The sequence below is a fragment of the Sphingobium sp. R-21 genome, assembly GCF_049913335.1.
Classification (GTDB): domain Bacteria; phylum Pseudomonadota; class Alphaproteobacteria; order Sphingomonadales; family Sphingomonadaceae; genus Sphingobium.
Genome location: NZ_CP184375.1, coordinates 115,344 through 171,341, shown reverse-complemented (window position 1 = coordinate 171,341; position 55,998 = coordinate 115,344). Strand labels below are relative to the sequence as shown.

General features: G+C 64.2%; 52 protein-coding genes (2 of these 52 running past the window's edge). 11 read left to right on the top strand and 41 right to left on the bottom strand.

The annotated features are described in order from the left end of the window. Both ACN9MX_RS15625 and ACN9MX_RS15620 read left to right on the top strand, forming a co-directional pair. Positions 1-88, top strand: the final stretch of a protein-coding gene (locus ACN9MX_RS15625) for an MFS transporter (protein WP_363736613.1). Its footprint begins 1,202 nt before the window's first position; only the last 88 of its 1,290 coding nucleotides appear in the window; the start codon falls outside the window, past its left edge; it ends in the stop codon at positions 86-88. A gap of 21 nt (positions 89-109) precedes the next feature. Continuing rightward, positions 110-841, top strand: a complete 732-nt coding sequence (locus ACN9MX_RS15620) for an SDR family oxidoreductase (protein WP_363829388.1) — start codon at positions 110-112, stop codon at positions 839-841. A gap of 36 nt (positions 842-877) precedes the next feature. Here ACN9MX_RS15620 and ACN9MX_RS15615 read toward each other — a convergent pair whose 3' ends face one another. The 8 genes from ACN9MX_RS15615 to ACN9MX_RS15580 form a co-directional block, all read right to left on the bottom strand. Next, the gene (locus ACN9MX_RS15615; protein WP_363829386.1) at positions 878-2,914 is read right to left on the bottom strand and encodes a M3 family metallopeptidase; all 2,037 of its coding nucleotides are present in this window, start codon (positions 2,912-2,914) and stop codon (positions 878-880) included. 84 nt (positions 2,915-2,998) lie between these two features. After that, positions 2,999-3,388, bottom strand: coding sequence for a nuclear transport factor 2 family protein (locus ACN9MX_RS15610; RefSeq protein ID WP_363829384.1), 390 nt, complete (start codon positions 3,386-3,388; stop codon positions 2,999-3,001). A gap of 101 nt (positions 3,389-3,489) precedes the next feature. Further along, positions 3,490-4,509: a glycosyl hydrolase family 8 gene (locus tag ACN9MX_RS15605; protein WP_363829382.1), complete on the bottom strand. Its 1,020-nt coding sequence runs from the start codon at positions 4,507-4,509 to the stop codon at positions 3,490-3,492. Beyond that, on the bottom strand, positions 4,499-4,975 hold the full coding sequence (gene bcsD, locus ACN9MX_RS15600) for a cellulose biosynthesis protein BcsD (protein ID WP_363752550.1): 477 nt from the start codon (positions 4,973-4,975) through the stop codon (positions 4,499-4,501). The genes ACN9MX_RS15605 and bcsD overlap by 11 nt, the downstream gene beginning before the upstream one ends. Beyond that, entirely contained in the window at positions 4,975-8,364 is a 3,390-nt protein-coding gene (locus ACN9MX_RS15595) for a cellulose biosynthesis protein BcsC (RefSeq protein ID WP_363829380.1), read from the bottom strand. Before ACN9MX_RS15595 ends, bcsD begins: the two co-directional genes overlap by 1 nt. Positions 8,365-8,366: 2 nt before the next feature. Beyond that, positions 8,367-12,692, bottom strand: coding sequence for a UDP-forming cellulose synthase catalytic subunit (bcsA, locus tag ACN9MX_RS15590; protein WP_363829378.1), 4,326 nt, complete (start codon positions 12,690-12,692; stop codon positions 8,367-8,369). Beyond that, positions 12,692-13,429 carry a cellulose synthase operon protein YhjQ/BcsQ gene (locus ACN9MX_RS15585; RefSeq protein ID WP_363829376.1) on the bottom strand — a complete coding sequence of 246 codons (738 nt, stop codon included), beginning with the start codon at positions 13,427-13,429 and terminating at the stop codon, positions 12,692-12,694. The genes bcsA and ACN9MX_RS15585 overlap by 1 nt, the downstream gene beginning before the upstream one ends. Beyond that, entirely contained in the window at positions 13,429-13,758 is a 330-nt protein-coding gene (locus ACN9MX_RS15580) for a hypothetical protein (RefSeq protein ID WP_363829374.1), read from the bottom strand. Before ACN9MX_RS15580 ends, ACN9MX_RS15585 begins: the two co-directional genes overlap by 1 nt. A 307-nt stretch (positions 13,759-14,065) precedes the next feature. On the opposite strand from ACN9MX_RS15580, the gene yaaA reads away from it, so the two are divergent. Further along, entirely contained in the window at positions 14,066-14,818 is a 753-nt protein-coding gene (gene yaaA / locus ACN9MX_RS15575) for a peroxide stress protein YaaA (RefSeq protein ID WP_363829371.1), read from the top strand. 159 nt (positions 14,819-14,977) lie between these two features. Here yaaA and ACN9MX_RS15570 read toward each other — a convergent pair whose 3' ends face one another. The 6 genes from ACN9MX_RS15570 to ACN9MX_RS15545 form a co-directional block, all read right to left on the bottom strand. After that, positions 14,978-15,799, bottom strand: coding sequence for a MucR family transcriptional regulator (locus tag ACN9MX_RS15570; RefSeq protein ID WP_363829369.1), 822 nt, complete (start codon positions 15,797-15,799; stop codon positions 14,978-14,980). A gap of 176 nt (positions 15,800-15,975) precedes the next feature. Further along, the gene (locus ACN9MX_RS15565) at positions 15,976-16,338 is read right to left on the bottom strand and encodes a hypothetical protein (RefSeq protein WP_363829366.1); all 363 of its coding nucleotides are present in this window, start codon (positions 16,336-16,338) and stop codon (positions 15,976-15,978) included. A 31-nt stretch (positions 16,339-16,369) separates the two neighbouring features. Further along, positions 16,370-16,543, bottom strand: coding sequence for a hypothetical protein (locus tag ACN9MX_RS15560; protein WP_363736592.1), 174 nt, complete (start codon positions 16,541-16,543; stop codon positions 16,370-16,372). Between the two features lie 76 nt (positions 16,544-16,619). Beyond that, positions 16,620-17,159, bottom strand: a complete 540-nt coding sequence (locus tag ACN9MX_RS15555) for a pseudouridine synthase (RefSeq protein ID WP_363752530.1) — start codon at positions 17,157-17,159, stop codon at positions 16,620-16,622. Positions 17,160-17,165: 6 nt separating this feature from the next. Next, complete coding sequence (locus tag ACN9MX_RS15550; RefSeq protein WP_363829364.1) at positions 17,166-18,311, bottom strand: cupin domain-containing protein; 1,146 nt, start codon at positions 18,309-18,311, stop codon at positions 17,166-17,168. A gap of 66 nt (positions 18,312-18,377) precedes the next feature. After that, entirely contained in the window at positions 18,378-18,830 is a 453-nt protein-coding gene (locus ACN9MX_RS15545) for a hypothetical protein (protein WP_133651540.1), read from the bottom strand. A gap of 71 nt (positions 18,831-18,901) precedes the next feature. Between ACN9MX_RS15545 and ACN9MX_RS15540 the strand changes: the two genes are divergently transcribed. Then, a complete protein-coding gene (locus ACN9MX_RS15540; RefSeq protein WP_363736589.1) occupies positions 18,902-19,582 on the top strand; it encodes a spermidine synthase in 681 nt (226 codons plus the stop codon). Between the two features lie 281 nt (positions 19,583-19,863). On the opposite strand, the gene ACN9MX_RS15535 is transcribed toward ACN9MX_RS15540, so the two are convergent. Genes ACN9MX_RS15535 through ACN9MX_RS15525 form a run of 3 tightly spaced genes read right to left on the bottom strand, consistent with a single transcriptional unit; the run spans position 19,864 to position 21,485 of the window. Further along, positions 19,864-20,343 (bottom strand): SRPBCC family protein, encoded by a 480-nt coding sequence (locus tag ACN9MX_RS15535; protein ID WP_363736588.1) that lies wholly within the window; start codon positions 20,341-20,343, stop codon positions 19,864-19,866. Beyond that, the gene (locus ACN9MX_RS15530) at positions 20,336-20,683 is read right to left on the bottom strand and encodes an ArsR/SmtB family transcription factor (RefSeq protein WP_133651537.1); all 348 of its coding nucleotides are present in this window, start codon (positions 20,681-20,683) and stop codon (positions 20,336-20,338) included. The genes ACN9MX_RS15535 and ACN9MX_RS15530 overlap by 8 nt, the downstream gene beginning before the upstream one ends. A 58-nt stretch (positions 20,684-20,741) precedes the next feature. After that, a complete protein-coding gene (locus ACN9MX_RS15525) occupies positions 20,742-21,485 on the bottom strand; it encodes a UTRA domain-containing protein (RefSeq protein WP_363829361.1) in 744 nt (247 codons plus the stop codon). Positions 21,486-21,646: 161 nt separating this feature from the next. Here ACN9MX_RS15525 and ACN9MX_RS15520 point away from each other — a divergent pair, with 161 nt between their 5' ends. The 7 genes from ACN9MX_RS15520 to ACN9MX_RS15490 all read left to right on the top strand — a co-directional run bounded on the left by ACN9MX_RS15520 (position 21,647) and on the right by ACN9MX_RS15490 (position 30,049). Continuing rightward, entirely contained in the window at positions 21,647-22,597 is a 951-nt protein-coding gene (locus ACN9MX_RS15520) for an ornithine cyclodeaminase family protein (RefSeq protein ID WP_363736584.1), read from the top strand. A 266-nt stretch (positions 22,598-22,863) separates the two neighbouring features. Continuing rightward, a complete protein-coding gene (locus ACN9MX_RS15515) occupies positions 22,864-23,574 on the top strand; it encodes a cupin domain-containing protein (protein WP_363829358.1) in 711 nt (236 codons plus the stop codon). Positions 23,575-23,847: 273 nt separating this feature from the next. After that, positions 23,848-24,714 (top strand): GNAT family N-acetyltransferase, encoded by an 867-nt coding sequence (locus ACN9MX_RS15510; RefSeq protein WP_363829355.1) that lies wholly within the window; start codon positions 23,848-23,850, stop codon positions 24,712-24,714. 31 nt (positions 24,715-24,745) lie between these two features. Continuing rightward, positions 24,746-25,921 carry an alanine racemase gene (locus ACN9MX_RS15505; protein ID WP_363829352.1) on the top strand — a complete coding sequence of 392 codons (1,176 nt, stop codon included), beginning with the start codon at positions 24,746-24,748 and terminating at the stop codon, positions 25,919-25,921. 38 nt (positions 25,922-25,959) lie between these two features. Beyond that, positions 25,960-27,240, top strand: a complete 1,281-nt coding sequence (locus ACN9MX_RS15500; protein WP_363829350.1) for an NAD(P)/FAD-dependent oxidoreductase — start codon at positions 25,960-25,962, stop codon at positions 27,238-27,240. Continuing rightward, complete coding sequence (locus tag ACN9MX_RS15495) at positions 27,237-28,697, top strand: aldehyde dehydrogenase family protein (RefSeq protein ID WP_414714643.1); 1,461 nt, start codon at positions 27,237-27,239, stop codon at positions 28,695-28,697. Before ACN9MX_RS15500 ends, ACN9MX_RS15495 begins: the two co-directional genes overlap by 4 nt. A gap of 26 nt (positions 28,698-28,723) precedes the next feature. Continuing rightward, positions 28,724-30,049: an NAD(P)/FAD-dependent oxidoreductase gene (locus ACN9MX_RS15490; protein ID WP_363829348.1), complete on the top strand. Its 1,326-nt coding sequence runs from the start codon at positions 28,724-28,726 to the stop codon at positions 30,047-30,049. A gap of 111 nt (positions 30,050-30,160) precedes the next feature. Here ACN9MX_RS15490 and ACN9MX_RS15485 read toward each other — a convergent pair whose 3' ends face one another. The 24 genes from ACN9MX_RS15485 to ACN9MX_RS15370 all read right to left on the bottom strand — a co-directional run. Then, positions 30,161-31,309, bottom strand: a complete 1,149-nt coding sequence (locus ACN9MX_RS15485; RefSeq protein WP_363829346.1) for a M20 aminoacylase family protein — start codon at positions 31,307-31,309, stop codon at positions 30,161-30,163. A 9-nt stretch (positions 31,310-31,318) separates the two neighbouring features. Continuing rightward, complete coding sequence (locus ACN9MX_RS15480) at positions 31,319-31,813, bottom strand: Lrp/AsnC family transcriptional regulator (RefSeq protein WP_133651527.1); 495 nt, start codon at positions 31,811-31,813, stop codon at positions 31,319-31,321. A gap of 18 nt (positions 31,814-31,831) precedes the next feature. Next, positions 31,832-33,217 carry an aspartate aminotransferase family protein gene (locus tag ACN9MX_RS15475; protein ID WP_363829343.1) on the bottom strand — a complete coding sequence of 462 codons (1,386 nt, stop codon included), beginning with the start codon at positions 33,215-33,217 and terminating at the stop codon, positions 31,832-31,834. A 141-nt stretch (positions 33,218-33,358) separates the two neighbouring features. Then, positions 33,359-34,429: a tartrate dehydrogenase gene (locus ACN9MX_RS15470; protein WP_363736571.1), complete on the bottom strand. Its 1,071-nt coding sequence runs from the start codon at positions 34,427-34,429 to the stop codon at positions 33,359-33,361. Between the two features lie 91 nt (positions 34,430-34,520). Further along, positions 34,521-35,984: an NAD-dependent succinate-semialdehyde dehydrogenase gene (locus ACN9MX_RS15465; RefSeq protein ID WP_363829341.1), complete on the bottom strand. Its 1,464-nt coding sequence runs from the start codon at positions 35,982-35,984 to the stop codon at positions 34,521-34,523. Further along, positions 35,981-36,838 carry a GNAT family N-acetyltransferase gene (locus tag ACN9MX_RS15460; protein WP_363829339.1) on the bottom strand — a complete coding sequence of 286 codons (858 nt, stop codon included), beginning with the start codon at positions 36,836-36,838 and terminating at the stop codon, positions 35,981-35,983. The genes ACN9MX_RS15465 and ACN9MX_RS15460 overlap by 4 nt, the downstream gene beginning before the upstream one ends. Before the next feature lie 203 nt (positions 36,839-37,041). After that, entirely contained in the window at positions 37,042-37,710 is a 669-nt protein-coding gene (locus ACN9MX_RS15455) for a haloacid dehalogenase type II (protein WP_133651522.1), read from the bottom strand. Positions 37,711-37,849: 139 nt separating this feature from the next. Continuing rightward, positions 37,850-38,776 (bottom strand): 2-hydroxyacid dehydrogenase, encoded by a 927-nt coding sequence (locus ACN9MX_RS15450; protein WP_363829336.1) that lies wholly within the window; start codon positions 38,774-38,776, stop codon positions 37,850-37,852. After that, positions 38,773-39,822, bottom strand: coding sequence for a PepSY-associated TM helix domain-containing protein (locus tag ACN9MX_RS15445; RefSeq protein ID WP_363829334.1), 1,050 nt, complete (start codon positions 39,820-39,822; stop codon positions 38,773-38,775). Before ACN9MX_RS15445 ends, ACN9MX_RS15450 begins: the two co-directional genes overlap by 4 nt. A 100-nt stretch (positions 39,823-39,922) precedes the next feature. Then, a complete protein-coding gene (locus ACN9MX_RS15440) occupies positions 39,923-42,079 on the bottom strand; it encodes a TonB-dependent siderophore receptor (protein ID WP_363829332.1) in 2,157 nt (718 codons plus the stop codon). A gap of 375 nt (positions 42,080-42,454) precedes the next feature. Further along, entirely contained in the window at positions 42,455-43,069 is a 615-nt protein-coding gene (locus ACN9MX_RS15435) for a hypothetical protein (RefSeq protein ID WP_363829331.1), read from the bottom strand. 1 nt (position 43,070) lies between these two features. Further along, complete coding sequence (locus ACN9MX_RS15430) at positions 43,071-43,799, bottom strand: HupE/UreJ family protein (protein ID WP_363829328.1); 729 nt, start codon at positions 43,797-43,799, stop codon at positions 43,071-43,073. Between the two features lie 9 nt (positions 43,800-43,808). Beyond that, a complete protein-coding gene (locus ACN9MX_RS15425; RefSeq protein ID WP_363829326.1) occupies positions 43,809-44,189 on the bottom strand; it encodes a hypothetical protein in 381 nt (126 codons plus the stop codon). A gap of 28 nt (positions 44,190-44,217) precedes the next feature. Next, complete coding sequence (locus ACN9MX_RS15420; protein WP_363829323.1) at positions 44,218-44,961, bottom strand: DUF4198 domain-containing protein; 744 nt, start codon at positions 44,959-44,961, stop codon at positions 44,218-44,220. A 295-nt stretch (positions 44,962-45,256) separates the two neighbouring features. Continuing rightward, positions 45,257-47,056: an ABC transporter ATP-binding protein gene (locus ACN9MX_RS15415; protein WP_363829320.1), complete on the bottom strand. Its 1,800-nt coding sequence runs from the start codon at positions 47,054-47,056 to the stop codon at positions 45,257-45,259. Further along, positions 47,053-47,880 (bottom strand): ABC transporter permease, encoded by an 828-nt coding sequence (locus tag ACN9MX_RS15410; protein WP_363736560.1) that lies wholly within the window; start codon positions 47,878-47,880, stop codon positions 47,053-47,055. The genes ACN9MX_RS15415 and ACN9MX_RS15410 overlap by 4 nt, the downstream gene beginning before the upstream one ends. Then, positions 47,877-48,857 carry an ABC transporter permease gene (locus tag ACN9MX_RS15405; RefSeq protein WP_363829317.1) on the bottom strand — a complete coding sequence of 327 codons (981 nt, stop codon included), beginning with the start codon at positions 48,855-48,857 and terminating at the stop codon, positions 47,877-47,879. Before ACN9MX_RS15405 ends, ACN9MX_RS15410 begins: the two co-directional genes overlap by 4 nt. Further along, the gene (locus ACN9MX_RS15400) at positions 48,854-50,392 is read right to left on the bottom strand and encodes an ABC transporter substrate-binding protein (protein WP_363829314.1); all 1,539 of its coding nucleotides are present in this window, start codon (positions 50,390-50,392) and stop codon (positions 48,854-48,856) included. Before ACN9MX_RS15400 ends, ACN9MX_RS15405 begins: the two co-directional genes overlap by 4 nt. Before the next feature lie 187 nt (positions 50,393-50,579). Beyond that, positions 50,580-51,767, bottom strand: coding sequence for a DUF1624 domain-containing protein (locus tag ACN9MX_RS15395; RefSeq protein WP_363829312.1), 1,188 nt, complete (start codon positions 51,765-51,767; stop codon positions 50,580-50,582). 271 nt (positions 51,768-52,038) lie between these two features. Then, positions 52,039-53,361, bottom strand: a complete 1,323-nt coding sequence (locus ACN9MX_RS15390; protein ID WP_363829310.1) for an aspartate aminotransferase family protein — start codon at positions 53,359-53,361, stop codon at positions 52,039-52,041. Then, entirely contained in the window at positions 53,358-54,407 is a 1,050-nt protein-coding gene (locus ACN9MX_RS15385; protein ID WP_363829307.1) for a phosphotransferase, read from the bottom strand. The genes ACN9MX_RS15390 and ACN9MX_RS15385 overlap by 4 nt, the downstream gene beginning before the upstream one ends. Positions 54,408-54,483: 76 nt before the next feature. Next, positions 54,484-54,963 (bottom strand): Lrp/AsnC family transcriptional regulator, encoded by a 480-nt coding sequence (locus ACN9MX_RS15380; protein ID WP_363829305.1) that lies wholly within the window; start codon positions 54,961-54,963, stop codon positions 54,484-54,486. A 122-nt stretch (positions 54,964-55,085) separates the two neighbouring features. After that, positions 55,086-55,748, bottom strand: a complete 663-nt coding sequence (locus ACN9MX_RS15375; RefSeq protein WP_363829302.1) for a haloacid dehalogenase type II — start codon at positions 55,746-55,748, stop codon at positions 55,086-55,088. A gap of 120 nt (positions 55,749-55,868) precedes the next feature. Then, on the bottom strand, positions 55,869-55,998 hold the end of the coding sequence (locus tag ACN9MX_RS15370) for an Lrp/AsnC family transcriptional regulator (protein WP_133651507.1). It continues 335 nt past the right edge of the window; 130 of the gene's 465 nt are visible here — the last part of the coding sequence; the start codon falls outside the window, past its right edge; it ends in the stop codon at positions 55,869-55,871.

The following is a 55,998-nucleotide window of genomic DNA, read 5'->3' as shown; positions in this document are numbered from 1 at the left end:
CGTCGCGGCGGGGATATTGTGCCTGATCGGCGCTGGGCTGGTGCTGTTCATCAATCGTGGGCGGGGCAAGGCCTTCGCCCTCGCCTGACCGGCTGGTGGAGAAGGTTGAATGTTGCAAGGGAAGATCGCCCTCGTCACCGGGGCCGGGCGCGGCTTGGGACGCGAAATCGCGCTGGGCCTCGCGGGGGCGGGCGCGCATGTCCTGCTCCATGGCCGACGGGCGGCGCAGCTTCAGGACACGGCCGCCGCCATCGCCGCCGCAGGCGGGACGGGCGAGCCGCTGATCTTCGACCTGGAGGATGGGGAGGCGCTTCGGGCGGCACTGGATCGCCGCCGCCCGATCGACATATTGGTCAACAATGCCGGCCATCGCGACCGCCGGCCGATCGGAGAGCTGGACAGGTTCGCGGTACGGCGGATGCTGGAAGTCAATCTGGTCGCGCCCTTCGATCTTGTCCGGGCGGTGGCTGGCGACATGAGGGAAGGCGGGCGGATCGTCAACGTCACATCCATCGCGGGCCAGATCGCCCGATCGGGTGATGCCGCCTACACCATGGCGAAGGGCGGGCTGGACGCGCTGACGCGGGCTCTGGCGGCGGAACTGGGCGTTCGCGGCATCACGGTGAATGCCGTCGCGCCTGGCTATTTCGCGACGGAGGCCAATGACGAGATGATCGCCGATCCGGGCGTTGCGGATCATCTGGCGCGGCGAACGTCGCTGGGGCGATGGGGACGGCCGGAGGAGATTGTCGGCCCGGTGCTGTTCCTGGTGTCGGACGCGGCATCCTATGTGACCGGGCAGGTGCTGGCGGTGGACGGTGGATATACCGCCCATTTCTGAACGGCAGCGCAGCGCGCAATCTCACAGGAACAAACCCTAGGCAGCCAGGCCCCGCATGCGCAGCAAGGCGTCGACCTCTGGCGCGCGGCCGGCAAAGGCCCGGAAATTGTCCGCCGCAGGGCGGCTGGCCCCAGCCGCGAGGATTTCGCGGCGGAAAGCGGTCGCGCCGCCGCCGGGGATGTCGGCATGGGCGAAAATCTCGAAGGCGTCGGCCGACAGGAGTTCGGCCCAGAGATAGGAATAATAGCCCGCCGCATAACCGCCCGCGAAGATATGGCTGAAGGCATGGGCGAAGCGGTTCCATTCCGGCGGATGGATCACGGCGACCGCCCGGCGCACCTGATCGAGCATGGCGTTGACCCGCGCGCCCTGCGCCGGATCATAGTCGCGGTGGAGCAGCAGGTCGAAGGTCGCGAATTCGATCTGGCGCAAAATGGCAAGGCCTGCCTGGAACTGCCGCGCCGCCAGCAGCCGGTCGAACATCGCCTGCGGCAGCGGTTCCCCGCTGTCGACATGGCCGGACAGCCCGATCAGCGTGTCCCTGTCCCAGGCGAAATTTTCCATGAACTGGCTGGGCAGTTCCACCGCATCCCATTCCACGCCGCTGATGCCGCCGATGGAGGGCAGGTCGACCTCTGTGAGCAGATGATGCAGCACATGGCCGAATTCGTGGAATAGCGTCACCACGTCGTTATGCGTCAGCAGCGAAGGCCGTTCGCCCGACGGTGGCGCGAAATTGGTGGTGAGATAGGCGACGGGAAGATGCAGCCGATCGGCGTCGCGGAAGCGCGAACGGCAAACGTCCATCCATGCGCCGCCCCGCTTGCCCGCGCGCGCGAACAGGTCGAGATAGACGCCCGCCACCACGCTGTCGTCCGCGTCCAGCACATCATAGAACAGCACGTCCGGATGCCAGGTCGACACGCCCTGGCGCGCGACCAGGCGGACGTTGAACAGCCGGCCGATCAGCGCCTGCGTTCCCGCAAGCACGCGGGGCAGGGGGAAATAGGCCTTCAGCGCCTCCTGATCGACGCCGTGCAGGGTGCGGCGCATCGCTTCGGCGACATAGGAAAGATCCCAGGGCCGCACATCGTCCAGCCCCAGATGGTCGGCGGCGAAGGCGCGCGCGTCGGCCAGTTCACGCTCCCCGACCGGCCGTGCCCGCCGGGCGAGATCGGTCAGGAAGGCCAGCGCCTCGTCAGCGTCGGCGGCCATCTTGGTTTCCAGCGAATGGGCGGCGGAATCGGCAAAGCCCAATATCTGCGCCGCCTCATGGCGCAGCGCCATGATCGCGTCGATCCGTTCACTGTTGTCGTGGCTGCTGTCCTCTGCCTGGTCGGAGGCGCGGGTGTTGTAGGCGCGATAGACCCGTTCCCGCAGCGCCCGGTCCCTGGCGTGATAGAGGATGGCGAGCACGCTGGGCTGGCGCAGGGTGATGAGCCAGCCTGGCAGCCCGCGTTCCTGCGCATAGGCGGCGAGGGTCGCCCTGTCGCTGTCCGGCACCCCTTCGAGCGCCGCTTCGTCGGTGACATGCTCGCTCCAGGCTTCGGTCGCATCGAGCACGGCATTGCCGAATTTGGTGCTGAGGTCGCTCAAGGCGACGCCGATGTCGAGGAAGCGTTGCCGCGCCTTCCCCTCCAGCGCGACGCCCGCCAGGCGGAAGCCGCGCAGGGCAAGATCGACGGCGCGGCGGGCGGCGGGCGGCAGGCCGGCGAAATCGGGGCGGGCGGCCAACCGGGCAACGGCATCGTGATGTGCCCGGTTCTGCCCCGCCTCCATCAGATAGGCGGTCATCAGCGTCTGGGCGGCGGCATGCGCTTCCCGCAATTCGGGCGTATCCGCCACGGAGGAGAGGTGCCCGATCGGGGACCAGACCCGCGACAACAGGAAATCGGCACGCTCGGCGGCGAGGATGACCGCTTCGAAATCATCCTTCCCGCTGGCGGTGATCCCTTCGACGGCGGCGCGGTGGGCTGCGATCGCCTCCTCTATGGCGGGGACGACATGGGCAGGCTGGACGGCGGCGAAATCGGGCAGGTCGCTGTCGGCAAGAAGGGGATTGGCGGTGGTCATGGCTACTCGTGGACTGCTGGCCCCCGTGGGAGGAGGAACAGCCTCTAATTGGGCGCGGGCGCGCCACTGTTCAAGCATTTCCCATCAGGCGAGCGTCACATAGATTTCCGCCTCGATGATCCAGTCGGCGCCGATCTGCCGCCATTTGGCGCTGTAGCTTCCCGATGCCAGGACATGGTCCGAACCGGCGGTCACGCCCTGCCACCGGCCATGTTCCATCGCGATGGGTTCGACCGGCGAGACGATGATATTTTCCGGCGTGCGGGTGTAGACGGCGCGCTTTGCGGCCGCGAATTCCCGCTTCCAGGCCTGGAGCTGCGCCTTGCGGCCGGAGATGACCGCGCTGTCCGATCCGGTGACGAGCAGGGCCTGGGGCGCGAGCAGGGGGGCGATGGCGTTCAGGTCCGCTTCTGCCAGGGCGCGGTTGAAGTCGGCGCGGCGCAGGCGAATGGCAAGTTCGGGGGAGGAGGTCATCGGGCTTCTTTAGGATTTTTGAGCAGGAATAGCCAATGGCTGCCGTCAGGCACGCCGTGCTTCCGGGAGGCTGAACGGCGGCAGACCGGCGGAAATACTGCCTAAATCCGCATCTGGTTCAACAGTCCCAGCGTTGCGGCATAATAGTCCTGATCAGCGGTGGCGGCCGGCAGGTTGCGATCCAGCAGGCGTCCTGCGATCGCGGTGGCGCCCGCGGACAGGGCATAGGGGGCCGTTTCGCCGGTCACGACATTCACCCAGGCCGGCAACGGCTTGCCGGCGCGGTTGAGCGCGGACCAGTAGCGCGCGATGGTGTCGCATGCGCTGCGTCGGCCGCTCATCAGGCAATAGAGCGGCACGCGAATGCCCTCGAAGCCGAAGACCGGATCGCGTCCCTCCGCCGGTTCGACCACGCCCTTCCCCTTGATGTCGAGCCAGTCGGCGGGCAGGCCCGACGGGCCGAAGCGCGCGGCCTTCAGGATCTTGAGGCCGTCGGACGCCAGCGGACCCCAGAAACGGGGTTCCAGCCGGACGAAGCTGTCGATCGCCGGCCACACATAATAGGACGGGTTGATGACCACCCGGTCCGGCCTGGCAAAACCGACCAGGCCCGGCAGCAGCAGGGAGAAGCCGTGACGCTGCACGATCAGCTTCTGCGCGATCGCGCCGCGGATGGCCGCTGACTGATGCAGATAATCCGCCTTCCCCCAGCGGCGGCCCGCCATCAGCAGCGCCCAGGCGATCAGCAGGTCGCCATCGGTCGCATTGTTGGGATCGGCCACCGGATCGGCGCGGCCGGGGGTGAAGCGCCAGCTGTGCAGCGCCACGTCCTTGCGCAACAGGGTCTGGGCGGTCCAGCGCGCCATGCCGTCGAAGGCGGCACTGTCGCCCGCCGCCTGCGCCAGCACCATGCCATAGCCCTGGCCCTCGCTATGGCTGACGCCGCCATTGCCATTGTCGACGATCCTGCCTTCGGGCGCCAGGAAGCGGGCCTTGTAGCCCTGCCAGAGCGCGGGATCGAGCATCAGGCCATCAGCGGATCTGGAAGATTTGGCACGGGCGCAACCGGTCGTCAGCGCGAAGGCGAGGACGGTCAGGACCGTCCGCCGTTCAAATCCCATGGCGCAGTTCGATATGCCCGTCCTGGTTGCGCGAAATCCTGGTGCTGAGCCGTTCGCCGCTGCCCATCTGCCGAAACCATGCGTCATAGGCTCCTTCCAGGATGAAGGGGGCGACTTTTGCCCAGATTCCCTCAGCATCGCCCTCCAGCCTTTCGGGCAGGCCATGGTGGAAGATGTCGATTCCTTCATCGTCCAGTTCGAAACGGACGCTGCCCCAATGCAGCCTGTCCCAGACCATGTTGCCGTGCTGCGTCAGCCTGTCCATGTTCCTGGCGTTGTCGATCGGATGGCTTTTCGCGAGGCGGGCGCCGAGGGCCCGGAAAAATCCCTGCATCTGCTCCGCCGTGGCGGCGGAGGCGATTTCGGCGAGCATCAGGCTGACGAAGCGCTGCGCAGCCTCCCCGCTGGAGGCGAGCATGGCGATGTCCTGATCACCCGCGACCGGGAAGTCCTTCACGAACAACATCAATTGCCTCCGATATTCTGCTTGAGCCCGATAAGTGTCTTGAATTCCTTATATTCACCGAAAGTGTTTATATTCAGTTCCCCGCCCAGCCGGGTATTCGGGCTGACCCGGTAGGAAATCGCGCCGGTCGCCGACAGGCCGAAGCCCGTCTTGCTGATGCTGTCATAGCGGGAGCGGACATCGCTGTTCTGGCTCTTGAGGAAATCCAGAACGCCCTGCGCGCCCGGCTCCGTCGGATAGACCGGCTCACCCTGTTGATCATAGCTTTGATAGCCCGGCGCGACGCTGGCCTGGATGCTCATCGGGCCGTCATTCGTCCAATAGCGGATCGGGAAATTGACGCTGAGGAAGCTTTGCGGGCTGAAATAACCGCCATGGCCGTAGGTGAAATAATTCTGGTTGTTGTCGTAATTCTGGTAATTGACGTTGAAGCCGACGGAAACGCCCGAGCGCGCATTCTGCCACGCGCGCAAATAGCCGCCGGCGTTGATCTCCACACTGTCATTGTCGCGCACTGCCGTGCCGTCATAATGATAGAAGGAACCGTCGGCATAGACGCCATTGCCGTTGCGGTCATAGGACAGGGACAATCCGCCGCCGCTCTTCATGACCGCGCCCCAGAAGGCGCCGGTGCGAGGATCCTCCGTGCCGGCATAGGCAATGATGCTGTCGGTCACGGGCTTGCGGTCGGCCCAGATGCGGGCGGTCGCGTTGGTCGACAGGCGCGGCGTCACCTCGATCCTGCCGGTGACATGTTCCTTGGGGAAACCGAGCGGCGTGACGCCTGCTTCCAGCATCAGCAGCTTGCTGACATAGCTGGCGGTGACGGCGACGCCGGACTGGTGCTGCGTTTCGGCATTTGTCAGCACGGATGGTTGCTCGTCCACGATCCCCTGCGCTTCGGGCGTGGCGTTGGTGCCGAAGCGGGCGAGGCCGGAGCCTGTCGGGCGGCCCGCATCCAGCACGACCGCCGTCGCCTTGACGCCGACCCGGCCCCCGGCGAAGGGCGTGGAGACGGAGGCGCTGCCTGTCATTTCGCGCAATTTGCTGAGGCCCGTCTCGCCGGAGCGGGAGCGGAAGCCGGTGTCGACATCGACGCGCGGGCCGCTTTCACCGGCCGATTCCTGCAATTGCTGATCGATCTCCGCCAGTACCGGATCGGCGGGGACGTTCGTCATGCCATTGCCCTGAACGCCGTAGACCGGATCGCCATAGACGGGGTTGCCGTAAGAGGGCGCTGGTGCCGCCATGCCGGGGAAGCCGGTCGGGGCGGCATAGCCTGGCGCGGTTGGGTAGGCGGGCGCGGCAGCGGGCAAGGGATAGGGTGATGCCGCCGGCTGCTGCGGGGCGAAGCCCATGGGCGGCGCATAGGGCGCCGATATGGCCGTGGGATTGCTGCCGAGTGCGAATGGATTGACCGGCTGCGGCGCGGCCATGGCGCGGAAGGGGTTGGCCGACTGGGGCGCCGCCGCAAAGGGATTGCCGTTCGCCATCATGGTGTCGGGCGCCATGCCTGTCTCACGCATGTAGAGCGCCTTGGCGGTCTTGAGGTAACGCGCCGCATCGCCGTCATTGCCGCGGGTACGGGCCATGCGCGCCGCCGCCATATAGACCCGGTAATCGGCCGGGTGCATCTGGATCGCCTGCTGGGTGACGGCGCGCGCCGTATCCATGTCGCCCGACGCGCTGGCCGTGTCGATCAGGCCCACCATGGCGTCGCGATCGGACGGCTTCTGCGCCAGCAGCATGCGGAAGGTCTGCGCCGCCTGCGCGTTGAGGCCGCCTGATTGGTACAGCCGCGCCAGGGCGGAGAGGATTTCCTCATTGCCCGGCGTCTCGTTCCATGCCGCCTGCAACATGTCGAAGGCCGGGGCGAACTGACCCGCCTGCCGCATTCGGTCCGCCTGCGCGGCGGCGAGCGTCGCCTTCAGATTGCCGAGGCTGCGTTGACCCTGAAGCGACGGGCCGGCCAGTGCCGACGCCTTTTGCACGGCGCTCATGGCCAGGCCGTCCTGCCCGGTCTGCGCCAGGACCCGCACCGCGGCGTCATAGGCGCCCGCATCATTGGCGGGGGCGTCCAGAGCCTGGGCCGCCAACTGGCTTGCGCCGCGCGCGTCGCCCAGTTCCAGCATGCCCTGGGCCAGCGCGCCCATGCGGTCGGCGAAAATGCCCCGCATCTCCGACGCTTGGCGCAGCATGGCGAGACCCTGTCCCTGCGCGCCCCTGGCCCCTGCGGCCTTCGCCTGGACTATGGTGGCGGATATGCCCAGGCCGGCGATGAAATTGCGCATCTCCGCCGTGCGCTGCCCTTCCGGAATGCGCGCGGCGACAGCCTGCGCATCGCCGGTGCGGCCCGCACGGTCCAGGATCAGCGCAGCGGCGTAGAGCGGCTCGGCCTTGTCCGAATAGGAAAGCTGGCGGACGAGCGCGTCCTGCTCCGCCACGCGGCCCTGCTGCTGGAGCAGGCCGGCGAGATCATAGGCGACCCATGGGTCGTCGGGCGCACTGCCCATGGCAGCGCGCAGCAATTGTTCGGCGCGCGCTGCGTCACCGCTATCCAGCGCGGCGCGTGCCTCGTTGCGGGTGGCGCTGGCCTGGGCGATGGCGGCGCCTGAGCCGGCGGCCCCGCCGGACTTGCCCAATTGCCGGTAGAGTTCGGCCGCCTCATTATAGCGGCCCTGCCGTTCATAGACGCTGGCCAATACCGATATGGCAGGCCCCTTGTCGCGGACGTTCGACTGGGTGAGCGTGGTGGCGAGTTGCTCCGCGCGCGCCAGATCGCCCTTGTCCAGCGCCGTTCGGGCCGAGTCGAGATCGGCATAGAAGCGGGCGGACTGCAATGCCTCGGCCCATTTGCCTGCGCTGCCCGTGCGGGAGGCGCGGGCCAGCAGGTCGCGGGCCTGTGCAAATTCGGACTTGCGCAATCGTACGATGCCCATGCCGCCCAGCGCGTCGGCGTCGTTGGGATTGGCGGAAAGCGCCGTGCGGAAGCGGGCGGCCGCGGTGTCGAGTTGTCCAGCCTCCAGCGCCCGGAAGCCGGCGGCGCGGGCATCGCCGCCCCGGTCGCTGCGGGTCGGGCGGGCCGGGCCGGATGGTGCGGCGGCCGCCTGCGCGGGTGCGGCGGGGCGAGCGGCCTGTGCGGGCTGCGGCTTGGCTGCGGCTTTGGGTTGGGGCGCATTGCCGGCAAGGCCGCGCCGTGCCTCCGCATTGGCGGGGTCAATGGCCAGCACCCGGTTATAGGCCTGTCGCGCCAGGTCGCCGCGTCCCTTGGACTGCCAATAGCGAGCCTGCTTCAGCAGCGGGGCGACACCCTGCACCTCCGCATGCGCCAGGGGCATGGTCGTGATGGCGAGCAGAGGCAGGCCGAGGATCGAGATCGTCTTCTTCATGATCATTTCACCGCTTCGAGGCGCTTGGCTTCCTGCCGTTTGAACAGCAGATAGACCGGGGCGGAGATGAGGAAGGCGACCAGCAGGCCGCCCAGGGCGATCAGGAAGGGCCGCTGGCTCATCCAAAAGGCGATCTTCATCCAGACCGGCAGCGATCCGACCCAATAGCCGTTGCCCACCGCAAAGCTGGCCATGCTTTCGCCGTCCACCACGGAAAGGTCGCCCTGGACCTGGGCGTTGATCTTGGTGTCGTTAAGGCCGTTGACCAGAGCGGGCAGCGCTTCGGGATCGCTGGCCAGCAGCGCGACGACGCTGCGATCGGCGTCGAAGGGCGACCGGAAGCCGACGATGCCGCTGAAGCTGTCGGTCCCGGAGAAGAAGCCGTCGACGGTGGCGCTGTCGCTGCGCTCATAAGGGGAGAAGAGGTCGAAGACCCGCTCCACCGGCGTGCGTTCGGTGACGCGCAGCCGACCATCCTGGTAGAAGACGGGCGCGCCGGCGAAGAGCGATTCCGACTGGGCGATCTGGACCGGACCGATCACCAAAAGGTCCTTGCCCGCCATGCGGGCGGCATCGATCGAACGGGTGACGCTGATCCGGATCGCCGGGGTTCCGGTGGCGTCACCAAAGCGACCCATGACGTTCAGGAAGGCCTCCACCACGCCGGGCGTGGGATCGCCGGGCAGCAAGACGACCGTCTCTGCCATGTCCGGCCGCACGGTAAAGGGATAGCCCCCGCCCGCGAAGCTCGCAAGGTTGGGCATGTGCAGCGCATGATAGGCGTGACTGAGGTCGATCGAGCTTTCCGGCAATATGCTCACGCGCACATTGTCGGGCAGCATGCCCTCGCAGCGCTGCTTGGACTGGACCAGCAGGTTGTAGTCGAACACAAGCGAGTTCTGGCCGAACAGGTCATAGCGAGGCAGGATGACGTCGGCGCGCGACGTGTATGCCGTGGGTCGCCCGCCGCCGAACCATTTGTCCCACCAATGTTCGCCGGTCAGCGGCAAGGTGGTCAGATATTGGCCGTTCATCGACAGGTCGAGGCGCGAGCGGGACTTGTCGAGCCAGGGAGCGGAGGGATAGCGGTAGCGCAGGTCGAGCTTGGCCCCCTGGCGCGGCCAGAAGAACAGGTCGGGCGCCACATGGAAACCGGCGCTGAGCGGGCCGGGTGGCAGGCCGATGCCCTGCAGGGCGTAGCGCGGCACGATCTCGCCCAGGCGCACGGGCCGGTCGGTCCGCAGCCAGCGCGGCGCGGAATAGCGGGGGAAGGAAGGCAGGCGCACGCCGTCCAGCGACGCACTCGCCCCGCCGAGCATGCCGCGCCCGATGGCGAGCGCTGCCGCAGCCTGCTTCAGCTGCTTTTCGTCGCTGCCGCTGACGACCAGCAACTGGCCCTCGCTGTCCACCGGGTTGGTGATGATGGTCGCGGCGGGGCCGGCGGGAAGGTTGATCCCGGGGATGCGGCGGCCCGGCGTCACGAACAGCACGGCATTGCCGGCGGGGATCTGGCCAAAGCTAGGCTTGAAGGAATAGCCGCGATAGCTGGCCATGCCGCCGAACCAGGACGCGGTGCTGGCTGCGGCCTCCAACTCGCCATTGGTCGGCTTGCCCGCGAAGACGAAGGGCAGTTTCAGCGCCACATTGTCGTTACGGTCGAAAAAGGGCGCGGGCAGGCGCGCAAGATCGGGCTTCAGCGGCAGCGACTGGGTGGTGATGTTCAGCACCGACCGCGTGTTGCTGACATTGGCCCAGAGCGAACTGTGGAAGGGGTCTTCGCAGTCGCGGGTATAATGTCCGATAAAGCGCAGATTGAGCGAATTGTCGCCCGGCAGGAACAGCGCCGGATTGATCGGCACCGTCACCGTCTGCGCCGTGCCGTCCGAAGGCCGGAGCGGCAGGGCATTGACCACCTCTCCGTTCAGCAGGACGACGATCTGGCTGAGGTCGCCGAGCAGCGAGGGGGAGAAGTTGAAGGCCAGGGTCAGCGAGGCACCGGTCACGACCTGGTTGCTGCGCAGGCCGAAGGGAATGCCATATTCGCCGCGTGTTCCGGCAAGGCGAATGGGGTTTTTGACCTGCAGGTCCTTGAGCAGCAATCGTTGCTGCCTGCCGCTGGATGAAGCGATGGGAGCGGCCGCGGCGGGCGCACTGGCCGGCGCGGCTGGAACCGCGTTGGCGGATGTGGTGGCGAGCGCGCCGGCGGCCGCGGCGGCGGCCATGGCGCGCATCGCCTTCTTGCGGCGACGCGGCAGGCGCCAAATGTCGATGATCGTGTCGATGCCCACGCTGAAGATATCCTTGATGGATTTGAAGCCGGCGACCGGCGCCAGCGGCTTGTCCGATTGCCACGCATCGGCGCGGCCCATGACGGCGCGCACCAGATGACGGGCGTGCACCATGTCGAGCGGCTGGAAGCGCAGCTTTGCCCGGCCATTGTCCATGCGAACGGTGTCGACCGGAATGGTCAGCGTCTCGTCACCCATCGGCAGCGAGATGTCCGTGACATGGCGCCCCTGCAGCGCGAAACCGTCCGGCAGATTCGCCGCCAGACCGCCCAGCGAAATGTCGACGGTCGTGCCGTCGACGACATAGCCGTCGTCGAAATAGAGCGTGACCGGCATTTGCGCGGTGATGCGGATATTCTCGCGCACCTGACGCTGTTCGCGCGCGACGGAAATGGCCGCGATCAGGATCAGCAGGCTGAAGCTGGCCCAAGCGGTGTTGAGCAGCACCGTGTCCCACTGCGCGTCGAACAGGAGCGGGAAATTCAGCTTGATGAAGCCGAAGACCACGCCGAACATCAGCAGCAGGGCGGTGATGACATGCGGCCGCACGGTTGTGCCGTCGAAATAGGTCTGGTCCAGCAGGCCGCCCTTGTCGGTCACGTTGAACTTGCCCTTGCGCGGGTTCAGCAGCGTGAACAGCGTCGGCTTCACCAGGTGGAAGGCGAGCAGCGTTTCGTAGATTTCCCCCCAGAAGGGCCGGCGGTCGCCGCCCTGGATACGTTCGCTGGACATGGTGGAGATGAACAGATGCGGCAGCGCATAGGCGAAGATCAGTGCGGCCGAGGCATGGATGATGTTCTGTCCGCCGATCAGATAGGCGAGCGGGGAGGTCAGGAACACGATGCGCGGCAGCGGAAACTGAAAATGCAGCATCGCGTTCAGGTAGCAAAACCGCTGATGCCAGTTGAGGCCCGGTCCGAACAGCGGATTGTCGATCCGCATGATCTGCGTCATGCCGCGCGCCCAGCGGATGCGCTGGCCGACATGCAGCACCAGCCGCTCGGTCGCGAGGCCGGCCGACAGGCGGACGCCGATATAGGCGGTGTTCCAGCCCATGCGCTGCAGCTTGAGCGCGGTATGGGCGTCCTCCGTCACCGTCTCGCCGGCAAAGCCGTTGGTCTGCTCCAGCGCGGATCGGCGGATGACCGCGCATGACCCGCAGAAGAAGGTGGCGTTCCACAGGTCGTTGCCCTTTTGCACCGCGCCGTAGAACAGATCGCCTTCGCCAGGCAGTTCCTTCACATTGCCCAGATTCCGCTGCACCGGATCGGGCGAATAGAAATGGTGCGGCGTCTGCATCAGCGCGAGCCGCGCATCCTTCTGGAACCAGCCGACCGTCATCTGCAGGAAGGCGCGGGTGGGAACGTGGTCGCAGTCAAAGATCGCGATTAGTTCGCCGTCCGTCTTCTTCATCGCGGCGTTGAGATTGCCTGCCTTGGCATGCAGATTGTCCGCCCGGGTCAGATAACCGCAGCCCGCCTGGCGCGCAAAGGCCCGGAATTCGGGGCGCCGGCCGTCGTCGAGGATATAGACGTGGAACCGGTCGCGCGGATAGTCCATGTCCATCGCGGCGAAGACCGTGTTCTGGACGATCGCCAGGCTCTCATTATATGTCGGGACATAGACGTCGATGACCGGCCATTGATCAGGTTCGCCCTCGATCTCCACAACCGGGCGGTCGAGCGGCCAGCTTGTCTGCAAAAGGCCCAGGACCAGGATGACCCAGGCATAGAGTTCCGCCAGATAGAGGCCCGTGCCCAGCAGGGCCGCGGGCAGGCTGTCGAAGTCCAGCGTGTGGGTCGTGCGCCAGAACAGATAGCGGGTCGACACCAGCAGCGACAATATGCCGATGGCGATGGTCGACCGCTTCCCGGGCGAACGGTTGAACAGGATCACGCCCGCCATGGTCGTCAGCGCGAAGATCCACTGCGACTCCAAATCGAGCGGGACCGTGACGACGGCGATGATGACGGCGGCCACGAAGAGCCCCACCGCAAGCCTGAACAGGGCCTGCGGCGCGAAATGGGAAGGGAGGGACATCAGGCGTCTCCTGTAACCTCGATGTTCGCCTCTCCCGTGGCAGGTGTCAGTCCGATGCGCTCTTCTACCGCGTCCGCGAACAGGCGCAGGTCCTGCAGCGCGGCGCTGGTCGGTGCATATTTGCTGATGAGTTCAAACCGCGCGAGCGCTTCATTGACGGCCTCGTCGCGGCGGATGGTGGCGAGCAACTGGTCCCCGAACAGGTCGCGGACGAAGCTGTGGCTGTGACGCGACAGCTTCTGCCTGTCGTCGAGCTGGTTCAGGACGAAGACAGTGCGGTCGAGCTTCATTGCCGGAGCCGTCGCGCTGAGCCGGTTGAGCGTGGCGAGCGAAGCGGCGGTGGGCAGCAGCGGGCAGATGTGCAGTGCGCAGCGTGGCGTCAGCAGTTCCAGCAGATGCCGGTCCTCCGACGCGACGTCCAGGATCCACACATGGCCGGAATCGAAGATCCGGTCCAGTTCACCCTCCACGCGCGTCGCAAATGTAGCGGAACGGCTCTGGCCATGGCCCTGCAGGACGCTGACGCCGAACGCGACGAGCGGTTCGCCGCCGCCTGCGCCCCATTCCGGCACGGCCTGCGCCGGCATGAAGCCGAAATGCATCTTCAGCGAATCCTGGAAGGTGCAGTCCAGCGCATTCACCTCATAGCCCTTGCCTGCAAGGTGCAGGGCAAGCTGGGCCGTCAGGAAGGTGGTGCCGGTGCCACCCTTGGGCGATTGAACCAGGATGACGGTCATCAATCCAACTCCGAGAAGCGGTTGAAGAATTCCCGGAGGTCGACATCGCTTTTCGGCGCGGGCCGGTGTTGGGACTTGCCATATTGGGCAAAGATCTGACCGGGTTCGGGCGAAGATTGCGGTGCCAGCCGTACAGGGGCCGGCTTTTCGTCCTGCCGGGCCTGCCAGACAGGCAGGGGCGCCGCTTCATCGCCGACAATCTTGCTGTCGCCCAGCACGGCGGCGAAGATAGGCCATAATTCGGTTTCGGAGAATCTGTCCTCAAAGTCGCGATAGGCGAAGTCCTTGCGGTTCAGCTTCTCCAGCAGTTTGCGAGCGTCGCGGCGCATTGGCCCCCCAAAATGCGTAAAACAAAAGTTGATCGTTACTTATATCTAATTTACTATATCTTTCTTAATAGAATGACAGCGCAATGCGACAAAAATTTCAAACTTGATGTGTATCAAGCTGAGACGCTGGGCTGTCCTGGTGTTTCGTTTCTGTACAGCAGCTCTCATCCGCTCGTGCGCGGCCAGCGCTATACTGGCCCTTACTCTTCGGACGACTGATCGTTCCGCGGGACGTATCGGCCTTGCGTCAGGGTGGAGAGCCCCCAGGCATTTTGACGCATGGTCGGGTGATCGCTAGGGAGGCGTCATGATCGTGCTGCTATCCCCCGCCAAGACGCTTGATTTCGAAAGCGCATTGCCACCTCTGCCCGCCACGAGGGCGCATTTCGTCGAGGAGGCCCATAGTCTTGCCAGATCGGCCGCGAGGCTGTCGCAAAAGCGACTGTCGGAATTGATGCATATTTCGCCGCGTCTGGCAAAGCTCAATGCGGAGCGATTTCGCGATTTCCCTGAGCAGCCCGAGCGGCAGGCCCTGTTCGCTTTCGCCGGCGACGTCTATGCGGGCTTTGAAGCGCAGACGCTGGACGAAGCGGGCATCGCCTTTGCGCAGGACCATGTCCTGATGCTGTCGGGCCTTTATGGCCTGCTGCGGCCGCTGGATGCCATCAGGCCCTATCGGCTGGAAATGGGAACGCGCTGGGCGCCGCGCCACAGGAAGCTGACCGACTGGTGGGGTGGCCGCATCGCCGACCTGCTGCGCATGCAGGTGGCGGAGGAAGGATCAGGCGTGGTGCTGAACCTGGCCAGCCAGGAATATTTCGCGGCGGTGGAAGGAAAGCTGGCGGGCATCCGGGTCATCGATGTCGATTTTCGTGAGCCCGGTCCCGAGGGGCCTCGTTTCGTCAGTTTCAATGCGAAGCGGGCTCGGGGCATGATGGCGCGCTGGATGTGCGAGCATCATATCGGCGACGTCGATGCGATGCAGGGTTTCGACAGCGACGGCTATCGCTTCGATCCAGAGGAAAGCACGCCCGATCGCTGGCGTTTCGTTCGGAAGTGATGGGGCGGACGTGACGGGGCCGAAGTAACGGGTCTTGCGTCGTCATCGCGACAGGCATTGAATACCGGGCCTGTGGTTGCGGGAACGCTGGTGTCAGCCATATGGTGAAGTCGTAGGCGGCGGGAAGCAAGAACTTCGCATCTTGCTTCCCGCCCATGATCAGGACTTGGCGGCTGTTGTCTCAGCGGCCTTTCCATCGTTTCCCAGATGCGAGTTCGCCGCTTCCAGCGCTGCCTTCAATGATTTGGGCTTGGCAGGGGCGGCCTTCTTAGCAACGCTCTTTTCCTGGCTGGACGCCTTGGGGGACGTAGCAGTCTTGCCGTTCTCCTTGTCGCTTTTCGGCGCGGCGATCGACAGGCGCTTGCGCGACTGCTTGCTGGCGGACGCAGGGGCGGCGCGACTGCCACGGTTCGAAATGACCGGGGCGGGCGCGTCGGCCTTGTCCTTTTTCGGGGTCGCAGCTTTCGGGGTCACGGCCTTTGCCGGGGCTTTGGGCGCCGCCGCCTTTGTGCCGGGAGAAGGGGCCGGGCTTGCGGCAGCGACCGGTGCCTGTGGAGAGGCGGTGCTTCCGGCAACGGCTGGCTTCCGGCCGAGGCCTGTCTTTTCCGCGACGGCGCGCCGGGTCTGCGAATAGCTTTGGGCGACCAGCGGATAGCTGCTCGGCAGCCTGTAGCGCTCACGATATTGTTCCGGGGTCAGGCCATGAGCGGCCAGATGGCGCTTCAAGGTCTTGTAGGGTCTGCCGTCGATGAGGCTGAGGATATGGTCAGGCGAGGCGAGGCTCTTGCGCACGGAAACCGCAGGCGTGAAGCTCTGGGCAGCGGGTTCGGCAATGGCCGCGGCCGCGTCTTCCGTCAGCGCCGTCCGGGTGGTCCTGATCAGATCGGCGAGGCTTTCGCTCGAAACGCTGTTTCTGGAGACATAGGCGCTAAGCAATTGGACGGTGAGGGCAGTGATATCGTTCTTGTCTTCTTCAGCCATGTGAGCGGACCCGTTTCGTGAGGATGTCAGCGCTATTTGCGGAAATCAACGCGGATTGTAAACGCCGCATTTCCAGTAATGGTCAGCAATATTCGTGCTTGCGCCCAGTCAATCAATTCTCGGAAAGTCGATCCCGTTCCGCGATCGTCGAATTTTCTGTGCGGAAATGGGTTTGATCACTGGTTTTCGACGGCACCCATCCTGGGCATGAAATGACAGTCGCGCCAGTTCCGGTCGCCCTTCGGCACGAACGACACATAGTCACCGTCTATGATGAGCGCGGCCGTCGGGCCGCGATAATATCTGCCCAGCGACAAGGTCCCGCGTTCCAGCGTGAGTCGTCCCTCCGTCCAGATGATCGTTGCCCGGGCATCATCGACATGGAGGGTAAAGCGCCGTCCGGCTGCACATTGCACCTCCATGCCCCGGGCCGCTCCCTGCGCGCTGGCGGGCGCGGTGGCGAGCAAGGCCACGCAGATCATGGCCACGGGCATGAGGGCGGCGGGCATGAGGGAGGCGAAGAAAGAGCCGGAGGTCATTGCCGGAGCCTTGTTGAGACGAACTCTCCTGCTAACTCGCCGCGGATTCGTCGGTTCCTGCGGCAAGGGCATTGGCGATCATCGCGGCCAGCGTTTCTTCCGCCCGCTGCTTGACGGCTGCATCCTTGGACAGCAGGTCGTGCCGTATCCATTGGGGTACCCGGCCGACAATAGTCGTGATGAGATTCGTCAACTTCTCGTCCATGGCTTCGCTATGCGGACACCGCCTGCCTGGGGCAACTGCAAAAGACGTCATCCAGATCAAGCCGCCCCTTCCGCGTTCACGCCTCGCGCCATTGGCCCTGCGCGATGCCGTCCAGCGCCCAGTCGCCAATATTCCAGCGGACCAGCCGCAAGGTGGGATAGCCGACAGCCGCCGTCATTCGCCTGACCTGCCGATTGCGTCCTTCGCGGATCGTCAGCCTTATCCAGCAGTCGGGAACGCTCTTTCGGAACCGGACGGGCGGATCGCGGGGCCAGAGGGAGGGCGCGTCGATGCGTTCGACCTCAGCGGGGAGGGTCAGGCCATCCTTCAGGCGCACGCCACGCCGCAGCGCCGCCAGCGCGGCCTCGTCCGGATCGCCCTCCACCTGTACCAGATAGGTCTTGGGCATCTTGAAGCGCGGATCGGCTATCCGCGCCTGAAGGCGGCCGTCGTCGGTCAGCAGCAACAATCCCTCGCTGTCGAGGTCGAGCCGCCCTGCAGGATAAAGGCCGGGACGGTCGATATAGGCGGCGAGCGTGGGACGGGGTGGTCCCGTCCTTTCATCGGTGAACTGGCAGAGCACGCCATAGGGCTTGTTGAACAGGATGAGTGCCATGACGGATCAGTCCGCGTCGAACGCCAGGCTGCCCAGGTCGATCAACGCCGCGACCAGCATGATCACGGGCGGGGAGGCAGCCAGCCTGGCGTCCACGACCATGGTCGGTTCTCTGCACAGCCCCTCGGCCAGCCGCGCCGTGTCCCCGTCGCAGTCGAAGTCATGGCCGTCCACGAACAGCAGCAGGTCCGGTTCGCCTTGCCGGATGAAGGAAAAACGGCTGGCGGGATTGCGGCTGAGCGGAACGCCTTGGGCCAGGAGGGCGCGCACCGTCTGTTCGTCGGTCGGTTCGTCCGGCCGCCAGTCCATGTCGGCCGACTTGGGCAGGCTGTTATATAGGCCGAACCAGCGGGCGAAGGCGCTGCGGTCGGAGAGAGCCTCCAGCACCATGGCATGCATCCGGTCGAGGGCTGACGCGGCGATCTCGCCGGCATTGGGCTGGCGGCGGAGGTCGGGATCGGCGTAGCGATCCTCGTCCGCCATGTCGTCGGCCTGATGCCGGCACCAGTTTTCGACCAGCTCGGCGCGGGATGGCGCGCGAAAGCCGATGGAATAGGTCATGCAGTTCCCGCCGATCGCCACGCCGTCATGGGCGAAGCAGGGCGGAACATAGAGAATGTCGCCCGGTTCGAGGATATAGTCGTCCGTCGCCTCGAAATCGGGGATCAGGCGCAGGTCGTCATGCGGCAGCAGCGGTGTCGAGGAATCGCATCGCGGGCCGACGCGCCAGCGCCTTCTTCCCAGGCCCTGCACCAGGAACACGTCATATTGGTCGAAATGCGGCCCGACGCCGCCTCCGTCGGTCGCGTAGCTGACCATCACATCGTCGATGCGCCAATCGGGTATGAAGCGAAAGGGTTGGATCATCGCCGCGACATCGGGCACATGATGATCGACCGCCTGCACCAGCAGCGTCCAGGCGCCGTCGAGTTCCGTAAAACGATCCTCCGGCAACGGGCCGCTTTCCATGGCGAGCCGATCCGTCCGCCGGGTGATGAGGCGCGAATCGATGCCCTCCTCGCAGGAAAGCCCGGCCAGATCGTCGGGATCGAGCGGATTGCGCCACACGCTCCACGGGTTGCGGATCAGCAGCGGACGTTTCTGCCAATAGTCGCGCAGGAACAGGTCGATGTCGAAATGGGCGAGGTGCATGCCCCGCCCATGCGCCGTCCGGCGGCTGCTGTCAAAAGGCGCCCTCGAGCGGCGCCCCGGCGCCGTTCAGATGGCCCAGTTGAGATAGAAGTCCTTGAGCGCATGCGCATCATGGAGGGCATTGTGCGGCATCCGGCTGTTGGATGCGGCGCTGAACCCCGCGCCGTTGATGAGTTCGAGGCGCAGCCCGTCCAGCCTGATCATCTCGGCGGGACCGGTTACGAGAAGGGCGCAGAAATGGGCCAGGTCATCGGGCCAGTCAGCGATGATCACGGGATCGCGGTCATGAGCCAGATAGGCCTCCAGATGCTGGGCCGCCTCCACCCGGTTCAACTGATGGTCGACGCCCGGGGGCACGAAGCGCAGATAGGGAATCACATTCTTTTCCACCCAGGGATGGATTTCGGCCGGCAGGGGAAGCGAGACGTAGAAATCCTGGTCTCCGATTTCGGGGACGAGCGCCAGGCTGATCAGGGCGCCGCCAAAGCCGTTGAATTCTGTATCGAGGAAATATCGCATCTCGCTCCTTTGACGCCGCGCCGCATTGCCGTAAAGCCCCCGCTGGCGACGAAACGCCGGGAGCAGATGATATGCAGGCACGCGAATTCATAGGATCGGCGCAGGTTCCCGGTGGCGAGGAACTGACCCTCTATCGGCGGGGCGGGGATTTCATGATCGTGCTCGACCGCAACGAGCTGATGAGCAGCCGGATGAGCGGATCGGAGGAGGCGCTGGCCAATCTCAGTTGCGAGCGGCTGCGCGGCCGGGCGCGTCCGCATCTGCTGATCGGCGGTTATGGCATGGGGTTCACGTTGCGGGCGGCGCTGGCGGCCCTGGACGACACGGGAAGCGTGACAGTGGCGGAACTGGTGCCGGAGATCATCCAATGGGCGCGCGGGCCGATGGTGGAACTGGCCGCAGGGTGCCTGGACGATCCGCGCGTGCGTCTGGTCCAGGCGGATGTGGCCGATGTGATCGGCGCGGCGCGCGGCGTGTACGACGCCATATTGCTCGACGTCGATAACGGGCCGGATGGGCTTGTGCGTCAGGCGAACGACCGCCTCTATTCGGCGCAGGGCATCGCGGCCGCCATCGCCGCGCTGAAGCCGGGCGGCATATTGGCGATCTGGTCCGCTGCTCCCGACGCAAGCTTCGCCCGCCGCCTTTCCCGCGCCGGCCTGGCCGTGGAGGAGGTCGCCGTGCGCGCCCGCAGCAACGGGAAGGGGCCAAGGCATGTCATCTGGTTCGCCACGAAGGGCCCGCGAAGCTGACGCCTGGCTGATCGCCGGCGGGTGTTCGACCAGTGATCGGTTCCTATCGCTTGGAAAATCGCTCTAGCTGGAGGTGGGCTGTCACAATGCAGGTGGCGGACTTCGCAGCGCAGCTTGTGTGCAAGGAAAAACTCTATCGCGGCCTGGCTCAGCGCTTTCTGGAAAGGGCTGAGCCACCCGCCGCATCAGATCGGCAGAACTGAAGGCGGGCGACCGTCCGGACCGGGAGCCGCCCGCTTTCCGGGAGCAGGCCTGCTCCCGAAGGCGTTCGCCAAGTGGCCTCAATCGCCGATGCCGGCCAGCAATTGGTCGAGCTGCGCCAATTGTTCCGGCAATGTCGCTGCCGAACCTTGCAGCGCTTCTTCCAGCGCCGCGGCGGATGGATAGATTTCGTGGAAGCGCAATAATGTCTTTCCGCCCTGATCCTCGAAAGTCACGGTCGTGATCGCACCCTCTTCGCCTTCATCATTGGTCCAGACGATGCGTTCGTTCGGCACTACTTCGAGATATTTGCCGTAGAAGGCCATGCTGTCCGAACCGCCGGTGCCGAATTCCAGGCGATATTTGCCACCCGTGCGGACGTCCATGTCGCATGAGAGGAGCGAAATGCCCGATGCGGATCTGGGCATCCACCAGCGCTGGAACAATTCGGGCTGGCTCCACGCCTGGTAGACCATGCTGGGCGGCGCGTCGAACAGCCGCGTCACGAGAAGTTCGCGAGTCCCCTTGCGTTCGACGGTCGTGCGGTTTTGCTCATTCATCCCTTCTCTCCTGCTTCATTTCGTCGATGATGGCGTCCAGGGCGTCGAAGCGGGCCTCGAAGAGCTTGCGACAGGACTCGATCCATTCGGCCTCCGCGCTGAGGTCGCATTTTCCAAGCGCGCATTTGCGGACCCGTCCGATCTTCCGCGTGACGACGAGTCCCGCCCGTTCCAGCACCTGGACATGCTTCTTCATGCCCGTCAGCGTCATCTGGAACTGGTCGGCAAGGCTGGTGATGGACGCGTCGCCCCGGCCAAGCCGCTCCACGATTCCCCGGCGGGTCGCATCGGCCAGCGCCGCAAAGGAGAGATCGAGGGGAGGTGTTAAACACTGAACCATATGGTTCAGTATCTACGCGATTCGCGCGGAAACCGCAACTGGTTGCGATCCTGCAGCTTCAGCGGTGCTGATTGTCCCTGGGATCGAGATTGCGGATGGAGCCCGTGAGTGCGGAATGGCTTCCTGCCCGCAACATGCGCGCGACGGTCACGACCCCTTCGGGCGACCAGGTCCGGCGCACGACTTCAAGCAGCGGCGTGCCGGCGTCGATGTCCAGCAACGCCATTTCGCGCTGGGATCCTGTGACGGCGCGCAGGACCTCCGTTCCCTGGCGATTGGGTTTGACGAGCATGAGGCGGGAAAACATCGTCTGGCTCGTCAGGTCCATCTCCATCGCGTCCGGAAGGAATCGCGGCGCGATCAGCCGGTCTTCCAGCTCTATCGGCCGATCGTCTTCATGATGAAGGACAATGGCATGGAACAGCATCTCCCGCGGAGACATGTTGAACGCCGCAGCTTCCTCAGGCGACGACTCCCGCAATTCGCGACGCAGCACCTGGGCCTTGTGGCGCCCGCCACGGCGCGTGATCTCCTTGATGATGTCATGGTGGCGATATTCCGTTACATATTCGCTCGGTCCGGCGACGAAGGTGCCGGACCCTGCCCTTCGAATGAGGAATCCGCGCGCCGCCAGGTCGCGCAACGCGTGATGAACCGTCATGCGGCTGACCCTGAACAGGTCGGTCAGGGCCTGCTCGGACGGAATGCGATCCCCGGCCTGCCACTCGCCGCTCATGATCCGGCTGGTGACATGGGCGATGATCTGACCGCGCATTCCCGATGAAAGCTCTGTCCTGTCCATCGCATGGTCCTAGAGCATCGCGGGGCAGAGTGGGAACCGCTTTTGCGCTTGCGAGGGTGCGTCAACAACTGCTTGGCGGGCCCAGGAAAATCTGTATATACATTTTGTGCGGCGCAACGGTTCTGTGCCGGCAGGATTCCACCATCGTCAGGACGATCAAGATGAAATTCATATCCGAGGAAATGTCAGCGTCGCTCATCTCGCACGAAATGGCGTATCAGGCTGCGCGTGAGGCATTCATCGCGGTCGGACGCGACGCCGTCATCTTTCCTGCGGTGTTGGCTCATGGCTCTGCGCCCACGAACCGGATGTCGATCAAGTCTGCGTCGACGTCGACCTTTGCAGGCCTGAAAGTGGGTTCGTTCTGGCCAGGTAATGCCGAACAGGGACTTCCCCGGCACAATTCGCTGATATTGATGTTCGATCAGGATGTCGGCCGGATCGAATGGGTGATCGAGGCCGGGAAGGTGAACGCCTATCGCACGGCTGCTGGGGATGCCGTTGCCGCGGACGCGCTCGCCCGGGAAGATTCGTCGATCCTGTCCGTTTTCGGGGCCGGCAATCAGGCCTTTTACGAGTGCGTTGCCCTCGCGCGCATCCGCCCGATCAAGCAGGTCCTGGTGGTGGCGCGGGACGAGGCGAAGGGGGATGCCTTCGTCGACCTGCTGGCGAAGGCAGGATTGGACGCAGAGCGCGCCGATGCGGAAACCGCTTGCCGGCGGGCCGATATCGTCGTGACCGCGACGCCTTCGCGCGCGCCCCTGTTCGACGCGGACTGGATCAGGCCCGGCACCCATGTCGCCAGCATGGGGTCGGATGCGGCTGGCAAGCAGGAGCTTCCGCCGGCCCTGTTCGAGCGGGCTTCGCTGTTCTGCGACCTGGTGCCGCAGGCTGTGGTAATGGGTGACCTTCAGCATTTTGAGGGCGATCATCGCCTGATCACCCCCATCGGCGACGTCCTGAGCGGACAGGCGCAGGGCCGCACCTCTGCCGAACAGATCACGCTTTTCGACAGTTCGGGAATTGCATTGCAGGATTTGACGATTGCCCAACATCTGATAGCGGCGCGCAACAGGTCCGCGATCCCCGCTGAACTTTCAGACGGCGGCTGAACCGCTTTCGTCGCGGCAGATGATGCCGATTCCGACAGGCGCAGGATCAGCCTATGCCAATGCCGGGGGCAATTATGGCGTCTTTGACAAAGTCATATCCATAGAATGCCCGGCAGGCACATCGCATTCATGAATTCCCTGCGGCCGACTGGATGGTTTTCAAGGCGCGGCATCGCCCTGCGGCGCGATGTCCGGGCCAGATAGGCGGCAGTCCTGAAGGGAAATGGCATGACCAATCCTCACGACCTTTCAGGAGCTTTCGGATTATGAGCATCGTTATCGACCGGCAGGTTGACGCCGTCATCGACATGCGCGCCTATGCGGCTGGCGCGACACCTTCCGGCGACTGGTTTCAGGGCCGTTCGGAACCCGCCTTTTCCGATGCGGCGGTGGAAGTTGCCGCTTTCGCGCTGCGCGGCGAAGGGCAGGTCGACAGGCTTTTGACCGACGAATGCGTCCTCGTCCTTCAGGGGCGCCTCGAAATCGAGAGCGGGGCCGGCAGGCTGGTGGTCGAGGCGGACAATGGCGCGGTGCTGCCGGTCGGCAGCAGCTTCCGTTGGCGCGCATCGGACGATCTTCTGGCCATCATCTACGCCGCGCCGACCCAGGCTGCCGGCAATGTTTCGGAACCGGTGCTGATCGACAAGAATGCGGTACTGTCGCCCTCGAACCCGCCGGCGTCGGAAAATTTGCTTGGCCCGGTTCCGACCTGCCGCTCCCACTCGGACTATATTTCCGCCAACAGGGAGTTTGCCTGCGGCATCTGGGATTCGACGCCCTATCATCGTCGTCTCATTCCCTATCGGCAGGTCGAACTGATGCTGCTGCTCGACGGGAAGGTGACCTTCACCGACGACAAGGGCAGCGTGACTTTCCAGAAGGGTGATGTGTTCATGTTCGTCCGGGGCGATGGCTGCGCCTGGCTGAGCGAGGAATATGTCAGGAAGCTCTATTCGATCCAGCGTCCGGTCGCCTGAGGCGGAACGAAAAGTGGCAGGGCGCGAACCGCTCCGTCAGGCAGCACGCGCCCTTTTCCGGATGGCATCCCTGTCACGGCATCATCTGTCGAGCCAAATGCATCGCACCGCAGGACAGCTTCGCCTTATCGAGACATTCAGGAGATTTTGCCAGCAGTAACGGGCTTAATGACGGTTGCCAGCATGCCGCAGACGTGCAGCATAATCGACCAGGGGTGCGGATGATCCTCGTCGCGGATCGTGCGCGGAAATGAAAATGGGTGAACGTTCCAGATGACGATATCTGCCTCTTCCTCAGCCCGGCCGACGGCGGGCGACGCGATTCCGCTGGAGGCTCGTCACCTTGCCCAGGCGCATGCCCTGTCGCAGGCTCTCGATTGGCCCTATCGCATCGAGGATTGGGCCTTCGCCCTCCAGTTGGGCCGGGGCTTTGCGGTCGAGGCTGATGGCGAACTTGTCGGCACCGCGCTGTGGTGGCCCTATGGCGCCGACCATGGTTCCGCCGGGATGATCATCGTCGCGGACAAGGCGCAGCGGCAGGGGATCGGCGCGAAATTGATGGATGCGCTGCTGGCTGATGCGAAAGGGCGCACGGTTATTTTGAATTCGACGCTGGAGGGCGAGGCGCTGTACCGCCGGCTGGGCTTCACGCCCTATGATGCGGTGTACCAGCATCAGGCGATATTGGCGCAGGCGCCCGAGATCGGACCGTCGGAGCTGCTTCGCGCCGCCGGTCCGGAGGATCGGGCTGCGCTGATAGCGCTCGACAGGGAAGCTTCCGGCATGGACCGCGCGGCATTGCTGGACGGGCTTGCCGCTATCGCCGACATGCGGCTGGTTGTGCGGAACGGTCGCGTGGCGGGCTATGGCTGCGTGCGCCGCTGGGGTCGCGGCCATGTGATCGGACCGGTCGTTGCCCGCGACGCGACGGATGCGCGCGCGCTGATCGCCGCGCTTGCCGCAAGGCATGTCGGCGACTTCGTCCGGATCGATGTCACGGAAAGCTGCGGCCTCTCCCCCTGGCTGGAAAGCATCGGCCTGCCGCGGGTACATCAGGTCCTGTCCATGTCGCTTGGCGAGCCGCCCCAGGGCGGACCGGAAGCGCGCCTCTACGCCCTTTCCAATCAATCGCTCGGCTGATCCGCGCCATGACCTCAGCAAGGTGGATATCATGACCCAGAATTCCTTCCCCATTGGCGATGCCCCGATCGCCGAAAGCCTGGAGACGATCGAGACTCCGGCCCTTGTCCTGGACGTGTCGAAGGTCGACAGGAATGTCGCGCGGCTGCGCGCGCGCCTTGCCTCGCTGGGCGTCGCTTTCCGTCCGCATGTGAAGAGTGCCAAGTCGATCGATGTGGCCCGGCGACTGTTCCCGGACGGGCGCGGACCGATTACCGTCTCGACCCTGGCGGAGGCGGAATATTTCGCCGAAGGCGGCTTTACCGACATCACCTATGCCGTCGGCCTTGGCCCCGACAAGATACAGCGCGCGCGCGACCTGGTGGCACGGGGCGTCGACCTGTCCGTCCTGATCGATTCCATCGAACAGGCGCAGGAGCTGGTCGATGCGGCTCGGGACGGCAAGGCCATGCCGGCTGTCCTCATCGAAATCGACTGTGACGGGCACAGGGGCGGCCTGCTGCCCGACGATTCCATGCTGCTCGTCATCGCCGATGCACTGCGGGCGGGGGGTGTCGATCTGCGCGGCGTGCTGACCCATGCGGGCGAATCCTATGGCGCGCGCGGCGGCGTCGGCCTGCCGGAAGCGGCCGAGGGCGAGAGGGCGGCGGCGGTGGCGGCGGCACAGCTTTTGCGCGAAGCCGGGCACCCGGTGCCCGTCGTCAGTGTCGGATCGACGCCGACGGCCCATTTCGCCCGGAATCTGGAGGGCGTGACGGAAGTGCGCGCCGGAGTGTTCATGTTCTTCGATCTCGTCATGCATGGCATCGGGGTATGCGGGATCGACGATATCGCGCTTTCCGTGGTGGCGACCGTGATCGGCCATCGCCGGGAGAAGGGGTGGATCCTGACCGACGCAGGCTGGATGGCTATGTCGCGGGACCGCGGCACGCAGAAGCATCCCGTCGACCAGGGCTATGGCCTGGTCTGCGATATTGACGGCAGGCCCTTCAACGACCTCATCATCGAGGATGCGAGCCAGGAACATGGCATCATCAAGGTACGGCCGGGCAGCGACGCGCCGCTTCCCGATCTCGCCATCGGCACGCGCGTCCGGGTGCTGCCCAACCATGCCTGCGCCACCGGCGCGCAGCACGATTGCTACAAGGTGGTGGCGAATGGCGGCCGCGACATCGCCATGACCTGGCCGCGCATGCGGGGCTGGTAAAGACTGTGATCGCTGTTCCTTGCAATGGATAGACGCGCATGAAGATGACTTCCTACTGGCTCGATACGGCAACCCCCTTCGCATCGGGTGCGCAGGGCGGGCCCCAGGGTACCGCCGACGTCGCGGTGGTGGGCGGGGGCTTCACCGGCCTCTCCGCCGCGCTTGCGCTGGCCAGGAAGGGGGCGAAGGTCGTCGTGCTGGAGGCGGATCGCGTCGCCGGCGCGGCCTCCGGCCGCAACGGGGGCATGTGCAACAACGGGTTCGCGCAGGATTATGCCGGCATGTGCGCGCGCCTTGGCACGGAACGCGCGAACATGCTCTATCGCGCCTTCGACGCCGGGGTGGACCTGGTCGAGACGATCGTTGCCCGGGAAGGGATAGACTGCCATTTCGGCCGCGTGGGCAAGCTGAAGCTGGCCGCCAAGCCGGAACATTATGACAAGATCGCCCGGTCGCAGGAATTGCTGGCCCGCGAGGTGGACCCACAGACCCGTATGGTGCCGCGTTCGGAGATGCGCGCGGAAATCGGGTCCGACCGTTATTTCGGGGGCATGCTCTACGAAAAGAGCGCGAACATGCACATGGGCATGTTCGGCCAGGGACTGGCGGAGGCGGCGACGCGGCATGGCGCGATCATCCATGAACATAATCCGCTGGTCCGCATCAGGCGGACCGCCGGCCAGGCGCATGAGCTGACGACGCCGCACGGAAGCGTGCGCGCCAGCCAGGTGCTGCTGGCCACGGGTACATCGGCGACCGGCCCGCTGGGCTGGTTCCGGCGGCGGATCGTGCCGGTGGGCGCCTATCTGATCGCCACCGAGCCCCTGTCGACCGAACAGCTCGACCGGCTGACCCCCCGTCGCCGCAACACCACCGACACGCGTCATTTCGTCAATTATTTCCGCACTTCGCCGGACAACCGGCTCATCTTCGGTGGCCGCGCGCGGTTTTCAGGACGCAGCGATCCCAGAGCCGACGCGAAGAGCGGGATCATCCTGCGTCGTTCGATGGTGGAGGTCTTTCCGGAACTGGCGGATGCGCGGATCGACTATTGCTGGGGCGGCATGGTCGACATGACCCGCGACCGGCTGCCCCGCGCGGGCGAGCGTGACGGGTTGTTCTATTCCATGGGCTATAGCGGCCACGGCACGCACATGGCGACCTATATGGGCGCGATCATGGCGGAGGTGCTTGACGGCCGCGCCGATCTGAACCCCTGGCGCGATTTCGACTGGCCCGCCATCCCCGGCCATTTCGGCAAGCCGTGGTTCCTGCCGTTCGTGGGCGCCTATTATCGCTTCAAGGACATGGTGGAATGACGACGAACCTGGCCGAAATCATGGGGTCCGTCGTGGACAATATGGGTTGCGCCTATATTGACGGTGCTTGGGTCGAGCTCCCTGGCGCGCAGACGCTGCCGGTGATCGATCCGTCGAGCGGCGAAAGCATCGCCGAAGTGGCGGCAGGGACGTCGGTTGACCTCGATCGCGCCGTTGCCGCCGCGCGCCGCGCTTTTCCGGCCTTTGCCGATTCCCCGATGGAGGCGCGCATCGCGCTGCTGGAGCGGATCCATGCATTGATCCTCGAACGCGCCGAGCCGCTGGCGCGGATATTGACGCTGGAAATGGGCGCGGCGATCGGTCATGCGCGGGCGGCGCATGTCTCGCTGGCGGCCGCGCACGTCCAGGCGGCGATCGACGTGCTGCGCGACTATGACTTTCTGACGATGCGCGGCAGCACCGCCATCGTGCGCGAGCCGATCGGCGTCTGCGCGCTCATCACGCCCTGGAACTGGCCGCTCTACCAGATTACGGCAAAGGTCGCGCCGGCACTGGCGGCGGGATGCACATTGGTGTTGAAGCCCAGCGAACTGTCGCCCCTGAGCGCGATGATGTTCGCCCAGATCGTGCATGACGCGGGTGCGCCCGCCGGCGTGTTCAACCTGGTCAACGGGACGGGATCGGAGGTCGGTGCCGCCATGGCCGCTCACCCGGATGTGGACATGATCTCGATCACCGGGTCCAACCGGGCGGGCGTTTTGGTGGCGCAGGCCGCCGCGCCCACGGTCAAGCGGGTGACGCAGGAACTGGGCGGGAAATCGCCCAATATCCTGCTGCCCGACGCGGATTTCGAACGGGTGGTTCCGCTCGGCGTGATGGCCGCCTTCCGCAATGTCGGCCAGTCATGCAGCGCGCCCACGCGCATGATCGTTCCCCGCGACCGCCTGGCCGAGGTGGAGGCGATCGCGCGCGCCACGGCGGAATCCATCGTCGTCGGCCCTCCGGGGGAGGAGGCGACCGTGATGGGTCCGATCGCGAACCGGGCGCAGTTCCATCGCGTGCAGACGATGATCGCCGCGGGCCTGGACGATGGCGCGCGGCTGGTCTGCGGCGGCGCCGGTCAGCCGGAGGGGCTGGAGCAGGGCTTTTTCGTCCGCCCCACGATCTTTTCCGACGTGACCTGCGCCATGCGCATAGCCCAGGAAGAGATATTTGGACCGGTACTCGTCATCATGCCCTATGATGATGTCGATGAGGCGGTGGACATGGCCAATGACAGCATGTTCGGCCTTGGCGGCCATGTTCAGGGCAAGGACATGGAACAGGCGCGCAGCATCGCCCGGCGCATCCGCACCGGCCAGGTGCACCTCAACCATCCCGCCTGGGACCCGCACGCGCCGTTCGGGGGCTACAAGCGATCCGGCAATGGACGCGAATATGGCGCCTTCGGCTTCGAGGAATATCTTGAGGTCAAGTCCATCCTCGGCTTCGCCTGACCTTTCGGCTTACTGGAGACTTCATCATGCCCGCGCCGATGCGTTTCATCCAATCCTCGCCAACCCTGCCTGCGGAGGCCGATGCCGTCATCATCGGCGGTGGCATCATCGGCACCTTCGCGGCCTATTATCTGGCGCAGCGCGGCCTGAAGGTCGCGCTGGTCGAGAAGGGCGTCGTGGGCGGGGAGCAATCGAGCCGCAATTGGGGCTGGTGCCGGCAGCAGAACCGCGATGAGCGCGAACTGCCGCTTGCGACCAAGGCGCTCGACCTTTGGGAACAATTCGGCATTGAGAGCGGCGAGGAGACCGGGTTCCGCCGCTGCGGGCTGTTCTATGTCAGCAACGACGAGTCCGAGATAGAGACCTGGGCGCGCTGGGGCGAATATGCCCGCTCGATCGGCGTAAAGACGCGAATGCTCAACAGCCAGGAAGCGACTGAAAGGGGCCAGTTCACGAAGCAGGTCTGGAAGGGCGGCGTGCACTCGCAGATGGACGGCATCGCCGATCCGGGCCTGGCCGTTCCCGCGGTGGCGCGCGCGGTAATGGCCCTGGGCGGCACGGTGCACCAGGCCTGCGCGGCCCGCGGGATCGAGACGACCGGCGGCGCGGTGAGCGGCGTCGTGACCGAACGTGGCACCATCGCCACGAACCTTGTGATTCATGCGGGCGGAGCATGGGCATCGTCGTTCATGCGGCAGCTTGATGTGCGTTTTCCGCAGGCCACCGTGCGCCAGTCGATCCTTGCGGTGGGCACCGGCCACATGAGTCTGCCGGACGCGTTCTATGGCGATTCCATGTCGATCACGCGGCGCGGCGACGGGGCCCATAGCCTGGCCTATAGCGGGCGGGCCAAGGTCGATCCGACCATGCAGTTCCTGCGGTTCCAGAAGCAGTTCATCCCGATGTTCAGGCAGCGCTGGAAGAAGGTGTCGCCCGGCGGGCTGCAGGGCTTTCGCGCAGGGCACGAAACGCTTTCGCGCTGGGTGCTCGACCGGCCGACGCCGATGGAGGCGCGCCGCATTCTCGATCCCGTTCCCGATCCCAAGACTATCCGGCTCACTGTCGAGCGCGTTTCTCGGCTGATCCCGGAAGTGGCGCGGGCGCCCATGGTGGGGGCGTGGGCAGGCTTTGTCGACAGCACGCCCGATGGCGTTCCGGTGATTGGCGAGATACCGGCCGTTCCTGGCCTTATCCTTGCGGCGGGCTTCAGCGGCCACGGCTTTGGTATCGGACCCGGCGCGGCGCATCTGGTCGCCGATATCGCCACGGGCCATGACCCAATTGTCGATCCGCACCCCTACCGGCTGGCGCGTTTCACGCCGGGCGAGAAGATCGACGTCTCGGAATTCTGAGGCGCTGCAGGTGGAACGGGCAGGAGGGGGCGATCAATGTCTCCTCCGGACGCGAGAAAAAACGCAACGGATCGACGCCGGGTCACAGCCAACGGCCCGCCAGGCAAAGGGTCAGGGCGCCAGATGACGCTCGGCCAGCGCCACATGGAGCCGAACGCCCAGTTCCAGTACATCGTCGTTGAAGTCATAATGCGGGTTGTGCAGCGGGGCAGATCCCTCCGCCCTAGCCTGCCCCAGCCAGATATAGGCCCCCTTGCAGGCCTGTAGCATGAAGGCGAAATCTTCCGAAGTGAAGGCCGGGTCCGGCGCAAGGATCGCAGTGCCCACCGACGCGGCGGCGGCGAATGCCTCCTGTGCGGACTCGGCATCGTTGATCGTCGCGGGATAATATCTTGTGTAATCGACCGAGACGGTGAGCTCCCCCGCCTGCGCGACGCCTGCGGCGATCTGCCGTATCGAGTTTTCGATCCGGTCCTGGACCTGAAGATCGAATGTCCGCACCGTACCGGTGACGGTGACGGCGTCGGGGATCACATTATGGGTGTGGCCTCCGTGGATCTGCGTGATCGACAGAACTGCCGAGGCGGTCGGCGGGATTCGACGCGATATGATGCTGTTCAATTGCTGCACCAGCGCGGCGGCGCCCAGTATGGCGTCCGGCGTGCTGTGCGGTATCGCCGCATGGCCGCCGCGACCCTCCAGCCGGATCTCGAACTTGTCGGCCGCGCCCATAATGGGTCCGGGACGCGTCGCGATCGTACCCGCGGGAAGGTCGGGCCAGTTATGCAGGGCGAACACCCGGTCGCAGGGGAAGCGGTCGAACAGCCCCTCCCGCACCATTTCGCCGGCGCCGCCATGGCCTTCTTCCGCGGGCTGGAAGATGAAATGGATGGTGCCGTCGAAATGGCGGGTTCTGCTCAGATGCTGCGCTGCGCCCAACAGCATGGCGACGTGCCCGTCATGACCGCATCCGTGAAAAGTGCCGGGCGTCCTGCTGGCGTAGGGCAGGTTGGTCTGCTCCTCGATCGGCAGCGCGTCCATGTCGGCGCGAAGGCCGATGCTGCGCGAAGACGTGCCGTTGCGCAGCACGCCCACCACGCCGGTCCGGCCGATCCCCTCATGCACCTCCAGCCCCAGCGCGCGGAGTTGTTCGGCAATTCGTCCGGCGGTTCGATGTTCGCGGAAGCCCAGTTCGGGATGGGCGTGAATGTCGCGGCGGAACGCCACCAGCGGTTCGATCAGGTCGGCAATGTCCGTCATGGCCATATTCTATCGCTGCTCGCCGAAGAGATGCTGGATGGGATAATGATGTTTGATGAAAGGGGATTTGATCACGACATAGCTGAAATATTTCTCGATGCCGTAGTCGCTTTCCAGCATTCCTTCGATGATCGACTGGTAATGGGCGACGCCACGCGTCACGAATTTCAGCAGATAGTCATAACCGCCGCTCACCAGATGGCATTCGACGATCTCGTCCAGCTTCCGGATGCGCGCTTCGAAGCGGGAAAAGTCGCCGGAACGATGCTCCGTCAGCGTGACTTCGGTAAAGACGGTCAGATATTCGCCCAGCTTGTGCAGGTTTATCTCGGCGCCATAGCCGGTGATATAGCCCGCCTTTTCCAGGCGCTTCACGCGCGTCAGGCAGGGACTGGGGGAGAGGCCGACCGCGTCAGCCAGCTCGACGTTAGTGATGCGGCCGAATTGCTGAAGCTGGGCAAGGATCTTGAGGTCGATCCTGTCCAGCTTGGGTCCAACCAACATTCTCGTCCCCCTTATGTGCTATCGTAACACGGCCCGAATATCCGCCTCTTCGAGCAGATCGTCCAGCGTCTTGCGGATACGTCCGAAAATCTCGTCCATCTCGCCGTCCGACGCGCAGAGCGCGGGGGCCAGGCCGATGATATTGTCCCCGAAGGCGCGGAAAATGACGCCATTTTCATAACCCTTCGCGAACAGCCGGTCGGGCAGGCCAAGCGTCGGGTCGAAGCGGGTCTTGCTCTGCCTGTCCGCCACCAGTTCGATCGCGCCGAGCAGGCCGCGCCCGCGCGTGTCGCCCACCATCGGATGGTCGGCCAGCCCCGCCAGCCCCGCATCGAAACGCGCAGCGACCCTGCGTCCGTTGGCAAGGATCCCGCCCTCGGTATAGAGGCGCAGCACCTCCAGCCCGACCGCGGCGCTTACCGGATGGCCGGAATAGGTCGCGCCATGGCCGATCACGACTTCAGCCGCAGCGCCATTGGCTATGCCCTGATAGACGGCGTCCGACATGAGCACGGCGCCCATGGGCACATAGCCGGAGGTCAGCCCCTTCGCCACGGTCATCAGGTCGGGCGTCACATCCTCCGCCTCGCACGCGAACATGGGGCCGGTGCGACCGAAGGCGGTGATGACCTCATCCGCCACCATCAATATGTCGAGATCGTCGCAAGCCTGCCGCATGGCCTTCAGCCAGCCGACCGGCGGCACGATCACGCCGCCCGATCCCTGGATCGGCTCGCAGAAGAAGGCGGCGACGTTGTCCGCGCCAAGTTGCGCAACCTTGTCCTTCAGCTGCTGGACCGAGCGGGCGATGATGGCTGCGTCGTCCTCCAGGTCGCTGCGATAGGGATAGGGCGAGGGGATATGGTGCTGCCAGCGCAGCGGCAGGTCGAAGCCGCGATGGAAATTGGCGAGCGCGGTCAGCCCCGCGCCGGTGCTGCTGGAACCGTGATAGCCCCGTTCCAGCGCGATGCACTGTTTCTTGTCCGGCTTGCCGATGGCATTGTAATAATGGGTGATGTAGCGGATCGCACTGTCGACCGCATCGGACCCGCCCAGCGTGAAATAGACATGGTCGAGGCCCTCTGGGCTGAGTTCGACCAGCCTTTGCGCCAGCCGCACCGCCGGCTCGCTGCCGAAGTGGAAATAGCCGGTGGCGTAGGGAAGGCGGCGCATCTGTTCGGCCGCCGCCTCGACGACGCTCTCCTGGCCATAGCCGACATTGACGCACCACAAGCCGGCAAAGGCGTCGAGCAGTTCCCGGCCCTCCATGTCCTTCAGCCACATGCCCTTGCCGCTTTCGAGCAGCAGCGCGCCATGCGCCTCATGACCGCGGAAGGACGTGACGGGGTGGATCAGGTGGTCGCGGTCGATATCGATCAGAGAGCGGTTGGTTTGCAGCGTCATCGGAAGGCTCGCCCTGGTGGTACTGAAGGTAAAACTAGCCCGATATCGCAGGGCGAAAGTCCGATCTGAGGCGGGCGGCGGCCGGCGGCGTGCCTAATCGCCGACTGCCGCGGCACTTTATGCCGCGGCCGCTGATGCAGATCAGCTCAACGCGTCCGCGATCGCCCGGCCGCATTGTTCGGTATTGGCCTTGCCCTGGAGGTCGGCGGTGCGGAGCGCCGGTTCGGCCAGAACCGTTTCAACCGCGCGCATGATCGCGGCGGCGGCTTCGCTTTCGCCCAGATGGTCCAGCATCATTGCCGCCGACCAGATCTGGCCGACGGGGTTGGCGATCCCCTTGCCCGCGATATCGGGGGCGGAGCCATGGACCGGCTCGAACAGGGAGGGGGCCGTGCGATCCGGATTGATGTTGGCCGATGGCGCGACGCCGATCGTGCCGGTGCAGGCGGGGCCCAGATCGGACAGAATGTCGCCGAACAGATTGGACGCCACGACGACATCGAACCGATCGGGGTTCAGCACGAACTGCGCCGTCAGGATGTCGATATGATATTTGTCATGGGTGATGGCGGGATAATTTCTGGCCATCTCCTCCACCCGCTCGTCCCACCAGGGCATGGTGATGGCGATGCCGTTGGACTTGGTGGCCGAGGTGACATGCCCGCGCGGCCGCGTTGCGGCGAGTTCGAAGGCATAGCGCAGCACGCGGTCGGTGCCGTGGCGCGTCATCACCGTTTCCTGGATCACCACCTCGCGATCCGTGCCGGCGAACATCTTGCCGCCGACCGAACTATATTCGCCCTCCGTATTCTCGCGCACGACCCAGAAGTCGATGTCGCCGGGCTTGCGTCCGGCGAGCGGGCAGGGAACGCCGGGCATCAGCCGGACCGGACGCAGATTGACATATTGGTCATATTCACGCCGGAACTGGAGCAGCGAGCCCCAGAGCGAGATATGATCGGGCACCGTGTCCGGCCAGCCGACAGCACCGAAGAATATCGCGTCGGGATTGCCGATCTGCGCCTTCCAGTCATCGGGCATCATCTGGCCGTGCCGGGCGTAATAATCGCAGCAGGCGAAATCCTGCCACTTCTGCTCGATCGAAAAGCCGTAGAGGCTGGCCGCGCGCTCCAGCACGCGAATGCCCTCCACCATCACCTCCTTGCCGATGCCATCGCCGGGTATGACGGAGATGGAGTAGGTGCGGGTCATGGCGGTCGTTCCTTTCGGCGAAATGGGCAGGCGTTCGATGGGTCGTCAGCAAAGGATGTTCCCACGGCGCGGGAACATGACGAGAGGATGATTAGAGCTTCAGACCCCCGATGTGGAACGTCTTGGTCTCCAGATATTCCTCGATCCCGGCATGGGCGCCCTCGCGGCCCAGCCCGGACTGCTTGATGCCGCCAAAAGGCGCCATCTCCATTGCAATGCCGCCGGTGTTGAGCACGACCATGCCCGCCTCCAGCCGCTCGCCTACGCGGAAGGCGCGGTGGAGGTTTTCGGTGTAGAAATAGCTTGCGAGGCCAAAGCTGGTGTCGTTGGCGAGGGCAATCCCCTCCTCCTCATGGGTGAAGCGGAACAGCGGTGCGACGGGACCGAAGGTTTCCTCATCGGCCAGCCGCATGTCGCGCGTCGCGCCGGTAAGAATGACGGGCGTCGCGAAGCGATCGCCGCGTGCGCCCTCAGGCGCGCGGGCATAGAGGGTGGCGCCGCGGGCCAGTGCATCCTCGACATGCGCCTCCACCTTGTCGACGGCCGCCCGGTTGATGAGCGGGCCGATTGTCGCGCCGTCCTGATCGCCGGGCGCGACCTTCAGCGCGGATACCGCCTTTGCCAGTCTCCCGGCAAAGAGATCATAGACGCCGTCCTGGACCAGGATGCGGTTGGCGCAGACGCAGGTCTGGCCCGCATTGCGGAATTTGCTGGCCATGGTGGCGGCGACGGCAAGGTCGATATCGGCGTCGTCGAACACGATCAGCGGCGCATTGCCGCCCAGCTCCAGGCTCAGCCGCTTGATGGTGTCGGCGCTCTGGCGCATCAGCAGCGCCCCGACCCGCGTCGATCCGGTGAAGGAAAGCTTGCGCACCGTGTCGCTGCCGGTCAGCACGTTCCCGATCGGCGCGGCCTGCCCGGTCACGATATTGAAGACGCCCTTGGGAAAGCCCGCCCGCTCGGCCAGCTTCACCAGGGCGAGCGCGCTGAAGGGGGTCAGTTCGGACGGTTTGACGACGACCGGGCATCCTGCGGCAAGCGCGGGCGCGCATTTGCGCGTGATCATCGCGGAGGGGAAGTTCCAGGGCGTGATCGCCGCCGACACGCCGACCGGCTCCTTCATCACCAGGATGCGGCGATTGGCTTCAGGGGCGGGGATCATGCTGCCGTCGATGCGGCGGCCCTCCTCGGCAAACCATTTGATGAAGCTGGCGGCGTAGCGGATTTCGCCTTCCGCCTCGGCGGTCGGCTTGCCCTGCTCGGCCGTCATGATCCGTCCGAGATCGACGACATTGTCCATCACCAGCGCATACCAGCGCTCCAGCAATGCCGCCCGCTCGCCCGCTGTCCTGGACCGCCACGGCCCCCAGGCCGCTTGCGCCGCGTCGACGGCAGCCCGCGTTTCATCCTCGCCGCAGTCGGGAATGGTGCCCAGCACGGCGCCGGTTGCCGGGTTGTCGACGTCCAGTGTCGCGCCGGATGCCGCACCGACCCATTCGCCGCCGATAGAGGCGCGTTCCACGAGCAGCGAGGGGTCGTTCAGGGAGAGAGTCATCCGAGTGCCTGTGTTGTTAGAGTGAAAGTCCTGACGGACGAGCCGGCTTTGACAGGCCTGCCGCGCCGCATGCGCAACACGCTGCCGACGCGGGGGAGGCCAAGCTCCTCCAGCCAGTCGGAAAGGCCGCTTTCCTCTGGCACGTCCAGGCGGCAGAACATGCCGCTGTTGAAGCCCAGCCAATGGGAGATCAGCGCCTTGGCGCCGCTGGTGTCGGGGGCGACGGTCGGCCCGACCACATAGCCGCGCCCGAACCGACGGAACAGCGCGAATCCGACAGGCTGGTTGCCGCGCGTCAGGACCACCCCCTGTGCACCGGGAACCAGCGCATCGAGCAGCGCGTCACGGTTCATTCCGGTCGCTTCGCGGGCGAGGGCGCGCAACATGTCCATATCCTTGCTGCCCAGCGGCCGGACCCGTTCGTCGGGGATCAGTTCGGCCATGGGCACGGCGAAGGCGGCGCCCTGATGCTGGAAGACGGGGCCGACCTCTTCGAAGCCGAGCGCGCGGCAGAGTGGCACGCCTTCAGCGGGCGCGTTCAGCAAAACGGTGCGGTCGCCCAGTTCGTCCAGCACCGCATCCATCAGGCGGCGGCCCGTTCCCTCGCCCCGCACGCTGGGCGAGACGATGACCATGCCCAGGGTGGCCGCATCCGTGCCATAGAGCCAGGCCATGGCCGTGCCGACCACCTTGCCATCGCATTCCGCGACATAGCCGAAACCGAGCTGGAAGAGCATTTCCCAGTCCTCGATCCTGTGCGGCCATTTCTGTTCGCGGGACAGGTCGCGGGCAGCGGCCAGATCCCCGGCGACCATGCGCCGCAGATCCACCCTCGTTTCTATGCCTGCCACCATGCACCTTGCTCCTTCGGCGGCGAAGACCGCCCTTGATCCTGAATCGATGGCCGGGAAACTAGGCTGCGCCAACAAGCATTAGCTGCTGCCTTCGCTCAATTTTTGGAAGAAAATCGCGGAGATTTTCCTGCCCGCCCCGGCAAATGCCGCCCTGCTTGCCCCAGGGAGAGGGAAGGCAGGCAGGGCGGCCTTCCTCGACAATGTCAGAGGCCGACGACCGCTGGCAGGCAACCGATGTGCGGGATTTCCACGTCGCGATAGAAGGCGTTGGACGGTTCATGCCCGCGACCCACGAACACCCGGCAACCGAAATGCAGGTCGGTGGCGGTATTCTGGTCGTAGCGGAAGCTGGAGGAAACATGCATCATTTCTTCCGGCTTCGCGCCCAGCTGGTCGAACATATATTCGAACGCCTGCCGGCGGGGCTTGTAGGCCTGCGCCATCTGCGCGGTATAGACCGCATGGAATGGCGCGCCCAGCAGGGCGACATTGTGGTGGATCTGGTCGTTCATCGCGTTGGACAGGATGACCAGCGGAATCTTGTCGCCGATCTTCGACAGGCCGCCGGGCACGTCGGCATGCGGACCCCAGGTGGGTACGCGGTGGTAGACGGCATCGGCATCCGCCTCGCGATAATCCACGCCCCACTGCTTGCAGACGCGGCGCAGCGAGTTGCGAAGGACCTCCTGATAGGGTTCCCACGCGCCAAGCACCTGATCGAAGCGGTAGGTGGCCCAATCCTGGCAGAAGGCCGGAAGATTTTCGGCGGCGATGCGATCGGCCATGAATTCGGTGGCCATTTCAGTCATGCGGAAACGGGTCAAGGTTCCGTAACAGTCGAAGCTGATATATTTCGGTCGGAAATCAGTCATGGATCAATTCCCCCTGATTGGGTCGCTGTTCAACAGGATCATTACGCCACGTCCTGCCCGCAACATGTTTCCGATTGGTCCGGGCAGGACGGTTGTTCGGGCTTTTTGTCGGGGCCTTTCGGCATAGTTTGCCGTGCCTTCAATATCCCTGATTCCGATCGACTTCGCCATCGGGCGGCAGGCCCGCCTGAAGCCGCCTGATATTGGCGATCAGGGCGCGCGCGCCGCTGTCCGCGCGGGTTGAGCTGGCGATATGCGGGGTCAGGATGATGCGCGGATGGTCCCAGAAGGGGTGGGACCGGGGCAGGGGTTCCGTTTCGGTCACATCCAGCACGGCGCCGGAAATATGGCCTTCGTCCAGCAGCGGCGGCAGATCCTGCTCCACCAGGTGCCCGCCCCGGCCAGCATTGATCAGCGCGGCGCCACGCGGCAATCCGGAAAGGGTTTCCCGGCACAATATGCCCCTGGTTTCAGCCGTCAGCGGCAACAGGCAGATCAATATGTCGCAACCCGCAAGGAAGGCGTCCATCTCCTCCGGTCCGGCGTGGCAGGTGACGCCCTCGATCGCATGGCGCGACCGGCTCCATCCCGAAAGCGGAAAGCCGAACGGGCGCAGCGCCTGCAGGACGGCCTGCCCCATCTGGCCCAGTCCCATCACGCCGATCCGGCGGGCGGCGGCGGGAACCAGCTTGATCGCGTCCCAGCGATGCTCGCGCTGCGCAATGCCGTAATCGATGAAGTGGCGGTGCAGCATCAGCACGCTGCCGCAGACATATTCGACCATGCCCTCGATCAGCCCCGGTTCGATCATGCGGATCAGCCGGACATGCGGCGGCAACTTGCTCATGTCGAACTGGTCGACGCCCGCTCCGATCGAAAACAGCACTTCCAGGCCGGTCAACCGTTCGAGCAGTTCGCGGGAGGGATCCCAGGCGGCGAGATAGCGGACGGCCGCCGGATCGCGCATCTCGTCCAGCGTCATGAAGCCGACATCGGGCGCCTCCGCCGCGAAGATGTCGCGCCATACGCGTCCGCGCTCTGTTTCGGAGGTGTAGAGGAGGGTCATGCAGTCTGCTTTCTGGAGGAGGACCGGCGGCGCGCGGCCTGCGCCTGCCACCACATCAGCGGTCCGGTTAGGGAAAGGGCAAGCAGCGTCAGCGCCGCGACCATCAGCACCACCGGGCCGATCGCGCCGAAACTGTCGCCGGCATGCAGGGGCAACACCGTCATCCAGAGCGCGCGGCTGTCTTCGGCCCTCGTTACGCGGACAATATTCGGCCCGGCGATCGTCAGCACCGCGCGATGCACGGCGCGCGGATTGCGTTCGGGGGCGGCGAAATTGACGATGATGCGATCGCCGGTCAGGCGGAAATCGCGCAGGGCGCTGCGCGGGAAGGCCCTGTGCGCCCGCGTCAGTGCCCGGTCGATCGTCGTCGCGCTCGCCGTGGGCCGCAAGGATATGGGGGCGGCTGCGTCGAACAGGTCGGGTGTCGCCAGCAGCAGCCCGGTCAACGCCATGAACGCCAGCAGCGCCGACATGACCACGCCGGCGGTCCGGTGCAACTGTCGCAGCACCAGTCGAAACGCCAGCGTCCAGCGGACCGAGAGCTGCTTTGAAAGCGGGCCGCGCTTTGGCCACCAATAGGCAAGGCCTGTCACCGCCATCGCCAGCAGGGCGAGCGCGTTCAACAGTACGACAGTAGCGCCCGCCTTGCCCGTCATCAGCCGGTAGTGGATCTGGAGCGCGGCCTCGATCGGGAAGGCCCAGGTCGATCCGGCCCGCAATATGCGCCCGCCGGCCGGATCGACCGATGCATAGCGCTGTGCCCCATGGGGGCCGGTGAGTTCGGCAAGAAAGGTCGCGCCTTTCCCGCTGGGCGCGTAGAGGCGGGTGACGGCAAAGCCGGGGAACGCGCCCGCCGCCCGCGCTGCCGCCATGCCGGGGGAAATGCCGGGCGCCGATCCGTGGCTGACCATCCCCGCTGGATCGATCCAGCGCGCCACCGGGCCACGATAGAGCAGCAGCATGCCTGTCATCGCCTGCACCGCCAGCAGAGTCGCCATGGCAAGGCCGGTATATTTGTGCAGGCGAAGCCATTGCGCCCGGGTCATGGGTGATCTCCCAAAATAAAATACCGCCGGCGACCCTACAGGCTTGGAGGGTGGGTCGCCGGCGGCCGTTCGGGCCTTGAAGGCCCGAATGAACGGAACGTCAGAAGTTGAACGAACCGCGGACCGTGAAGGAGCGGGGCGCTCCCGGCTGGATCCATAGCGCCGCATAAGAACTGGCGTAGTACTTTTTGTCGAAGAGATTATTCACGTCCGCCGATATCTTGATCTGGTCGGTGATGTTGAACGATCCTGTGATCTTGGCGATGGTATAGCTGGGAAGGAAGAAAGTAGTCGCCGTTTCGCCCAGGCGACGACCAACATAGTTCACGCCCGCGCCCAGCATCGCCTTGTGCTCGCCGACCGAGAAGGTCTTGAACAATAGGGCATTGCCCTGATGCTTGGGAATGTTGATCAGCGGATCGCCCACGCGGATTGGAGCGGCGAAGTTGGGATCAAGCGCATTCACGTCCCATCCGGCGTCCGTGTAGGCATAGGTCAGGAACAGTTCGAAACCAGCCGGAAGCTTGGCATTGACATCAAATTCCACGCCCTTGCTCTTGGCTGCGCCCACTGGCAGGGAGAAGCCCGCATTGACGGGGTCGGTGGTCAGCACATTGTCCTTCTTCATCGTGAAGAGCGACAAGGTGCTGGTGATCTTGCCGTCCAGCGACACATATTTCGCGCCGACTTCATAGGATTTGCTGATTTCCGGATCGAAGGGCTGCCCGCTGAAGCCCGTTCCGCTGTTGGGACGGAAACCCTTTCCGTAGCTGGCATAGATGGAAACGGTCTTGGTGGGTTCGAACACGAGACCGGCCATCGGGCTGAACTTGGTATAATGCTTGCTCACGAACGGGAGGGTGATGCTCGCCCGGTTGGCGATATCCTGCGAGAAATCATCATAGCGCCCGCCAAAGCGAACCTTGAACTGTTCCGTGATCTCGATCTGGTCCTGAGCATAGATGCCCCAGGCCTTCTGGATCTCGGTCGCGTTCTGAACCACGCCGGTTGGAGCGGGGGCAGGAATATTGTAATTTGGATTGAAGATGTTGATCGAATAGGACTGATCGGCCGCGGTTGGACGATAGCGCAATTGGAAGGTATCGATCTTGAACCGATCCCAGTCCGCGCCTATGCGGATATTGTGCACGATCGACCCGGTGTCGAACTTGCCGCTGATTTCGCCGCGGAACACCATATGGGTGGTGCTGTAGTCGCGATAGCGACGCTGGCGTGACAGGGTCTGGCCGTCATTGTCGATCATCTGGCGGCTCAGGACCAGTTCAGGATCGCTGGAATAACCGCGGAAGATGGTGTCCTTGTACCCCGCACCCAGCATCAGTGTCCAGTCATCGCTGAAATCATGCTGATATTGCGCCTGATGCCCCAGAACCTTTACCTTGATAGGACCATTATTGGGATCGCCCAGGAACCGGGAATTGGGGATAAGGCCGAGCTGATAATTGGTGATCACCCCACCGACAACTGTCGGAACGGCCACCACGCCGCGGTCGAACGGCACTTCCTGGTTCACATATTCCATTTCATAGGTGAAAAGGTCGTGGTCCGAGAATTTCGCGAGCAGCGACGGCGTCAGCACATATTTGCGGGTGTGCACCGTGTCGCGGAAGCTGTCGGCATCCTCGACCGCGCCATTCAGGCGCACCGCGAACATGTCGTTCAGAGGCAGGTTGAAATCGCCTTCGACCCGATAGGTGTTCCAGCTGCCGCCGGCCACGCCGAAGCTGCCGAAGGATTTTTCGAGGACCGGTTTCTTGGTCACGATATTGACGGTGCCGCCCGGTTCTCCGCGACCGAAGAGCGCGGAGTTCGGTCCCTTCAGCACTTCCACGCGCTCGACATTGGATGCATCGCGCGGACCGCCATAGCCGCGACCGCCGTTGAAGCCGTTGACCAGGAAGCCGCTCGGGAAATTCTCGTCCCCGGCGAAGCCACGAATGGCGAAGCTGTCCCACAGGCCGCCGAAATTATTCTGCTTCGAAATGCCGCTGGCCAGTTCCAGCGCGGTGTCGAGGCGGGTGATGTTGAGATCGTCCAGCAGCTTGCCGTCAAGGAACTGCACGGCCTGCGGAATTTCCTTCACCGGCGTGTCGCCGAAATATTGCCGCTTCATGGCGGTGACGACGATCGTGCCGTCCCCGGCATTTCCTGCCGTCTGGGCCTGCGCGCCCGATGCCAGGGCAAGGGAGGCGGTGCTGGCGGCCAGTGCTATTTGGAACGCTGAAATTGTCTTCATTTTATTACCCCTTTTCTGATCGCCATGTCCTAAGTCCTGCGAATTGGGGTGATCCGGCGATAAGTTTACCCCTCTCCCGTCAGACATCTTGCGTGTCCTTTTGGCCGGCGCCGGTCACGGAGCGTTTTGTCGCCTCTTATTGAAAACAGACTAAGGCTGGATTACAAAAATATTACCGCAAATTCATCTGCCGCCACGGCCGAAAATTGTGAGATGAAGAACCACACGGCAGAATCGGCCGGGCCGTTTCGAGAGATTGCGCAAGGTCCAGGATCCCCGGTGGACATTGGCTTTCCAAGGAGGAGGGCAAGCGCGCCATCTCACGCTGCGATGCACTGGTGAGTGCCGCCGCAGGCCCTGTCCATCGCAAGGACGTCATTCGGATTCCGGCAGGAAGAGATTCTTGTAGAAACCGACCGTCTTCACCGTAACGGTGACCGGCGTCTCCCCCTTGTTGCGGAAGTACCAACCGTGGGTGCCGTCGAAAGGAGCGGTGAAATCTCCCTGTCCGCCGGTCATTTCCAGTTCCTTCCAATAGTCGGTGAAGGAACCGTCCGTCGCGGCCAGCTTCTCGCCATGCATTTCCGCCTTTACGGGGCCGCCGGATGATTTCCATTGGAAGACGAAACTGTCACCCTTCGTCATATGGGCTTTCACTTCCCGGCCGCTGTGCGGCGCCAGGCTGATGGTCTGTTCGTCCTGTCGCCATGCAGTGGTTTTGGCGATTGCATCCTTGGTGGGCATGGGCAGGGCGCCCTTTGCGACGGGTGCCTGTGCTGGCGAGGGGATCTGCTTCGCTTCGCCGGACACCATGCCGGTCAGGCCCAGCGCGGTGCCGATGCCGGTCGGATCGATGCCATATTCCGCGGGCAGGACGAACAGCGTCAGGATCGCGATGGCGGCGGTCGCCGCGCCCCCGGTCGCTTTGGCCAGGCTGGAGCGGGAGGGAGAGATATGCGTGGGAAGCGTGGCAATGGTTTGCGAGTTCATGTCATGCTCCTTGCATGAAATAGCCCGAAAGCTGGAAACCGATCAGAACGAAGCCTGCCGTCATCAGCGCGGCGTTGGCGAAGATGGCGCTGCGGCGAAAGCTGTCGGTCCTGCGCCAGAAGTTCATGAGGATCAGGATGACGGTCAGTGCCATGAACTGGCCCATTTCCACCCCGATGTTGAAGCTGATGAGATTGGGGATCAGACCGTTCTGGGCAAGTGTCAGTTCCTGGATCTTCGTCGCAAGGCCGAAACCGTGAAAGAAGCCGAAGATCAGCACCGCTGCCTTGGGATTGGGCGAAAAGCCGAACCAGGTCCGGAATCCATCCAGATTGTCGATCGCCTTGTACACGACGGACAGGCCGATGATCGCGTCGATGAGGAAAGGATTGGCCCGGATGTCGAAAAGGACGCCCAGCAACAGCGTAGTGCTGTGACCGACGGCGAACAGCGTCACATAGGCGCCGACATCCTTCAGGCGATAAAGGAAGAAGATCACCCCGGCCAGAAACAGCAGATGATCATATCCGGTGACCATATGCTTGGCGCCCAGATACATATAGGGGATGATGTTGACGCCCGAAGCGCCTTCGATGAAGGCCTTGTCGTTTTCGTTGACGCCATGCGCCCAGATCGGGGAGCAGGCGAACAGCAGGGCCAGTCCCACGATGAGCAGCGCGACCCGCCGCACCGTGGAACCATCGAGCGGGGGGAGGGTCGCGTTGTTCATGCTCGCCTCTTACTTGGTCTGGAAGGTGGCGAAGGTCTTTGCGCCGCTCTTGTCGATCACCGCGACGACGACCTTGGCGCCTTTCGCGGGCTTGAAGCCCGGTGCGGTGAGCCTGTTGCCGCCGGCTGCCTTGAGCGGTGCCTCGGTCTTGGCGCCGCCGGCCGTCTGGGTCAGCTTTCCGGTGAACCCGGCCGCCGGGATCGGTTCATCCTCCTCGCTCAGATAGACATCGACGCCCTTTGGCCCGGTGACGAGTTCGAACATGGTCTCCCCTGTCATCTGCACCAGTCCGCCATGCTGCGGTTTCATGCTGCCATGGGCGATGGCCGTGGCAGGCAGGGCAGCAAAGGCGACAACGGCAAGTCCGGTGCGGAAAAGGTCGTATTTCATGGTGCTTTCTCCAAAATCAGACGGGCGATCATTCCGGCAGATGCGGCAGGACGAAGGCGAGCGAGGCGCGATATTCCTCATGATCGACCTTCTTGTCGGCCGTAGGGCCGACATAGATCGCCATCAGAACGTTGATGCCCTGGTTGCGCAGCTTGATCGTCGCTGTGCCGTCGGCTGCGGTCTTGGCAGGGGCGGCCTCGTCGGGATCGTTGATATAATCCTGCATGACGGTCGCTCCGGCGATCGGCTTGCCCTTGTAATAGACGCGCACCTTCATCGGCTCGCCCATCTTCTGGGGGATGTTGAGGTCCGCCGGCACGATCTGCAGCATATGGCCCTCGATCAACGGCACCGGCTTGGTCGGCACCTGGCCCAGATAGACGGCATATTTGAAATTATGCTCGGCCAAGGTCGCATTGGGCACTTCATCGCGCCCCTTGTTGTGCCACTCGCCGTCGGGCGTCTTGCTCCAATAGCCATAATCCACGACAGCGGCCACCGCAGCGAGCGGTTCGTCGCTGTCGACCACGGGAATGGGGCCTGCCGCACGCAGGGAGGTGTTCACCGGCGCCCAGTCGGCGTCATAGCCGGTCACGGATTTGACCAGCGGCAGGCGCTTCACCATATCGAGGTCGTCCGCGCCCACGCCATAGATGAGCGCGAGCTGCTTGGCGCGCTGCGCAAACCAGATGCCGTGAGCGCTGGCAGGAACGGCCAGTGCGGCCAGTGCGACGATGCCGATGCCGGCTTTTGCGATGCGGTGTAAGGCCATGTCCGAGCTTTCTCCATTCAACGGATATGCTACGGATGGTGTCTGAGTTTCCCGACTTAATGTGCCAAAGTCATGGGTCGCCGGAGCCGAATATGTCAACCCATGGAGGCGCGTCCACATATTATTCTCCGATCTCTTTGCATCGGTCATCTGGAAACTTGCGATTGCATGATGATCGCCGCAGGTCGGGCGGCGAGATGCGTACCATCAGCCGGGAAAGGCCGTCCAGAGCGGGGCTATCGGCCAGCACAACCGCTCTTTTCTCTGTTGCCGGCTTCCCTGACTGGAAATCGCTTTAGGGCACGAGATCCTCTTCGGTCCGGTGACATAGTACCGCGTTACCGGCCGACATCGTGCGGCGCGGCGGCGGCAAGACATCGCAGATGTTCGCCATGGCCATGGGGCAGCGCGGCAGGAAGCGGCACAGGTCGGGCCGTTCCCCCATATGCGCAAAGGGTGCCCTCGCAACGGCGGTTTCGTCCGCCAGCCAGTCGGTACGCATTTCGGGAACGGACGAAATGAGAAGATCGGTATAGGGATGGTAGGGCGCGGCGGCATAGCTTTCGCACAGGCCGCTTTCCACCCGCGTCCCCCGGTAGAGCACGACGATTTCGTCGCACAGCGCCTTCACCGTGGCGATGTCGTGGCTGATGAAAAGATAGGCGACGCCCAGATCCCGGCGCAGATCGGCCAGCAAGTCGAGAATTGCACCACGAACGACGGTGTCGAGCGCGGAGGTCACCTCGTCGCAGAGGATCAGGTCGGGCTCTGCCGCCAAGGCGCGCGCAAGGTTGACGCGCTGCTTCTGGCCACCGGAAAGTTCGTCGCAACGGCGACCGGCCACATTGGCGGGAAGCCGGATGAGATCGAGCAATTCAGCGACCCGGCGTTGCGCGTCCACCCTGTTCATGCCGTGGTAGAAGCGCAGGACGCGGCCGAGAATGTCTTCGACGCTGTGCGCCGGGTTCAGCGCCACGTCGGCGTTCTGGAACACGATCTGGATGCGGCGCAACTGTTCGCGCGTGCGCCCGCCGACCGTGGGGGCGAGCGAAGTGCCGTCCAGCGAAACGGTCCCGGCGGTCGGCGCGAGCAGGCCGGCGACGACGCGCGCGACCGTGGACTTGCCCGATCCGGATTCGCCGATGACCCCGACGGCGGCACCCCGGCCGACGCTGAGGCTGACGTCGCTCAATACCGGATGAGCCGGACGGCCCGCCTTGTCCACCGCGCCATAGCCGGCGAAAACGCCGTCGATCGTCAGCAGGGGTGCTTTCGCGCGCACGCCGGGGCCGCGTGCCTCGACCACTGGGTTGGCGGCCGCAATCAGCATTCTGGTATAGTCGTCGGCCGGCTCTTCCAGGATCCGGCCGACGCTGTTCTGTTCACGCACCCGCCCGCGATTGAGGACCAGTATCTGGTCCGCCATCTGTGCAACCACGGCAAGATCGTGCGAAACATAGACGCCGGTCGCGCCCTGATCGCGTACGACCTTGCGAAAGGCCTGCAGCACTTCGACCTGGGTGGTCACGTCCAGCGCGGTTGTCGGCTCGTCGAAGATGACGAGGTCCGGTTTCGTGATGAGCGCCATCGCCGCCATCAGGCGCTGAAGCTGGCCGCCCGACAATTCATGCGGATAACGGTTGCCGATCGTCTCCGGGTCCGGCAGCGCCAGCGCGCGGAAGAGTTCGACCGCGCGGGCGCGGGCAGAGGCGGCGGATGCGGTGCGATGGATCAGGGCGGGCTCGATCACCTGGTCGATGACGCGGCGCGAAGGGTTGAACGCGGCCGCCGCGCTCTGCGCGACATAGGTAATGCGGTGTCCCCGCTGGGCGCCAAGCGACGCACCGCCCTGTCCGGCGAGGTGCGCTTCGCCGACGCGGATGTCCCCGCTGATGCGGGCGCCGCCGCGGCCATAGCCCATCAGCGACAGGGCAATCGTCGTCTTGCCGGACCCGGATTCGCCGATCAGCGCCAGCATCTCGCCGCGCGCGACGTCGAAGGAGACATCGTCGACGATGCGCAAGGGCCCGCCGTCCGGGCCGCGCACGGTGACACAGAGGTTGCGCACCTCCACATGGGGGGCAGTCCGGTTCATCCTTTCCCTCCCTGCGTCGCCGCGTCGATGAGCAGGTTGACGCCGACCGTCAGGCTGGCGATCGCCGTCGCGGGAACCAGAATGGCAAGCGCGCCTTCGCCAAGGCCCGACACATTTTCGCGCACCAGCGATCCCAGGTCCGCGTCCGGCGGCTGCAGGCCAAGGCCCAGGAAGCTCAATCCCGACAGGAGCAGCACGATGAAGACGAAGCGCAGGCCGATATCGGCGAACAGCGGACGGATCATGTTGGGGAGCATTTCCACCAGCGCGATGTGCAGGCGTCCTTCGCCACGGGCGCGCGCGACCTCGACATAATCGAGACGGGCAAGACCCACTGCCAGGGATCGGGCAATGCGAAAATTGCCGGGAACATAGGTGATGGACACGATCAGCGTCAGCAGCACCAGCGAAGAACCGAAAGCAGCCACCAGAACCAGCGCGAAAATCTTGCTGGGTATGGAGATCAGCGTGTCCATCGCCCGCGACAGCAGTTCATCCAGCCAGCGCGGTCCAACCGCGGCAGTGAGCGCAAGGCCGGTTCCCGCCGCGACCGCCAGCGTGACGGCGATTGCGGAAAGACCGACGGTGAACCGTGCGCCTGTCAGCAGGCGGCTCAACACGTCGCGGCCCAGATAGTCGCTGCCGAACCAGAAATGGCTGCTCGCGCCGGCGAAGACTTCCTCGCTGACGAAGGAGCCGGGCGGATAGGGTGTGACGAACGGGCCGACAATCGCGGCGATGATCCAGAAGGTCACAAGCGCCAGGCCGATCTTGCCCGACGGGGGCAGCGCGCGCGCGCGGCGAAGGAGGTTATGCGGTTTCATCCCTGGCGCAGCCTTGGATTGGCAAGGATCGCGATCGTGTCGGCGATCAGGACCAGCAGCAGATAGGTGGCACAGAATATCATCGCGCAGGCCTGAAGCAGGGGCATGTCGCGCGACGTGACGGCATTGACCATGAGGCTCGCGAGCCCAGGATAGCTGAAGATCGTTTCCACGATGATCGCACCTCCGAAAAGATAGGACAGGCTGAGCGCCATGGCGTTGACGATGGGGCCGACCGCATTGGGCAGGACATGCCTGACGATCAGGCGGTTCTGCGACACGCCTTTCAGCCGCGCCATTTCGACATAGGGGCGGTCAAGCTCTGCGATGATGGCGGCGCGGATCATGCGCCCAAGCTGCGCGACGACGCCAACGGCCAGCACCATGACGGGCATGGCATAGGCGCGCACGAATTGGCCGAAACTGGGATCCTGCGGCACCAGCGCGATGGAGGGCAGCCATAGCAGTTCCACCGCGAAGATCAGCACCGCTATGGTTGCGACCAGGAATTCCGGCAGCGCGACCATCGACAGGGTCAGGATATTCAGCGCGCGGTCCAGCTTGCGGCCGCGCGCGATGGCCGACGCGATCCCGATGAGAAAGGCGAAAGGCAGGGACACCAGGGCGGAAAGCGCCGCGAGCGTCAGCGTGTTGGGCAGGCGCTCCGAAATAATGTCGGCAACCGGCTTGTTGGCGACCAGGGATTGGCCGGGATCACCCACCATCATGCCCTGCAACCAGAGGACGTAGCGGACCGGACCAGGTTGATCGAGACCCATTTCATGGCGCAATGCGGCGACCTGTTCGGGCGTGGCGGTCTGGCCCAGAACCTCCTGCGCGGCATCGCCCGGCAGAAGGCCGCTGATCGTGAAGATCACCATCGAGACCAGCAGCAGCGTCAGCAGCGCCAGTCCAATGCGCCTGGCGATCAGCCGCAGCGGCCCGCGCCAACGGGAAGAGACGGCGGCGGCGCTCATGCGTCCCACCACACATGTTCACCGAAGGTATAGGCCATGAAGCCGCCCAGCGGGATCGGGAATATTCCCTTCAGGCGGCGGTCGAACCCGTCCATCAGGCTTTGGAAGGCCGGTATGGCGACGCCGCCATATTCATGGACCAACCACTGCATTTCGCCATAGATCTCCTTGCGCTTTGCCTCATCGGTCGATCGGCGCGCCTCCAGCAGCAGGCGGTCGAAACGCGCGTTGTTCCAGCCGGATTCATTGGCGAGCGCCTTCGACTGGAAAAACAGGCTGAACATCAGGTCCACGGTCGGCCGCGGATTGGTGTTGCCGAAGGTCATCGGGTGCTTCATCCAGTGCGTCGCCCAGTAACCGTCGCTGGGAACCCGATTGACCGCCAGCTTCAATCCGGCCTGTGCCGCATGTTCCTGAAGGATCGATGCCATGTCCACCGACATGTTCGCCGCCGGCGAGGCATAGACAGCCAGGCGCGCGCCCAGAAGCCCTGCGCGCTTCAGATGAAAACGGGCCCTGTCCGGGTCGAACGGCCGCTGGGGGATGTCGGGATTGTAATAGGGGCTGAAGGGGGGGACCGGATGGTCGTTGGCGATCGTGGCATAGCCGCGGAACAGCGCGCGCTTGATGAGTTCGCGGTCCTGCAGATATTTCATCGCCAGCACGAAGTCGCGATTGCCGGTCACCGGATGCTCCCGCCTCATGATCAGGTCGGTGAACAGGCCTGACTTCGTTTCCATGAAGCTGTGATTTGGGGATGCCCGCACCCGCTTGACCGAACCGGGGCTGACGGCGTTGATCATCTGCACGTCGCCCGACAACAGCGCATTGACGCGTGAAATCTCGTCGGGAATGGCGATCACCTCTATCTCTTCCAGATAGGGGCGCCCCGGTTTCCAGTAATTGGGGTTGCGGTGGACGACGGTCCGGATGCCGGGCGCGAAGGCGCGGCAGATGAAGGGGCCTGTGCCGTTCGCCACGCTGAAATCGCGGCGGCCATTCTCGACGATCAGGAAGTGCGGCTGGGCCAGGATGACGGGCAGGTCGGGATTGGGGCCGGTCAGCCGGAATTCGAGTTCAAGCGGGCCGGTCCTGCGCGCGCCGGCAAATTGTTCGGCGACCGCCTGCACCTTCGATCCGGTGGCGGGATCACGATGGCGCATCAGCGAATAGACGACGTCGTCGGCGGTCAGCGGCTTGCCGTTATGGAAATGGACGCCCTTTCGCAGGCGGATATGCCAGACGATATTGTCACGCGTCTCGATGCGTTCGGCCAGTCCCGGCAGGGCGCGCAGCTGGCCGTCATATTGGGTGAGGCCGCTGTAGATCAGGTACAACCGCATGAAGTCGGTCGAAAGATTGCCCTTGGCAGGGTCCAGCGTGTCGGCGGTCGAGGCGGCGATGCTGGCGACGCGAATGCGCCCGCCTATCCTGGGCCGACCTGTCACCGCGCCCGCACCGCTCAGGGTCGCGCCGGCGGCCAATCCGCCCAGCAGCATCCGGCGGGAAAGATCGGTGGAAATCACGTCAACCATAAGGGTCTTCTCATTCCTCACATATCTGCAATTTCCACCGCCAGCAGCAGTTTGCCGGGGTAACCATATTGTCGGACTGCGCCTCGATCACTGCATGAATAATGTTGATATGTCGGGGCAGCAGTTTCCGTGTTCCTCACGACCGGGTCGGGTGATGCGACATGTGGATTGCCCGACAGCATCGGCCTCAGAAATATTTGAGCCAGCTGATATCGCGACGGCGACGTTTCAGGCGAGCATACCATATCGTGGGCAGGTACAGCGGTACGATCATCGCGACATACCAGACCAACACCCAATTATAGTTGTTGAAGGCGTAGAAGGCGCCGCTGTTCGGTCCCCATATGCCGAGCGCGCTGTGATAGAGAATGCGCAATACGGTAAGGTGTAGGATGTAGAAGAACATCGGTGCGCCGCCGAATACGGCCAGGGCGGTGACCAGGCCTGACGTCCTGATCCGTTCGAACAGCACGAGCAACAATGCCCCCCCGCCGAGCGTCGGCATGAGAAAGAGCAGTGAGGGCGGATATTTGGTCAGCGAGATGAAGGCGATGATCGTGCGGACCGGATCGCCATCGACGACGGACCAGGGCTTGTCGCCATAGACATTGAGCAGACGGAGGGCAATGAAGCCGGCGATCAGGCCAAATCCCAGAGTGAGAAGGCGTCGCTGCCGGGTTTCTTGCGAAACTTCCGGGCGGAACCAGGGGCCGATGCCGAAGCCGAGGGAAATGACGCCGATCCAGGGCAGGATCGGATAGGTCGTCTTGGCGACGAAGCCGAACGGCAGGGCAAAGGTGTCCCGCTGATGCAGCATGGCCCATAGCGGGAACAATGCATCATCCTGCGTCAGGCGGATCGGATCGAGCAGGTTGTGGAAGCAGACGAGCGCCAGTCCCAGGGCGATCAGCGCCGGCCGGGGCAGCCGCATCAGCGCGGCGAGGATGATCATGCACAGGCCGATGCACCAGATGACCTGTAGCCAGAATGTGGGTTGCGGAACGATGCCCCAATAGAGTTCGCTCAGATAGAAGACTTCGATCGCCATCAGCAGCAGGCCGCGCTTCACCAGATAGGAGGTCGTCTCCTGAACCGTATGATTGATGCTGAACAGATAGACGCCCAGGCCGGTAAGAGCGACGAATATCGGCGCGCAGAAACTGACGGCGAAGCGTGCGAAGCCGATCGCCGGCAAGATCGTGCGCGCGTCGATGGGATCGGTTACCGCATAATGGGCGAACCAGGTTTCGCGCAGATGGTCCAGCAGCATCAGTACCATCACGAAACCGCGCAGCGCGTCGATATTTTCCAGGCGGACTCGCGCGGAAGCCTTCGCGTTTCCTGAAGCGGCACTGCCGGCGGTTGGAGGCGCCATTGATATACTTCCCATCGTCCACTTCCTTCCCGCGGGTTCGATCTCCACGGCATCATCATGACGCGACAGCCAAGTGAAGGACATTGAGTTTGCGCCTGTTGCGGCGCTTGATGCCACATCTTGTCGCCGCTGTGGAAGAATCTGCCGCCCCGGGACTCGCGGTGGAACCGCAGGGACCCGGCCTGTGCCATGCAAGCAGGGCGGCGGAGTCTTGTATCCAGCCGCCCGCCAAAGTCGTCATGCAGGGAAAGCGCCGACCGTGCCGATCAGATCAGGCTTCCAGCGCCTTGTCGAGCACGTCGACGAACAGGTCGACATTCTCGCGGCTGAAGATCAACGGTGGCCGGATCTTCAGGATGTTATGATCTGCGCCGCATGCGCTGATGAGCACGCCATTGTCCCGCATCGCATTCACGACCCTGGTGGTGCGGTCGCGATCGCTGGCCTGGGTTTCCCGGTCGGTGACAATGTCGGCCGCGACGAACAGGCCGGCCCCGCGCACATTGCCCAGGCAATCGTGACGCGCCCGCAGCGCGTCGACCTTGCTCAGCAGATAGGCGCCGACATCCCGCGCATTGTCCATGATCCGGTCGCGCCTGATGACCATCAGCACTGCCGCGGCGGCCGCGCACGACACGGCGTTGCCAGCAAATGTATTGAAATAACGGGACTTCTTGCCAAACTCCTCCACCACATCATGTCGGGTGAGAAGTCCGGCGATCGGTTGTCCATTGCCCATCGGCTTGCCCAATGTGACGATGTCGGGATCGACGCCGTGGCGTTGGAAGCCCCACATATGGCTGCCCGTCCGTCCGAAGCCTGGTTGCACCTCATCAGCGACGAAGATGCCGCCGGCCCTGCGGATCGCCTCCACCGCGCCCTTCAGGAAGCCTGGCTCCTCCGGCAGGATGCCGTCGCTGGTGAAGATGGAATCGACGATCAGCATGGCGGGGCGGATGCCGTGGCGCTTCATGTCGGCGATCGCCCTTTCCACGTCGCGGGTGAAGCGGTCGGCGACATTCGGCCCGCTGCGATAGGCGGCGGGTGCGGGAACCGTTCGAACATGCGCGCCCAGCGAAACGCCTTCGCCCAGGGTCGGAGAGAATTTCGACACGGCATCGGTGATGCCGTGATAGGCGGTCTCCGTGATGACGACGCCGGTGCCGCCGGTGCGGACCTGCGCGATGCGATAGGCCAGGTCGTTCGCTTCGCTGCCGGAGCCTGTCAGCATCATGTGCGACAGGTCGCCTGCCACCGTCGAAAGCAGGCCGTCGGCCAGTTCCAATATGGTCTCGTGCAGGTAGCGCGTGTTGGTGCAAAGCGTTGCGACCTGCCTGGTGATCGCCTCCACGACATCGGGATGGCAATGGCCCAGCGATACGACATTATTATAGGTGTCGAGATAGGCCCTGCCGTCCGCGTCATAGAGCCACACGCCCTCACCCCGGACGAAGTGGAGGGGTTTCTGGTACATCAGGCGATAGGCCGGGCCCAGCAGCCGGTCGCGCTGTTCGATCAAACGCGCTTCGCGCGCGTCCAGCTCGACCTGGCCGGGGATGAAGGCGTTGACGGATGATGTGTCCACAAATGTCATTGATCGTCTCCTGACAGGCAGAATTGCAGCAACCGGCTGTTCGCCTCTTCGCGGGAAAGCCGGGCGATATGCTCCAGGCCCGCCCATGCGAGGCCATTGTTGCGCAGGATATAGGCGCGGTTTTCCGGGTAGCGCTCCGCCCGCCATTCGGTGATCAGGACGGTGATGACCAGGCGGGCCATGACCAGATCCAGCAGGACCGCCTTTTCGGCCGGCCGCAGCGGCAGCAGTTCATGATAGGCGCCGATCATCTCGGCAGCGCTCAGCAGCGGATCGGCTCCGTCCGCAAGCTGATAGGCGGCGGCGGTCGCGATCTCGCTCACCAGCGGGCTGTGGATGACATCGCCAAAATCGATGATCGCGGCGACCTCGTCGGTTCTGTCGGGCTGGACCAGCACATTGCCCAGATTGAAGTCGTTGTGAATGACCTGCGCGCGCAGCGGGGGCAGGGCATGCAGGGTGATCGCCTCATAATGGTCCATGAACTGCCGGACCTGCCTGCGCCGCTGCGCGTCCATGATGCTGTCGATCATGCCGCTCAGCCGATGCGCCGCCGCGACATTCCACAGCAGGTCATGGTGAGCTGCCGGGTGCGAGAAGTCATGGAGCGCCTGGTTCAGCCCGGCCAGGCACCGGCCCAGCGCCTGGCGCTGGCTGGTGGAGCGGGGCGATTGGACAAGCGGCGTACCCGGCAGGAAGGTGAGCATCCGCAGGATGGAAGGGCGGCCGTCATCCAGCAGGATCGGGGTTTCATACGTCCCCTCGACCGAGGCGACGAGGCGCGGCACCGGCAGCGAGGGCGCCCGGTCCCTCAGATGATTGAGAACGGCGTTCTGAAGATGGACGATGTCGACCGCTTCGGCGGGATTGGAGATTTTGAGAAGGAACTGGCTGCCGTCCGGCGCGACCATTCTGAAATTGCGGTCGCGCTCCCCGCCCAGTTCATGCGCTTCCAATATCCTGCCATAATGGGTCCGTACCAGCGCCTCGGCATGTTGCGCGCCAAGCTGTGGCGGTCGGGTCGTGAGCGTAGGATCGATCAGCATATTCTAGCCTATGGTTATTCAGCGTGGAACGGCGCAGTCCATGTGTCCATCCTGCGGAAGCATGGTCGGGGCTGGGTCAGTCGGGTGTCTGGACAAGATCCAGAAATCCGCGATCGCCGGGATCGAAACTGCGGACGACGAAATAGCTGAAATAGCGATCGACCAGCCCGCTTTCCTCAACGATCCTCATGATCGTTTCGCAATAATGGGAAACCGATCGGGTCAGGAGCTTCAATATATAATCGCAATCCCCGCTGACCCGCGCGCATTCGCAGAGTTCATCGATGGTTTTCAGCTTCTGCTCGAACCGTGAAACCGTGGCCATGCGTCGGTCGTGGAGCGTGATCTCGGCGAAAACCGTGACCAGCTCTCCCACCGCCGCCAGGTTGATGCGCGCTCCATAGCCCGTGATATAGCCCGCCCGTTCCAGTCGATCGACCCGCGTCAGGCATGGACTTGGCGACAGTCCCACCATTTCCGCCAGCAGCGAATTGGTGATGCGCCCGTTTCTTTCCAGAACGGACATGATCCGCAGATCGGTGCCATCCAGTTTCATGGGCCTTTTCACGGGAACAGCATCTCCACTTTGTTCCTGGCAAGCAAGGCGGCCGCCCTGGCCCATGCTGTCCGCGGAACGGATCCGTTGGAGCGGCGGTCGCGCCTGATCATCAGGGATCCCTAGAGCCCGAGCAGACCGGGGAGGTCGTTGAAGTCGCGGATGCGGGTGATGCCAAAATGATCGGTCGGCGGCTCATGCCCGCGATCGACCAATATCTTCGCGCCAAAGCCCAGGTCATGCGCGGTCATCAGGTCGTAGCGCGGGCTTGACGATACATGCATCATGTCTTCGGGCGCGCAACCCAGCCGGTCCAGCATATATTCGAACGGGCGCATCAGCGGCTTGTAGGCCCCCGCCTCCTCGGCGGTCAGCACGGAGTGGAAGGGAATGCCGATGTTGCGCGCGCTGTGCGGGATCAGATCGACCATGCTGTTGGACAGGATCACGAGGGGATAATGCTCGGCAATCCTCGCCAGCGGCCCCGGTACGTCCGGATGGGGCTGCCAGGTGGGGACTGCGTCGTACAGCGCCTGGATATCGCGCGGGTGGAACGACACTCCATGCTTGCGGCAGGCGCGTTCTATCGAATTTCCGACCACGTCGAAAAAGGGCTTCCATGCGCCCAAGACTTCATCCAGGCGAAAAGCGCGAAACGAGTCGATGAAATCGTCCATCTTCGACGGCTCGACCCGGTCGGAGAAAAGCGCGCGCGCCGTCGGCCCCATGATGAAGTTGATCATCGTGCCGTAGCAGTCGAAACTGATGAATTTGGGTCTGAACATGACCTTGCGCCTTTGCTGTCGTTGAATGTCCCGAGGGTAAGGGGATCGAAACGGAAATTTCCGCTGTCGACCCGATTTTCGGAAGCAGTAACTTCCGATTTTCGATGCAGCGGCAGAAGATCAGTCGTCGATGGGCAGCGATTGGTTCCGGATGGGCGTTGCCGAAACGATGAACACCGAATAGCTCTGAATGCCCAGATCGGCCTGCCACATCTGCTCCAGGATACGGGCAGGCCCGTCATAGCCGACG

What these genes read in the sequence shown, in the direction of transcription:
- ACN9MX_RS15505 (WP_363829352.1), top strand. Translation starts at nt 24,746, where the DNA reads ATGACCCAGAATTCCTTCCCCATTGGCGATGCCCCGATCGCCGAAAGC.
- ACN9MX_RS15380 (WP_363829305.1), bottom strand. Translation starts at nt 54,963, where the DNA reads ATGAAACTGGATGGCACCGATCTGCGGATCATGTCCGTTCTGGAAAGA.
- ACN9MX_RS15565 (WP_363829366.1), bottom strand. Translation starts at nt 16,338, where the DNA reads ATGACCTCCGGCTCTTTCTTCGCCTCCCTCATGCCCGCCGCCCTCATG.
- ACN9MX_RS15460 (WP_363829339.1), bottom strand. Translation starts at nt 36,838, where the DNA reads ATGGTGGCAGGCATAGAAACGAGGGTGGATCTGCGGCGCATGGTCGCC.
- ACN9MX_RS15485 (WP_363829346.1), bottom strand. Translation starts at nt 31,309, where the DNA reads ATGACGGACATTGCCGACCTGATCGAACCGCTGGTGGCGTTCCGCCGC.
- ACN9MX_RS15455 (WP_133651522.1), bottom strand. Translation starts at nt 37,710, where the DNA reads ATGACTGATTTCCGACCGAAATATATCAGCTTCGACTGTTACGGAACC.
- ACN9MX_RS15595 (WP_363829380.1), bottom strand. Translation starts at nt 8,364, where the DNA reads ATGAAGAAGACGATCTCGATCCTCGGCCTGCCTCTGCTCGCCATCACG.
- ACN9MX_RS15390 (WP_363829310.1), bottom strand. Translation starts at nt 53,361, where the DNA reads ATGACATTTGTGGACACATCATCCGTCAACGCCTTCATCCCCGGCCAG.
- ACN9MX_RS15375 (WP_363829302.1), bottom strand. Translation starts at nt 55,748, where the DNA reads ATGTTCAGACCCAAATTCATCAGTTTCGACTGCTACGGCACGATGATC.
- ACN9MX_RS15425 (WP_363829326.1), bottom strand. Translation starts at nt 44,189, where the DNA reads ATGAAATACGACCTTTTCCGCACCGGACTTGCCGTTGTCGCCTTTGCT.
- bcsD (WP_363752550.1), bottom strand. Translation starts at nt 4,975, where the DNA reads ATGTTGTTCGTGAAGGACTTCCCGGTCGCGGGTGATCAGGACATCGCC.
- ACN9MX_RS15530 (WP_133651537.1), bottom strand. Translation starts at nt 20,683, where the DNA reads ATGGTTCAGTGTTTAACACCTCCCCTCGATCTCTCCTTTGCGGCGCTG.
- ACN9MX_RS15470 (WP_363736571.1), bottom strand. Translation starts at nt 34,429, where the DNA reads ATGACCCGCACCTACTCCATCTCCGTCATACCCGGCGATGGCATCGGC.
- ACN9MX_RS15420 (WP_363829323.1), bottom strand. Translation starts at nt 44,961, where the DNA reads ATGGCCTTACACCGCATCGCAAAAGCCGGCATCGGCATCGTCGCACTG.
- ACN9MX_RS15400 (WP_363829314.1), bottom strand. Translation starts at nt 50,392, where the DNA reads ATGGTTGACGTGATTTCCACCGATCTTTCCCGCCGGATGCTGCTGGGC.
- ACN9MX_RS15410 (WP_363736560.1), bottom strand. Translation starts at nt 47,880, where the DNA reads ATGAAACCGCATAACCTCCTTCGCCGCGCGCGCGCGCTGCCCCCGTCG.
- ACN9MX_RS15615 (WP_363829386.1), bottom strand. Translation starts at nt 2,914, where the DNA reads ATGACCACCGCCAATCCCCTTCTTGCCGACAGCGACCTGCCCGATTTC.
- ACN9MX_RS15620 (WP_363829388.1), top strand. Translation starts at nt 110, where the DNA reads ATGTTGCAAGGGAAGATCGCCCTCGTCACCGGGGCCGGGCGCGGCTTG.
- ACN9MX_RS15435 (WP_363829331.1), bottom strand. Translation starts at nt 43,069, where the DNA reads ATGAACTCGCAAACCATTGCCACGCTTCCCACGCATATCTCTCCCTCC.
- ACN9MX_RS15440 (WP_363829332.1), bottom strand. Translation starts at nt 42,079, where the DNA reads ATGAAGACAATTTCAGCGTTCCAAATAGCACTGGCCGCCAGCACCGCC.
- bcsA (WP_363829378.1), bottom strand. Translation starts at nt 12,692, where the DNA reads ATGTCCCTCCCTTCCCATTTCGCGCCGCAGGCCCTGTTCAGGCTTGCG.
- ACN9MX_RS15430 (WP_363829328.1), bottom strand. Translation starts at nt 43,799, where the DNA reads ATGAACAACGCGACCCTCCCCCCGCTCGATGGTTCCACGGTGCGGCGG.
- ACN9MX_RS15525 (WP_363829361.1), bottom strand. Translation starts at nt 21,485, where the DNA reads ATGGACAGGACAGAGCTTTCATCGGGAATGCGCGGTCAGATCATCGCC.
- ACN9MX_RS15580 (WP_363829374.1), bottom strand. Translation starts at nt 13,758, where the DNA reads ATGCGCCGCGACGCTCGCAAACTGCTGGAGAAGCTGAACCGCAAGGAC.
- ACN9MX_RS15560 (WP_363736592.1), bottom strand. Translation starts at nt 16,543, where the DNA reads ATGGACGAGAAGTTGACGAATCTCATCACGACTATTGTCGGCCGGGTA.
- ACN9MX_RS15540 (WP_363736589.1), top strand. Translation starts at nt 18,902, where the DNA reads ATGCAGGCACGCGAATTCATAGGATCGGCGCAGGTTCCCGGTGGCGAG.
- ACN9MX_RS15570 (WP_363829369.1), bottom strand. Translation starts at nt 15,799, where the DNA reads ATGGCTGAAGAAGACAAGAACGATATCACTGCCCTCACCGTCCAATTG.
- ACN9MX_RS15535 (WP_363736588.1), bottom strand. Translation starts at nt 20,343, where the DNA reads ATGAATGAGCAAAACCGCACGACCGTCGAACGCAAGGGGACTCGCGAA.
- ACN9MX_RS15405 (WP_363829317.1), bottom strand. Translation starts at nt 48,857, where the DNA reads ATGAGCGCCGCCGCCGTCTCTTCCCGTTGGCGCGGGCCGCTGCGGCTG.
- ACN9MX_RS15545 (WP_133651540.1), bottom strand. Translation starts at nt 18,830, where the DNA reads ATGCGATATTTCCTCGATACAGAATTCAACGGCTTTGGCGGCGCCCTG.
- ACN9MX_RS15515 (WP_363829358.1), top strand. Translation starts at nt 22,864, where the DNA reads ATGAGCATCGTTATCGACCGGCAGGTTGACGCCGTCATCGACATGCGC.
- ACN9MX_RS15450 (WP_363829336.1), bottom strand. Translation starts at nt 38,776, where the DNA reads ATGACCCTCCTCTACACCTCCGAAACAGAGCGCGGACGCGTATGGCGC.
- ACN9MX_RS15500 (WP_363829350.1), top strand. Translation starts at nt 25,960, where the DNA reads ATGAAGATGACTTCCTACTGGCTCGATACGGCAACCCCCTTCGCATCG.
- ACN9MX_RS15510 (WP_363829355.1), top strand. Translation starts at nt 23,848, where the DNA reads ATGACGATATCTGCCTCTTCCTCAGCCCGGCCGACGGCGGGCGACGCG.
- ACN9MX_RS15385 (WP_363829307.1), bottom strand. Translation starts at nt 54,407, where the DNA reads ATGCTGATCGATCCTACGCTCACGACCCGACCGCCACAGCTTGGCGCG.
- ACN9MX_RS15555 (WP_363752530.1), bottom strand. Translation starts at nt 17,159, where the DNA reads ATGGCACTCATCCTGTTCAACAAGCCCTATGGCGTGCTCTGCCAGTTC.
- ACN9MX_RS15610 (WP_363829384.1), bottom strand. Translation starts at nt 3,388, where the DNA reads ATGACCTCCTCCCCCGAACTTGCCATTCGCCTGCGCCGCGCCGACTTC.
- ACN9MX_RS15490 (WP_363829348.1), top strand. Translation starts at nt 28,724, where the DNA reads ATGCCCGCGCCGATGCGTTTCATCCAATCCTCGCCAACCCTGCCTGCG.
- ACN9MX_RS15480 (WP_133651527.1), bottom strand. Translation starts at nt 31,813, where the DNA reads ATGTTGGTTGGACCCAAGCTGGACAGGATCGACCTCAAGATCCTTGCC.
- ACN9MX_RS15605 (WP_363829382.1), bottom strand. Translation starts at nt 4,509, where the DNA reads ATGGGATTTGAACGGCGGACGGTCCTGACCGTCCTCGCCTTCGCGCTG.
- ACN9MX_RS15520 (WP_363736584.1), top strand. Translation starts at nt 21,647, where the DNA reads ATGAAATTCATATCCGAGGAAATGTCAGCGTCGCTCATCTCGCACGAA.
- yaaA (WP_363829371.1), top strand. Translation starts at nt 14,066, where the DNA reads ATGATCGTGCTGCTATCCCCCGCCAAGACGCTTGATTTCGAAAGCGCA.
- ACN9MX_RS15585 (WP_363829376.1), bottom strand. Translation starts at nt 13,429, where the DNA reads ATGACCGTCATCCTGGTTCAATCGCCCAAGGGTGGCACCGGCACCACC.
- ACN9MX_RS15465 (WP_363829341.1), bottom strand. Translation starts at nt 35,984, where the DNA reads ATGACTCTCTCCCTGAACGACCCCTCGCTGCTCGTGGAACGCGCCTCT.
- ACN9MX_RS15495 (WP_414714643.1), top strand. Translation starts at nt 27,237, where the DNA reads ATGACGACGAACCTGGCCGAAATCATGGGGTCCGTCGTGGACAATATG.
- ACN9MX_RS15415 (WP_363829320.1), bottom strand. Translation starts at nt 47,056, where the DNA reads ATGAACCGGACTGCCCCCCATGTGGAGGTGCGCAACCTCTGTGTCACC.
- ACN9MX_RS15475 (WP_363829343.1), bottom strand. Translation starts at nt 33,217, where the DNA reads ATGACGCTGCAAACCAACCGCTCTCTGATCGATATCGACCGCGACCAC.
- ACN9MX_RS15445 (WP_363829334.1), bottom strand. Translation starts at nt 39,822, where the DNA reads ATGACCCGGGCGCAATGGCTTCGCCTGCACAAATATACCGGCCTTGCC.
- ACN9MX_RS15550 (WP_363829364.1), bottom strand. Translation starts at nt 18,311, where the DNA reads ATGCACCTCGCCCATTTCGACATCGACCTGTTCCTGCGCGACTATTGG.
- ACN9MX_RS15395 (WP_363829312.1), bottom strand. Translation starts at nt 51,767, where the DNA reads ATGGCGCCTCCAACCGCCGGCAGTGCCGCTTCAGGAAACGCGAAGGCT.